This window comes from Telmatospirillum siberiense (assembly GCF_002845745.1).
GTDB lineage: Bacteria > Pseudomonadota > Alphaproteobacteria > Rhodospirillales > Magnetospirillaceae > Telmatospirillum > Telmatospirillum siberiense.
Genome location: NZ_PIUM01000018.1, coordinates 56,373 through 112,392, shown reverse-complemented (window position 1 = coordinate 112,392; position 56,020 = coordinate 56,373). Strand labels below are relative to the sequence as shown.

Genomic DNA, 56,020 nt, shown 5'->3' with positions numbered 1-56,020 from the left:
CGATCTCGTCGATGGAACAAGACAGTTCCTCGGCCGCGGAAGCGACGGAATTGACATTGCCGGAAGCCTGCTCGGCGGCCGAGGCGACCGACACGGCCAATTGCTCGCCCTGTCCGGCCGATCCGTTCAACGAGTTCGCCGTATCCTGCAAGCCCATCGCCGAATCGGCCACGGCCCGCACGGTTCCGGCCAGTGATCGCTGAAACTCCTGGATGGCCTGTTCCAGGGCCGACGCCCGCTTTTCCTTCGCAGCGGCTTCCGCCGCCTGCGCCTCGACCAGCCGTTGCCGTTCGGCCAATCCCTCGCGAAAAGTTTCCAGCCCGCGCGCGACATCGCCCATCTCGTCACGGCGCTCAAGCCCGACGACCCGCACGGCGACATCGCCTTTCTCCAGGGCGGCGATGACATCGACGGTTCGCCGCAGGGGCCGGATAATGGAATATTGCGCGATGAGTTGAGCCAGGGTCATGCCGATCGCCACGAAAATCACCGCGGTAATACCGATGGCCCATTTTCCCGAGGACGCGCTGGCGTGACCGCCGGTCACCGCGCCTTCCGACGCGGTCTCGGCCAGCTTGAACATCGTCCGGGCCGTTTCACGTAGGCTGCCGGCCAGTTTATCCGCCTGCCCGGTGGCTGCCAGCATGGCCTTGCGATCATCGCCTTTGACGGAAGCAACCACGGCGTCGAGGGTCTGCCGATAGCCATCGAACTGCCGCGCCAGCGGATCCAGGTTCGCCGCCAGATCCCCGCTGGCAGTCGTGCGTACGGCCGCCAACCGCTCCTGGAACAATTTGGTTTCGGCCTGAATCTTGCCGAGGGAGTCGGCGACGACCTCGGCCGAGGGATCGGCCGCCATGCGGAACTGCGCGGCGCTCATCGCCTGGACATTGGTGTTCATCCGGGCCACCAGCACCGCTTGCCGTCCCGTCGCCGCGATTTCGTCGAGCGCCCGCCCGTTCTCTTGCAAGACATTGAAGGTAACGGCCAAAAGAATGACCAGACCAAAGGCGAAAACGGCAACAAAAGCGTAAAGTTTGGAAGCAATCGACATCTTTTCGAGCATGTTCTTCCCCCCGCACATCCCGAAAAACACAGTCAGCTTACGCTAAAAGCATTACTGGATAAAGGAACAACGTTGTTTCACTAAAAGTTTATAGATCGATAGATATATGACTATTCAAACATTTGATTGGGCTGGAATAAATGGCTTCTCCATAATACGGAATATGGCCGCCACGGACAGTTTAGAGGCGGAAATAGCCATGTCCGGCACCCGGCCGGCGGTTCGCGCCTTCAGTTTGAATCCTGTCCCAGCGACTATTTCGCCCTGCTGGGCCTTAGGCTCTGGGCCGAAACAATCGCTCCAGAGCCTAAGGGTTTATATGATGCCTGCGCCTCCGGCTTCGGCCGGCTCATGCGCCGCTCGGGCTTCAGGGCTTGGAGCGATAATTTCGCCCCAAGCCCTTACGTCGCCAAATTTTCTTTATCGTCTCAGGCAAGGTTAGCTGGGGGGCGCCCTTCACAAACCGTGCTTCGGTTCCTATCTTGGGAACATCGTTTAGGACCTTTTCAATTGAAACAGAGGTTACCATGGCTCTCGAACTTCCGGCTCTTCCCTATGATCCCAAGGCCCTCGAGCCGTTCATTTCCGCCAACACATTGTCCTTCCACCACGGCAAGCACCACGCCACCTACGTCAACAATTACAACAACCTGACCAAGGACACCCCCAACGCCGACAAGCCGTTGGAGTTGGTGATCAAGGAAGTGGCCGGCGACGCATCCAAGGCGGGCCTGTTCAACAACGCCGCCCAAGTGTGGAACCACACCTTTTTCTGGAACAGCCTGAAGCATGGCGGCGGCGGCAAGCCCACCGGCGAGCTGCTGTCGAAAATCGAAGCCGATCTCGGTTCCTTCGATAAATTCCTGGAGGATTTCAAGGCGGCGGCCACCACGCAGTTCGGCAGCGGCTGGGCTTGGCTGGTGCTCGACGGCGGCAAGCTCAAGGTGACCAAGACGGCCAACGCCGACACCCCCCTGGCCCACGGCCAGACGGCGCTGTTCACCGTCGACGTGTGGGAACACGCCTATTATCTCGACTACCAGAACCGCCGCCCGGACTTCGTCTCCGCCGTTCTGGAAAACCTCGCCAACTGGGACTTCGTGGCGCAGAACCTCGCCAAGGCGAAGTAAAAGCGTCTCCTTCGCGAGCCGGAAGGCGAAGCGAACTTGTGCTGAAAGTGGGGCGGACGTCTTCGTCCGCCTCCGCCGGCAGGTGGAAAGACCGGCATCCGCCTTTTGGTGGAACGCCGGAACCAGGGCATGTGGACATTCGGCAATTGGCCGGATGTACTTCGTCCTCTTGATCGTTCCGGTGCGTTCCGGCTTTTGATGAACCACCAAGACACCAAGGTGGCGGAGTGTGCCACTGGCATTTTCCCGTCCCGTCATCGGCTGGCGGACGAATGCCTGCGGCGCGGATTGGCCGCCACCGGATGATCCGAAAGACGCCTTGGTGTCTTGGTGCCTTGGTGGTTCCAAATATCCGGGGTTGCCTTTCATGCCATCGGGGAACCGGAGGCAACGGGAAAAGCCTTAAGGCGCCCCCCCCAAGGGGGCATGGCCTTCTGAACGGGGTCCTTTAAGGGCCCGTCGCCAGCAGGGCCGCCGCCACGGGCCTCAACTCCGCCACCAGCACGTTGTAGGTCCGACAGGCCGCACCGCTATCCATCACCTCGACGGTGACGCCATAGAGGTCGCGCAGGGCGCGGCGTAACGATGGAGCGATCGTCCGCATCCGGGCACCCGTGCCCAGCAGCAGCACCTCGATCGGCGGACGCTCATCGGCCAGGGCGGAGAAACTTTCCGCCGTCGCCGCCGCGAGATCGAAGACGGGCCAGGCGAGCGTGCGCGAGGGAAGAACCAGGACCGGCCCCTCGTGGCGTTGACCGCTGATGCGGAAACCGCCGTCGCCGTAGCCTTGAATGACTTGAAAGTCGCGTGGATTGACCGTGTTGATTTCCATGAGGCGTTATATGGCGACGGCCTGACGCCGCCGCCAGCCTTTGGACTCGGTTACGACTTCACGTTGGCCGACTGGGCGGCGGCGTCGGCCCTGATGAAGTGCGCCCGCGTCGCCCCCATCCACATAACCAGCGGCGAGGACACCAGCACCGACGAATAGATGCCGAAGACAATGCCGATGGTCAGCGCCAGGGCGAAATAATGCAGAGTCTCACCACCGAACAACAGCATGGACAGCACCACCATTTCCGTACATCCATGGGTGATAATGGTCCGCGACATGGTCGCGGTGATGGCGTTGTTGATGATCTCCGCGACGCTCTGCTTCTTGTATTTGCGGAAATTCTCACGAATACGGTCGAAGACGACGACCGACTCGTTGACCGAGTAACCCAGCACCGAAAGGACGGCGGCCAGGACGGTCAGCGAGAACTCCCACTGGAAGAACGAGAAGAATCCCAGAATGATCACCACGTCATGCATATTGGCGATGATGGCGGCGACGGCAAAACGCCATTCGAACCGGAAGGCCAGATAAATCATGATGCCGGCGCAAACCAGCGCGAGGGCGATCGAACCGTCGGAGACCAGTTCCTTGCCGACCTGCGGGCCGATGAATTCGACCCGCCGCAATTCGACATCGGGCTGAGCGGCGCGCAGCGCACCCAACACCGTTTCCGACAGTTGCGCCGAGGACACCCCCTCCTTCAGCGGCAGGCGGATGATCAGATCGGACGAGGTCCCGAAGTTCTGCACGGCACTGTCGAGGATGCCGGCCTTCTCCAGGGCGCCCTGCACCTGCGCCGGCTCCTCGGCCTGCTGGTAATGCACTTCGATGACCGTGCCGCCGGTGAACTCCACACCAAAGTTCAGACCCTTGGTGGCCAGAAAAAACACCGCCAGGATGAAAGTGATCAAGGACACCACGGTCGTCGACCGCGCATAGGTCATAAACGGGATGTCGCGCTTGAAACGGAAGAATTCCATGATTGCTGCTCCGCCCCGCTCAGATGGACAAATGATCGATTTTGCGCTTCCGGCCGTAGCTCAGGTTGACCAGGGCACGGGAAACCAGGATGGCGCTGAACATCGAGGTGATGATGCCCAGGCACAGAACCACCGCGAAGCCGCGTACGGGTCCGGTGCCATAGGCGAACAAGGCGACGCCGGCGATGAAGTTGGTGACGTTGGTGTCGAGAATCGTCCCCAAGGCATGTTCGTAACCGGCATGGATGGCGGCGTGTGGGGATTGTCCGGCACGGATTTCCTCACGGATGCGTTCGTTGATCAGAACGTTCGCGTCGATGGCCATGCCGACGGTGAGCGCGATGGCGGCGATGCCCGGCAAGGTGAGCGTTGCCTGCATCAAGGACAGCAGAGCCACCAAAAGCAAGACGTTCGCGGCCAGGGCAAGGGTCGAGAACAGCCCCATGATCCTGTAGTAGATCGACATGAAGATGGCGATGGCGACGAAGCCCCACAGAACAGAATGCACGCCCTTGGCGATGTTTTCGGCGCCCAGGCTGGGGCCGATGGTGCGTTCCTCGATGATCTCCATGGGAGCCGCCAGGGCGCCGGCGCGGAGCAACAGCGCCACGTCGTTGGCGTCCTTGACCGACATGCGGCCGGTGATCTGCACCTGACCACCGTCGATCTGCTGGCGGATCACCGGCGCGGTGACGACCTCGCCCTTGCCCTTTTCGATCAGCAGGATGGCCATGCGCTTGCCGACGCTGTCTCTGGTCACCTGCGCGAAGATGCGGGCTCCACGGGTGTCGAGATTGATATGAACGGCGGGCTCATTGGTCCGGCCATCGAACCCGGCCGAAGCGTTGGAGATGTTCTCGCCGGTCAGGATGATCGCCTTCTTGATCAGCAACGGCTGACCGTCCCGGCCGCTCGGATAGAACTCGTCTCCCGGCGGCACCAAGCCCCTCGCCGCGTTCTGCAGGCTTTGCAGATCGGCATGCTCCTCATCGACCATCCGGATCTCGAGGCTGGCCGTGCGGCCCAGGATGTCCTTGGCCTTGGCGGTATCCTGCACGCCGGGCAACTGGACGACCACGCGGTCGAGCCCCTGCTGCTGAATGATCGGTTCCGCCACGCCCAGTTCGTTGACGCGATTCCTGAGCGTCAGCACGTTCTGCTGGATGGCCGAATCCTGGAATTTCTTCAAGGCTTCCGGCGTCAGGGTCAAGGCGATGCGGGTCTCGTCCAATTGCACCCCGGTCATGTCGCGCAGGCTCTTGCGCAACTCCTCTCCGCCCTGGGTGCGGGTTTCGGCGTCCTTGAACTTCACCACCAGATTCTGCCCCTCGCGGCTGACGCCGCCCAGGGGAATCTTCGCATCGCGCAACGCGTTACGCACGTCGTTGGTCTGACGGTCCAACTGCTTGTTGAGCGCCGCCCGCATGTCGACCTGCATGAGGAAGTGCACGCCGCCCCTCAGGTCAAGACCGAGATACATGGGCAGGGCGCCGATGCCGGAAAGCCAGTCCGGCGAGGCCGACAGCAGGTTGAGGGCCACCGTATAGTTGTCGCCCAACGCACGCTGCAGTTCGTCCTTGGTTTTGAGCTGGGTGTCGGTATCGGTCAGCTTGACCTTGATTCCCGAGGCATCCGAGATGATTCCCAGATAGGGAATATGTTGCTGCTTCAGATCATCCTCGACCTGGCGCAGCAACGCCTGATCGATCTGCACAACCGAATTGGCCGGTGAAATCTGCACGGCCGGAACTTCGCCGAAGAAATTGGGCAAGGAATAGAGCAACCCCAGCACCAAGGCGATGACGATGACGAAGTATTTCCAGCGAGGATAGCGGTTCATGCGCAGCGCACTCTCTTAATTGCCGTCGAGACGCGGTCACGGCAAATCCCGCCGGGGCCGTCCAGGGGGAACACCCCGGGAGGCCCTTCGGCGGGACACCCAAACGACACCAGCGGTCTGTCAGTTCTTACCAAGCAATTTGCCCAGCAGATTGGTCTTCTTCGCGGCCGGCGGCGCGGCCTCGACACCTTCGGCGGCAGCCTCGCCCTCTTCCTTGGCCTCGTCCTTCGAAGCGGCGTCCTTGGAAGCGCCGGAAACCGGCTCGGTCTTGGCCAGAACCTCGGAAATCGCGCTCCGGATCACCCGCACGCGCACGCCATCGGCGATCTCGACGGACACTTCGGTTTCGCTGATCACCTTGTTGATCTGACCAATGATGCCGCCCTGGGTCAGCACCCGGTCACCGCGGCGAAGCTGCGAGACCATTTCGCGATGCGCCTTCATCTTCTTCTGCTGCGGGCGCAGCAGCAGGAAATAGAAGACGACGAAGATGAGGACGAGCGGCAGGAACTGCTGCAGAGATTCGAGCCCGCCGGCGGAACCGCCGGCCGCCTGCGCGTAGGCCTCTGAAATGAACATGATGGTCTCCTGGACTTTGATCGGCTTTCGAGCAGCGGGAATATAACGGGCCTGTGGTGAGTTGCAATCTCTAACCGACAACCGCCCCTTATCCAGGCTCAGAAACCGCCATGCGGCGCCGCAACCGGTGAGCCACGGCCTCGGCATCCGCACCCGGAATGTCCTCGGCGATCACCGCGGCCAGCAGATCTGCCTGCGCGGCCACGGACGGCAAGGCCTCACGGGGAATCAGAAGGAGCTCCGCACTCCCCCAGACACGCCGCGCGTGGGAAATCGTCGCTGGCCCGTCAAGCCACTCAGCCCACCCGAACGAGGCCCCCTCCCCGAGAAGGCGGCTGGGCGTAGCCGGCGCGAAGGCCAGAAAATGCCTCCGGTGCTCGGGCGATTCGATGCTGGCAGCCACAGCGTGATAGATCAGATAGGGGTCGTCGGTCAAACTGGCGAACCGTTGCACGAGACCGCCGGCCACCGGCCCGACAAATCCGATGGCTGTCGCTGTGATTGCCGCCATTTCCTCGGATGACACGTCCGTCTTCGCATTGGACGCATCATCTTGTGCCAATAAAGCCGCCACCTCTTTCGCGAGATCTTGCGGATCAAGCGTCCGTTCTTCGCGCAGCACCCCACGCAAAACAAAGCCGACGCAATCGGCAGGAATGACTTCGTCGGCGCCGAACAGTTGGCGACGGCCGGCTTTGGCCAAAACGGGCCAGAGACTGACGCATTCCGGCAGGACATCGGGGAACGGGCGGGATCCCGTCGGCGCATCGTCGGGAGCAAGCGTCAAACGATCGGCCTTCATGTCGATGCCTTGCCGCGCAAGCGCATACCACAGCCGGGCCAGAAGCCTCGAATTGGTAGCGCTGCGGTCAAGGAAATTCAGCGTGTAGTAGCGGGCACCGTACCACAAATTGGGACTGCCGGCCTCGGTGCCGATCAGAACCACGCTGGGAGCGGGATCGGCGCAAATGTTGGGAAATCCGCTGTTCAATATATCCCGCGCGATAGTCAGGATCCGTCCGGGCTCGACTCTGGGGTCGATCTGAAACAGGGCGGTATGCCGGGTCGGACGGTCATAAGGAAAAATCTCAATCGGCTGCGACGTCAACGCCGAATTGGGCAGAACGATCCGGCTGTCGTTGGGCGTGCGGATAAAAACCGAGCGCCATTTCAATGCTTCTACCCGTCCCTCGACGTCTCCTTTGCGGACATAGTCGCCCACCCGCACCGGGCGTTCGATTTCCAGCGACAGGCCGGAGAACAGATTGCCCAGAGTCGCTTGCAGCGCGAAACCGATAATCACGCTGAAGATCGCCGACGTCGCCAGCAGCTTGCTGACATCGAACCCCAGACCCAACGCCAGCCAGACGACGACGGCGGTGCCGTACAGCAGAATCGAAATCGTGGCCTGCAAAAGGTCGCTCGTCATCGATTCCGGCCCCTGGCGCCGGAACAGCAGGGGGAAAATCAAGGTATCCAGGACGCGGGCCCCGCTGAGGGCCGTTAAAAAATAGCAAAGCTGCTCCAGGCTGCCGGCCATCGGAAAAGATTCGGGAATCACCGTGACACGCAGCAGCCACGCCAACGACGTCAGGGCGACAAAAAGCGCCGTTATGGTGAAACTCATGGCAGATTCCGATCCGCGCCATTCGACCGCTCAAACAGACGGAGCGCTTCGTTGAGACTGATTTTCAGGCGATGAACGGCTTGGCCCAAATCCCGGAACTGCCCGTCCAAAGGGGTTTCCGGAGAAATAACACCGTCTCCGCCCACGCTGCTCGAATACGTCGAACGCGTGATTGCCGACAGTGGACGCGTCACATAGTGGCGCAACAGCAGAAGGAAAATGGTTAGGCTCAGCACGAAAACGCAGGTCATGGAACCGACGGTCACCAGCACCGAGTTGGTCGCTTTGGCGCGTGTCGGCAACACCGGAACTTCGACGATCTGCACACCGATGACGTCGTTCATCTCCCAACCGAAGCCGTTCCCGGCCCCGTACTGCTCCACCATGGCCTTGGGAGCGGCGGCCGGCGTGCTATGACACTGCAGACATGCGATCGAGGTCATGCGTAGAGGGCGCGCCAGAAAGTACCGTAGGCCCTCATGGCTGCCGGTTTCGCCCGACAACTCCTTCATCGCCGGATCTTTCTTGAAGGCGCGAATCAAACCGACTTCCCAATCGGCGGCACGGTCGGCGACGTTGGTCGGGTTCAGAGAAGTTTCGCGATAAACGTAGTCCGGAAAGGCACCACTAAACCGCTTGAGCGTGCTTTGCGCGCCGTAGGAAGGCACCATTTGCGGATGAAACGCGCCGTCGGACGGCAGGGCGCCGACGATCGGGGCGATTTCCTCGACGGTGTACCCGCGCAAAGACATCCCCATTTCCAGCAGCACGCGGGACTTCTCGTTCACCTCGGCGCGCGCCTCGCGAAAGGCCAAGGTATAGGAAATATAACCGGCAACCAGCAGGCCGAAGCCAAAACAAATCGCAAGAATAAGGCCAAATCGGGCTTCGATGCGCATATTGGATTCCAATAAATTTTATCTTTTATAATTTAAAAAAGACCCTTAGAAAATGCTTTTTGCGGCACCGCAGCAAACTTGCGCCCTTGCCTTTTGCCCGCATTGCTCGACGCACAAGCGCTCCGATGGCGATCCCGTGGACTCATGCGAACAGCGCACTCCACGATCAACGAGGAAATGCGCAAACCACTGAACTCGGTTGCGCCTCAACTGCCGTTCAGCGCAACCAGATGGCGCATTCCGTCGATGAGGTCCTGAACATTGTACTGATGGTGCGTAAGATAGGAGGCGAAATCAGCCCTTTGCGTCAGGCGCAGGCTGGTGCCTTCCGCCAGGAGATCGACGATTCTCGGGCTGCCGGTAGCGATACTGATGACCCATTCCACCTGTATAACCGGGTTTTCCGGACGCACCACTTTGGTGATGACGATTTCGGTATCCCCGCTCGCCCGCGCCTGTCCCATTATCACCCGCACGCCCTGATAGTCGCCCAGATGACTGGCGATTTTCGTCACCAGAAGGTCATGGAACAGCGCCAAATAGTCCGCTTGTTGGTCCGGCGTGGCGATACGCCAGAAACGACCAAGACAGAAGTGCGCGATATCATCCACGTCGACCGATGCATCGATCACCTCCCGCAGCCGGTGGCGCTTTTGCTGTTGCGAGCCCTCGTCATTGGCGATTGCGACCAATTGATCGCTTGTCCCCTTGATAAAAGCAACCGCACGTTCATCCGCCTGAGCCCAGGCACATCGAATCAGTCCGGGCGACGTCATCAGACAGGAGGCGAATGCGATCGTTGTCATCACTGTTCGGCGTGTAAGCATGGCGCACCATCGCTTTCAGGCAGCCGGATTTAAACATCACATGAGAGGCAGGACACGCGGGTAAGCCTAAATTCCGCCCACAGGCACGGGCAAGGTACCGAAACGCCCTCCCGCCTTGGTTACAAAGGCGCGATTTGATCAATTGCGCCATACGCGGCGCCCATAATCGTGATCACCGTGATCACCACGGTCACCATGGTCACCATGGTCGCCACGGTCACCTCTGTCGTAATCGCCTCCATAATTGCCGCCGCGACCGCCATCGCCATAGGGTTCGAACACGCAGGCGGACATTGCCAGCACGGTAAAGGCGAGAAGGATAAGCATTCTGGTTTTCATGCTCGGCTCCACGGATGAAAGGATGCCGCGCCAACGACGTTCGCACGGCGGACATCCACCTTTTTTTTAATAAAGAAGAGGGCGATTCGGACTTTGGATCGAAGCGCTACCGCTTTGATCCAAAGTCATCGCGCTCTAATGAACGGCGATATCGACAACTCGATTAGCCGCTCTCGCCACGTCATTCGCCGTTGGCACATCTTGTCGGGTCTCACCGGTCCAGCGCGTCTCGACCCGGGCAGCCGAAACCTGGCCGCCATAGACCAGTGCGTCACGCACGGCATCGGCCCGCTGATGCGACAAATGCATGTTGTAATCCTTGCCGCCCACCGTGTCGGTCCGGCCGATGATCGTCGTCACCATCGACGGATTACGCCGCAGGACCGCGATCACATCGTTGACGACCTTTTGTCCGTCGGCGTCAAGGGCGCTGCTGTCGCTTTCGAAACCAACCGAGAACCAGACGGTATTCGGCCCGGGAGCCACCGGCGGCGGATTCGAGGCGACCGCATGGGAGGTGGTCGGGGCGGCCGCGTGGGGCTGATCGAGGGCACAGGCTCCCAGCAGGGAGATGACGCCCACCGCGGCAAGCCGGGACCACGAAATTGTGCATCGTGACATCTATAGTCTCCATTTTAATTGGCGATACCGTGCCCCGACGGCCCCGTTGCGCGCTTGATCGGCACAACGGTGGCGGCGCTTATTCCAACGACCTTAAACCACCACCAAATGGGTGAATATCCTCGGAAACTACTCAATCAAGTGCGGCTACAGTCCAAGCCTCGGCTTGACCATGCCCGGACACATGCTTACCTTCGCCCGCATGACCCAGGAAACAGACTTATCCGCGCTGCTCGGGCGCATCGCCGATGCCCTCGACCGCCTCGCCCCGCCGCCGCCCCGCGCCACCCAGCTCGACGCCGCCGACGCCTTCATCTGGCATGCCCAGCCGGAAGGACTGGAGCCCGTCCTCAAGGTGAACCGTATCGACGTCGCATTGCTTCAAGGCATTACGGCGCAGCGCGATACACTGCTCGACAATACCCGGCGTTTCGCCAAGGGCCTGCCGGCCAACAACGCGCTCCTATGGGGTGCCCGGGGCACCGGAAAGTCGTCCCTGGTCAAGGCGGTGCACGCCACGATCAACGAGGAAATGCCGCATGTCCTGGCCCTGGTGGAGATCCACCGCGAGGACATTCCGTCCCTTCCCCGCCTGCTCACCCTTCTGCGCGACAGCTCCCGCCGGGTCCTGCTGTTTTGCGACGATCTGTCCTTCGACGCGGCCGACGAAAGCTACAAATCGCTGAAAGCCGTCTTGGAGGGGGGCGTCGAAGGACGGCCGACCAACGTGGTGTTCTACGCCACCTCGAACCGTCGCCATCTGATGTCGCGCGACATGATCGAGAACGAACGCGCGACCGCCATTCACCCCGGCGAAACCACCGAGGAAAAGGTCTCCTTGTCCGACCGCTTCGGCCTGTGGCTGGGATTCCACAATCTGGACCAGGAGACCTTCTTCGCCATCATCGAAGGTTACGCCAAGGCTTTCGAGTTGCCGATCGCGCTCGATGATCTGCATGCCCAGGCGATCGAATGGTCGATGGGCAGAGGGGCGCGATCGGGCCGCGTCGCCTGGCAATTCATCCAGGATGTGGCCGGCCGGTTGGGCAAGACTTTAGGATAAATGACGGGAACGCCGGCGGGTAGGCCGCCGCCGGATTTGAAACGTTCCGCTACCCTTCCAGATCATGCAGATGAGACCGAAAGAAATCCGCCATTCCGGGCGTCGCCGCGAGAATCGGATTTCCCCGGCGCAGCCCGTCGCCATCCAGAAAACCGCTGACGAAGCCGCCGGCCTCCTTCACCAGACAGATACCGGCGGCCACGTCCCAGGCATTGACGAAGGGCGCCCAATAGCCGTCCAACCGGCCGCAGGCCACATAAGCCAGGCTGAGCGCCGCGCTGCCCAGGCGGGTCCAGTCGCATTTATTGGCGACCATCCGGTCGATGGCGGTCAGAAAAAACTCGGGCTTGCGCCGGAACGTGAAACCCAGGTTGATTCGCGCCCGTTCCGGTGAAATGACGTCCGACACCCTTGCCGGCTGACCGTCGCAGCGGCAGCCGGCGCCACGCCGCGCGGAAAAAAGCTCGCCGGTCACCGGATCCAGAATCCAGCCGAGTTCGATTTCGCCTCCCACCATCAGGGCGACGGAGACCGCCCAGAAGGGAAGTCCACGGGCGAAGTTGGACGTACCGTCGATGGGATCGATGATCCAGACGGCCCGGCCATCCGACGCTTCACCGCGAACCCCGCCCTCCTCGCCGATGACGGCATCGTCCGGAAAAGCCTCGCCGATGCGGCCGACCAGCATGTTTTCGACGGCGCGATCGGCGGCGGTGACGAAATCCTGCGTCCCCTTGCTTTCGATCTGCAGGCGCGTCTGATCCCGAAAATATTGAAGCGCGAGGGCCCCCGCCTCTTTCACCAGCCCATGCATGAGGTCCTGCCGGTCGGTGATGTCCCGAGGCGGCAGCGAAGAGAGTTCATACCCTGACATGGTCGACCTTTCCGATTATCCGGGATCCGACGAATCGCTGGCGGCGGCGGGAACCGTCTTGCCACCGAGGAAAGTCATGGGATCCACCGCCCGCGTTCCCTGGCGCACCTCGAAATGCACCTGAGGCTGCGCGACACCGCCGGAATCGCCCGCCTTGGCGATCTGCTGGCCACGCCGCACCGTATCGCCGCGCTTGACCAGCAGCGTATCGTTGTGGGCATAGGCCGTCATCCAGCCGTCGGCATGCTTGACCAGCAGCAGATTTCCGAACCCCCGCAATTCATTGCCGGCATAGGCGACGACGCCGTCCTGAGCGGCCACCACGGGCGTCCCGCGCGGAACCGCGATATTGATGCCGTCGTTGTGCTGTCCCTTGCCGGTCGTGCCGAATTCGGCCAGCAACGTGCCATGGACGGGCCAGACGAAACCGCGCCCGGAACTGGGCGGCGGTGGCGGCAGCGGCGCCGGAGTTGCGGCGGCGACCTGGGTAGTAGCCGCCGCATGCTGTTCGGCTGGCGCGGCAGCGCCGGCTGCCGAAGCCGGGGGTGCCGATGGCGATGACGCCTGGGAGGAAGCCTGGGCGACCTGCGTGGCCTGAGTGGCCTGAGCAGCAGCCTGAGGTGGCGGTGGCGGCGGTGGCGGCGGCGGAATGGCCGCCGAAGCAGCCTTGCTTTCGCGCTCGGACAAGGAATTATAGGATCCCTTGTCGGCCGGCGGAGGAGCCGGCGGCGGCACGGGCGCGGGCAAGGCCGCGACGACCGGACGGGCCGTTTCCGAGGCCGGCGCGGGAGACGGGACCGCGGCGACCGCAGTTTCTCCCGCTCCTCCGCCCGGCAGCTTCAATTTCTGCCCGACCCGCAAAACATAAGGCGCCGACAGGTTGTTGATCCGCGCCAAGGTCGAGAAGGACACCCCCGTCTTGCGGGCGACGCCCAGCAAGGTGTCATCCTTCACCACGACATAGTTTCCGCCGCCCGGCAGCATCAGGACCTGGCCGACGCTGACCTGGAAAGGCGGCTGGAGATTATTGGCATCGATCAGAGCCCGCACCGACACATTGAGCTGCCGGGCGATCCCATAGATGTTGTCGCCGCGCTGGACGGTATAGGTGCCCGTGGCCGGCGCCTGTTGCGAACGATCCCGGGAGGCATCGCGATAGTCGACCGCCGATCCCATCGGAACGGTCGTCGAACATCCGGCCACCACCATCAGGGCGGCAATCAGCGGAAAACCGAGGGCGGTGCGAAAACCGGCGGCTGTGCGGGGCGGAACGAACCTCATGACCGCACACTATATGAGGCGCAAGCCCCCTTCAATGATCTAGCCGGCATTTCTCATACCCGCGTCGGCGGCTGGGAGGGAAATCAGAGCTCCTCAAGTCCACCCGCGACCAGGGGCACGAAACGGACGGGAAACAGTCGCTCGACCGAGGGTTGACCGTTCTTTTTGCGGATTCTCAGAACTTCCTGGTCGCCGCCCGGCGTACCGACCGGGAGCACCATGGCGCCGTCGTCCGAAAGCTGATCAAGCAGGGCCTTCGGGATTTCACCGGCGGCGGCCGTCACCAGGATGCGGTCGAACGGTGCCTGTTCCGGCCAACCGCGCGTGCCGTCGCCCGCGATCGCGGTGATATTGTGCACCGGCAACGCGCGAAACCGCCGTTCCGCCTCGGTCAGCAGGGATTTGTGACGCTCGATGGTGTAGACCCGGCGGCACAGCTTGGCCAAAACGGCCGCCTGATAGCCGGAACCGGTGCCGATCTCCAACACTTTCATGCGCTCGCCGACCTCAAGGGCCTGGGTCATCTGCGCGACCACCAGGGGTTGGCTGATGGTCTGCCCCTTGCCGATAGGCAGGGCGGTATTCTCGTATGCCTGGTCGAGGAAGGGAGAGGAAACGAAGGCTTCGCGCGGCACCCGCTCGATCGCAGACAATACCCGGGTATCGGTGATTCCGGAACGGCGCAAATCCATGATGAGGCGGATCTTGCGGGCCTCTCCGCTCATTGGAAAACCGTCGCCAATCGGTCCATGGCCTCGAACGAGGTGAAGTCGACGCAAAGCGGCGTCACGGCCACCTTGCCCCGCTGAACGGCTTCGAGGTCCGTGCCGGGAACGCCCAGTTCCTCGGTCCTCTGCCCCCCCACCCAGTAATAGGGCTTGCCCCGGGGATCGATGCGTTCGGTCAATTCGTCGCCGATCTTGCGTTTCCCCTGCCGGACGATTTCAACCCCGGTGACCAGATGGGCGGGAAGATCGGGAAAGTTCACATTGATCAAGACGTTGCGCGGCCATCCGACGGAACTCACCTGGCGAATGATCTCGGCCGCCCAGTCCTCGGCGGTCGACCATTTGACCGGATCGTCGCCGGTCAGTTGCTGCGACAGAGCGATCGAGGGGATACCCAGCAACGTGCCTTCCATCGCCGCCGCGACGGTTCCCGAATAGGTGACGTCATCACCCATGTTGCAGCCGCGATTGATGCCCGAGAGCACCAGATCGGGGCGCTTGTCCTTCAATATCTGCCGCACGCCGAGCAGCACGCTGTCGGTCGGCGTGCCGTCCACGGCGAAACGCCGCCGGCCATGGGATTGAATGCGCAAAGGCCGGCGGACCGTCAGGGAATGGGCGACGGCGCTCTGCTCGGACGAGGGCGCGACCACCCAGACATCCTTGGACAGGCTGCGCGCGATCCGTTCGAGCACCTTGATGCCGGGAGCGTCGATGCCGTCATCGTTGGCGATCAGAATCCGCGCCTTGCCGAGATCGGCGATCGGTTCAAACATCGGGAGTGACGACATCGAGACCGCCCATGTAAGGCTTCAGGGCGTCGGGAACCAGGACGCTGCCGTCGGCTTGCTGATAATTTTCCAGGACCGCCACCAAGGTGCGGCCGACCGCGAGGCCGGAACCGTTCAGGGTATGAACGAAACGGGTCGTCTTCTCGCCGTTTCGGCGGAATCTGGTGTTCATGCGCCGCGCCTGGAAGTCGCCGCAGTTGGAGCAGCTCGAAATTTCGCGATAGGTGTTCTGACCGGGCAGCCAGACCTCGATGTCGTAGGTCTTGCGCGACGAGAATCCCATGTCGCCGGTACAGAGCACGATGACACGGTAGGGAAGGCCGAGGCGCTTCAGAACCTCCTCGGCGCAGGCGGTCATGCGTTCGTGTTCCTCGGCCGAGCGGTCGGGATCGGCGATGCTGACCAGTTCCACCTTGGTGAACTGGTGCTGACGGATCATGCCGCGCGTGTCCTTGCCCGCCGCCCCGGCCTCGGAGCGGAAACAAGGGGTCAGCGCCGTGACGCGGATCGGCAGGCGGGTTTCCTCGATGATCTCGCCGCTCACCAGATTGGTCAGCGGAACCTCGGCCGTCGGGATCAGCCAATGGCCGGTGTTGGCGCGGAACAGATCCTCGCCGAACTTCGGAAGCTGGCCTGTTCCATACAGGGCTTCGTCGCGGACCAGCAGGGGCGGATTGACCTCGGTGTATCCATGCGCCCCCGTCTGCAGATCCAGCATGAAGGCGCCCAGCGCACGTTCGAGGCGCGCCAGCTTGCCCTTCAGCACGACAAAGCGCGCGCCGGACAATTTGGAGGCCGACTGGAAATCCATCAAACCCAGCTTCTCGCCGATGGCATCGTGTTCGAGCGGTGCGAAATCGAACTGCCGGGGCGTGCCCACCCGGCGCAATTCGACGTTGGCGCTCTCGTCCGGACCGTTGGGGACGTCGTCGGCGGGCAGATTGGGCACGGCCATCAAAAGCCTGTCGATTTCCTCGCCCAAGGCCTTTTCCTCGGCCTCGCTGGCGGCCAGCCGATCCTTCAGACCCGCCACCTCCTCCATCAGCGCCTGGGCATCGCCGCCCTGGCGCTTGACCAGGCCGATTTGCTTCGAAGCCTCGTTACGCCGGGCCTGCGTCTCCTGAAAGCTGGTCTGAGCCGCCCGGCGACGCTGATCGAGATCAAGGACGCGCGACGACAAAGGAGCCAGACCGCGGCGGGCGAGGCCAGAATCGAATGCTTGCGGATTGTCGCGGATCAACTTGATATCGTGCATGATTTTCCTGTGGCGAGAGTCCGGCAGCGACAAAGACGCGGCTGTCGACGCCGCTGGTTATAAAACGGCGGAGGCATTCCCACAAGGGCAGGCGCAGCACGACCGCGCGATGAAAGCCGAGAACGCCAAATTACGATTTTACACAGGTGGCATGCCTGTTAAAATGAAACGATGTTCTACTCATTAGAACATCATAGATACCATCTCGACGGCACCTCTTTCGTTCCATTTTCCACGGGGAAAGCCCGAATGAACACACAAGACGACATCGACATCATCGTCAGCGAGGTCGGCCCTCGCGACGGCCTGCAAAGCATTCAAAGAAGCATGCCCACCCCGATGAAGCATCGGTGGATCGCGGCACTCGCCCATTCCGGTCTTCGCGAGATCGAGGTCGGCTCTTTCGTATCGCCCAAACGGCTGCCGCAAATGGCCGATGCCGCGGAAGTCGTCGGCGAGGCCGTTAAATTGTCCGGCGTGACCATCCTGGCGCTGGTCCCCAATCTGAAAGGCGCCGAGCGCGCTTTCGCCGCCGGCGCCCGCAAGGTGACCGTTCCCGTGTCGGCGTCGCGCGCCCACAGCATCAAAAATATCGGAAAAACGCCGGAAGAGGCCGTCGCCGAAGTGAAGGCGATCTGCGCGATGCGCGATGCGGACCCACGGCAGGTCCGGCCGGGGGTGGAGGTCGGCATTTCCACCGCATTCGGCTGCACCATGGAGGGACCGATTTCAGAGGATTGGGTCATCGCCCTGGCGGAACGCCTGGCCGAGGCGGGGGCTGACAGCATCGGACTTTCCGATACCACGGGATATGCCAATCCCGCTCAAGTGAAGAGACTGTTTCGCCGCCTGCGCCGAACGATCGGAGAAAAGGCCGGCGGCGGGCACTTTCACAACACCCGCGGCCAGGGCTTGGCCAATGTGGTGGCCGCCCTTGAAGCCGATGTCACCACCTTCGATTCATCGCAAGGGGGGTTGGGGGGATGCCCCTATGCACCGGGCGCCTCCGGCAACATCGTCACCGAGGACCTGGTTTTCCTGCTGGAGTCCATGGGATTGCGCACAGGCGTCGATATCGAACGATTGATCGCCGCACGCGGCGAGATCGCCGCGGGACTGCCGGGGGAAACCCTCTACGGACATCTGCCCGATGCTGGTCTGCCCAAGGGATTTCTGCCCGCCGCGTCCAGGAAGCGATCTCTCGCATGAACCGAAACGTTCCATCAAGTGGAACGACATTATTTTTTTATCCGCTTTTCCCGAATTCACGTTGACATCGCCGCCTATCCGCAAAATTATAGAACCATGTTCCACTCAATGGAACATCGGTAAAACATAAAGATAATAAGTTCGGGGATCGAAACGATGTCGCTGCCGCTCAACGGGATCAAAGTGCTCGACGTTTCGAACGTCCTGGCCGGCCCCTTTTGTGGTTACCAGCTGGCCGTGCTGGGAGCCGAGGTCATCAAGATCGAACAGCCGGGCGAAGGCGACCTGGCCCGCCATCTGGGAGCGGACCCGAAGGCCGCCGCCGCCCGCATGGGCGCGTCATTCGTGGCGGTCAATGCCGGAAAGCAATCGGTAACCGTCAATCTGAAGGATGAGCGCGGCAAGGATGTCTTTCGCCGTCTCGTCGCCGAAACCGACGTCGTGCTGGAAAACTTCCGCCCCGGCGTGATGACGCGCCTGGGCGTGGATTACGAGGAGCTTTCTCAAATCAATCCCGCGCTGGTCTATTGCGCCATTTCAGGCTTCGGCGCCGATAGCCCGCTGGCGCAACGGCCGGCCTACGACCAGATCATTCAAGGTCTTTCCGGGGTCATGGCGGTAACCGGCGACAGTCAGACCGCGCCCCTCCGCGTCGGTTTTCCCGTTTGCGACACCATCGGCGGGCTGACGGCAGCCTTCGCCATCTGCGCCGCCCTTCTTGAAGCGAGGACGACCGGAAAGGGTCGCTATATCGACGTCTCCATGCTGGATTCCACCTTGGCAACCATGGGCTGGGTCGTTTCCAATTATCTGAACGCCGGCGTCGCCCCGACACCGATGGGCAACCAGAATTTCACCGCCGCGCCCTCAGGTACCTTCCGCACCAGGGACGGTCTTCTCAACATCGCGGCCAACGAGACCAAGCAGTATCGCGCCTTGTGCGACCTGATCGGCCGGCCGGATCTCCTGACCGATCCCCGTTTCGCCGAACGCCAGCAGCGAAAACAAAATCGGGAACAGCTCAACATCCAGCTCGAACGCGCGCTTGCCGGAAAGTCGGCCGTCGAATGGGAGGCCCTGATGACGGAAAAGGGCATCCCGGCCGGCCGCGTCCTCAAAGTTCCCGACGTCCTGACCCAGCCCCACATCGCTCAACGGCGCTTCCTGGTGGAGTTCGAAAAGGATGGACGATCCCAGCGCGTCACCAGGCCGGGGTTCCGCCTGTCCACGGACGAAGCCGGCCCGCGGGGCCCCGCCCCCGCCTTGTCCGAGCATACGGACATCTGGCTGAAAAAACTGGGATATGACGACGAGCAGGTCAGCCGGTTGCATCAAGACGGCGTGGTGTGAGCCCTGGCCATTCGGGCCATGCCGACCGCCGACAAGAGCAATGAAAAGCAATAACAAAACCGAGAAAAGTATGAAATCCACATAAAAATATAGGGTGGAATCATGTCCGCAATGGCAGAAACGATCAGTGTGTGGAACATAGACGTCCTGCGCCAAAAAATCGGCGTCCCACTGGCAGGCCTGGTATCCCTGGCAATATTTTTTGCCGGTGTTCCCCAAGGACTTTCACCCGAAGGACATCGGGCAATCGTTCTGTTTGCCGGAATTTTCGTCCTTTACATAACGGAAGCCATCCCCCTCGCCGCCAGCAGCCTGCTCATCGTTCCCATCGGCGCCCTGATGGGCATCGGCACGGTCAAAACCATGCTGGAGGGTTTCGCCTCTCCATCCACCTATCTCATCGTCGGCGCGTTCGTTCTTGCCGTCGCCATGGTCAAAACCCGTCTGGCGGAGCGCATCACCTACCTCATTCTGTCCAAGGTCGGCTGTTCGCCGATGCGCATCACCCTTGGCGTGACGCTGTCGAATATCGTCCTGGCGTTTCTCGTCCCGTCCTCGACGGCGCGCACCGCCATCCTCCTGCCTGTCTGCCTTTCCATCATCAGCCTGCTGGGAAACGAGGGACGATCGAAATTCGCCGTCAATCTGCTGCTTTGCCTGACCTTCACCAACGCCACCATCAGCGCCGGCATCCTCACCGCGACCGTCCCCAATCCGGTCACCGTGGAATTCATCCTGAAGGCCGGGGGACGCGATATCTCCTACACGGACTGGCTTTTCCTGGGCTTTCCGCCGGCTTTGCTGATGACCTTCGTCACCTGGTTCGTTTTGCTGAAGATGTTTCCCGCCGAATCGATCGATGATCGAAAGGGATTATCCCTCATCCAGGACGGACTGGCTTCTCTGGGCAAGATGACCGCCGCCGAATGGCGGACCCTGGTCATCTTTCTCGCCGTGGTTTTTCTATGGGCGACGCAAACCTGGACCAAACTCGACACGACCCTGGTCTGCCTGCTGGGCGCCTGCCTGCTGTTCTTTCCGAGAATCGGCGTCATCGACTGGAAAGACGCCAACAAGGGGGTCTCCTGGCAGGTCGTGATGATTTGCGGCGGCGGTGTTTCCCTGGGTGAAATGCTGATGAAAACCGGGGCCGCCAAATGGATGGCCAACGGCATCTTCACCTCTCTGGGACTGACCGGCATCTCGGTGCTCGGTCTTCTGCTGGTGGTTATGCTGGTCCTTCTCTATCTACACTTCATCTTCGTCGGCACCACGGCGATGGCCACGGCGCTTCTGCCCATCGTCGCCGGTCTCGCCCAGGCCGCCGGGCTGCCCCCCGAAATCCTCGTCCTGCCGGCCGGCATGATTATCGGCGGCTACCCGTTGCTGATGTTCTACAGCACATTGCCCAACATCATCGTCTATGGCAGCGGCAAACTGCGGGTCGGCGACTTCGTCCGTGCCGGCAGCGTCCTCTGCATTCCCGCCTGTGTGATCTACGCCATTTGCGCGGCGACCTATTGGCGGTGGCTCGGACTATTCTAAAGCCGGCAGGACGGCGGCGAGTTCCCCGGCCGTCTTCTTGAGAAGCGCTATCGCGTTCTTCCGGGCGTCGTCATCGAAACGACTGAGCAGGCCGGAGACGGAAAGCGCCCCGCGCAAATGGCCGCCGGCGTCGATCAGCGGAACGGCGGCGGCGGCGACATCCGCATCGCGCTCCCCCAACGAAACGTAATAACCCTGTGCGCGGATGTCCGCCGCCTTTGGATCGTCGGGAGTGCTGAAAGCGGCGAGAACCTGCCCACCGGCACCCCGGTCGAGAGGAAACCGCACGCCTTCGTCAATGTGATGGCGAATGGCGCGCGGAGAATTCTCGCGGTAAAGGCACAGACGGTGATCGCCTTCCAGAATATAAAAGGATGCGGATTCCGACGTGGCCTCGACCAAATGCCGAAGGGCCGGGCGGATATGCCGTCCGAGATCGAATCCACGCCGATAAAGGGAACCCAGCCGCCAGAGTTCCGGGCCGAGGCGGAAGAGCCCGTTGTCGTCGCGCCACAGGAAACCGCAAGTCTCCAGCGAAGCGGCCATTCGCAAAATCATGCTTTTATAAAGACCGGTCTTTTTCGCAAGAGCGGCCAGCGTCATCTCCACGCAATCATCATCGAACGCCTTCAAAATCGACAAGGCGCGGTTGACGGCGTCGACACCTTCCTGGGCAGGGGGCATTTACGAATATTCTCGAATCAGTCGCGTTATCGGAAAATTTTCCGATAAACTATAAGGTCTGTCGCCGAGGAGCGTAACCCGGAAGTTGCGCCCGTCCGCCGCTCATTCCGCGTTGAAGTCGGTTTCCTCGACCGGATCCTCGGGCTTGGCTTCCTCTTCCTCCCGGCGGCCCCGCTCCACCCAACGGCAGGACAGGATGGATACCTCGTAGAGGATCAGCATCGGCACGGCCAGACTAAGCTGACTGGCGATATCGGGGGGCGTCAGAACGGCGGCGACGATGAAGACGCCGACGATCGCGTAGCGCCGCTTGGCCTTCAGATCGGCCGAACTGATGATACCGACCCGGGCCAGCAGCGTCAGCAGGACCGGCAGTTGATAGGCCACGCCAAAGGCGAAAATCAGCTTCATCACCAGCGAAAGATATTCGCCGACCTTGGCCTCCAGCTGGATCGGCAATTCGCCGCCGCCGGTGCCGAAGGATTCGAAGGACAGGAAGAAGCGCAGCGCCATCGGCAGCACCAGGAAATAGACTGTCGCCGCGCCGGCCAGGAACAGGACCGGCGTCGCCACCATGAAAGGCGCGAAGGCGCGCTTCTCCTGACGATAGAGGCCCGGCGCGATGAAGGCCCAGAGCTGGCCCGCCCAGACGGGAAAACAGATGAAGGCCGCCGCGAAGGCGGCAACCTGGAGGAAGGTGAAGAAGGCTTCGGTCGGCGCCGTATAGATCATCCGCCGGTTGGTGCCGTGGGTGGCCAGGATGTCGGCCAGAGGCCGCTCCAGGAAGGCATAGATCTCGTGGGCATAGAAATAGCACAGGATGAAAGCCGCGATGAAGGCCACCGCCGAAATCATCAACCGTTTCCGAAGCTCGATCAGATGTTCGAGCAACGGCATCTTATTGCTGTCGGGATCTTCGCTCACGGTTGTCGTTCACCGTGTTGGGCCGGAGCCGCGGCAGGCACATCGGGCGCCGGAGCCGGGACGGCAGGCGCCCCCGCGGGGACGGGGGCCAAAACCGGAGATGCCGCCACGGCATCGGCCGGAACGGGGGCCTCCGCCGGCGGCGTCGGGGTCGGGGTCGGGACGGCCGGACTGGCCACCGCGGGATCGATCTGCAAAGCGGACTCGATCGACTTCGCGTCGATCATCGATTCCACCTTTTCCTTCAGGGCCGTGGGATTGACCGACTGCACCTGACGGCGCACCTCGTCAAGCTCGGCCTGCCGGAGCAATTCATCGAAATTGTTCTGAAACTCGCCGGCCAAAAGACGCGCCTTGCGCATCCATTGGCCCATGACGCGCATGACCTTGGGCAAATCTTTCGGTCCGATGACGATCAGCGCCACCGCGCCGATGAGAGCCAACTCAGACCAGGCGATATCGAACATAAACCCGTTCTCCGAAAGCGATCAGCGTTTCAGTGCTTGACCGCCTCGTCCTTTTCCACGGTTGCCGCCGGCTTGGCGGAATCGGCGGTCAGAACCTTGGGCTGGCCCGCCTCGTCCTTCTGTTCGCCCTCGTCTTCCTGAAGGCCCTTCTTGAAGGCCTTCACGCCCTTGGCCAAGTCGCCCATGAGATTGGATACGCGACCGGTACCGAACAACAGCAGAACGATGGCAAGGACGATGATCCAATGCCAAATGCTGAAAGAACCCATATTCCTAACGCCTCCTGATTGACCACCGGCACGGGCGGTGCCGGATCATCGCAAAAGAAATCGGCCGGGGCAATGCCTGCGGCCGAATCGATGTCGATTTTGGTGGAAAGTCCGGGATCGGCAAGGCCGCGCATTTGGCCGAAAACCCTCCTCCACCCTCATTTGAACTGAATTTCGCACCTCGTCATTCCCCGTCGACATGCTCCATATCGAGTTCCCCCAACTTGGCGGTCAGGGCCTCGACCAGGAGGCCCACCTGCCGGACATCCTTGTCACGCTTGGAGACTAAATCGATGGCGTCATTCCCCCCGTCGCCGTCCGGCTGCAACACCCGGCCGTCCGAAGGTGCCCGGACGGCCGGTTTTTACTTGCCGGCCCTCACGGTCAATAGTGATAACGGCATTGAGCGATCTCAAGGGCCTGGCCCTCGCCGGCGCCCGATACCCGGTACACGAGGCGATGCTCACCGGTGATGCGCCGCGACCACCACCCCTGAAGAGCGCCCTTCAGGGGCTCGGGTTTGCCCAGCCCCCGAAAGGGATCTCGTCGCGTATCCTTGATCAGATCGTTGATTTTACGGACCGTCTCAGGACTTTCCGCCTGCCAATACAGGTAGTCTTCCCAGGCAAATTCAGCCCAGACAAGCTTCATTCAACGATATCGCGCTCGATGCCGTCACCAGAGGCCAGTTGCGCGATCGCCGTCGTCAGGCGCCGCGCGTTCTCCGGGCTCTTCAGCAAATGGATGGTCTCCATCATGCTGTCATATTCGCCCTCGTCCAGGACGACGACGGAGCGCCCTTTCTGCCGTGTGATCGTCAATGGAGCGCGTGAATCGCAGACGCGATCCATGAAGCTCGCAAGCGACTGACGGAATTCGGTGTAGGTGACGTGTGGCATCCCGCTCCCCCTTGCTATATGTACATATATCTGTACATGTCTGAAAATGCAAGCAGGGCCTCGGCCTGATCGTCCGTCCTGGGCCGTCCCGCCTGATAGGCCAGATCGCTCTGCTTCACGGCTGTGATGCCGCTTCCACATCGGGTTAGGCCCATTTTCAAAAAAATGGGCCTAAAAATTCCCAAATGAGAGGACCGGCTGGGTCAGGGGCGGCGGCTCGCCTACCCGATGGGATGTTCGGCGGCGGTCTCGGCGATCATGGTGTCCGGATAGAAACAGATCCCCTGCGCCGGTTTGGCGCGATACATCGCCTCGTCGGCTTTATCGAGCAGCGCCGCCACATCCGGGCCATCCTTGGGATAGACCGCGATCCCCAGGCTGGCCCTCACGGCCACGTCGATCCCATCGAGGCTGACCGGCCGGGACACCGCACCGGCGACCTTGGCCGCCAGCCGGTGGATCTCGCGCTCGTCGGCAATCTGCTCGAGAACCACGATGAACTCGTCGCCCCCCATCCGCGCGACGGTATCGCTGAGCCGCACGCAGTCCCGCAGGTGATTGGCAACGTTCTTCAGGATCCTGTCGCCCACCGCATGGCCATAGCTGTCGTTGATCTGTTTGAAACCGTTGAGGTCGATGAAAATCACCGCCAACAGCGTCTGGTTGCGCGCCGCCCGCCCGATCGCCACTTCAAGGCGGTCGTCCAGCAACAACCGGTTCGGCAAGCCGGTCAGCGGATCATGATGGGCCAGCCGGCGCAGTTCGGCCAGGGTCAGGTGGGAAGAGATCAGGCGCCCCTGCGCCCATGTCGCGGCGGCGACCAGGAACGGCAGCAGCACCATCGAGACCAGCGTCGGCCAATCGCTCCGCAGCCACTCGGATTCCATCTCGTCGGGGGTCATGCCGGTGATCAGGGAGATCGGGTAACTCGGCGACGACTTGAACACCGAGAAGCCGGCGCAATGGGAGAACGGGCAACTGCCGCCCACCCGACCATGATCCGCCTGCGCCAGGCGGCCGAGGACCTGCGGGGAGATGGCGAACCCGGCGCCGCCGTCCCGCGCCGGGCTCACCGCCAGCGGGGCGCCATCGAAGCGCACCATCGCGATGCGGACGGACTCCCCGGCGCGGACGGTATCGAGCACCGAGACGAAGAACATCGGGTTGAGCGCCGCCACGACATTCAGCAAGGCGCCGTTCCGCCGTCGGGCCGCGAGCACCACCGGAACCGCCCATTGCCCCGACGGAACGGCTTCACGGACGGAAAGATAGCGCATCTGCAAGGCTTGTCCGATGGCCAGGTGATTTTCCAGTCCCCCCGCCTGGACGCCCAATCCAAGCGAAGCGAGATCGATATGGCCGGACACGCCCCCGGGGGTACGCGCCGTATCGAGCATCACCCGTCCATCGGCGTCGGTGACGAGGATTTGGCGGATATAGGGCGAAATTCCCAAAATTTCCGCCGCCAGAGCCCCGGCCGCGGCCGGATCGTCACCCCGCGCCAAGTCGAAGGCGGCCGCGATGGAGCCCAGCGCGAAAGAAACGGAATCGAAGGTTCGGCTGATGCTGTTCTCGCCGACGGCGAGACCGGAGGCCAGACGTGCCGCGGCAAAATCGCCGGCCCGCTGATAGCTTTGATAGATTGCCGCAAGCGACAACCCCAGCACCGCCCCGATCATCAGAAAGCCAGGGAACGTTATCAGTCTGTGCGATTGACCTTTCGTCACCCTGGACATGCCTGACATTTCGTCCACTTAAGCGTTCATGTTACTTTCGAAATCGACCGCTCGATTGTATAGACTAATAATAGCTTTACAGCCATCCGCCACATGGCGAGGGGGAACGCCTATGACGCGCCATGGGAGCATGCCCGCGATGATCGCGGGGCTCTGCCTGTTGGCCGGAACCGCTTTCGCCGACGGCCCGCATCTGGACCGGATCCATGCGACGGGAGAGGTCCGGGTGTGCATTTGGCCCGAATATTACGCCATCACCTTTCGCGACCCGCGCACCGGAACATTGAGCGGCATCGATATCGATCTGGCGCATGCATTGGCGTCCGAGCTGAACGCGCGCGTCAGATTTGTCGACAGCTCCTTCGCCAGGCTGGTCGAAAACCTGACCAACGACCGCTGCGACATCGCGATGCATGCGGTCGGTGTAAGGCCGGACCGGGCGGCGTCGATGGATTTCTCCGACCCTTATCTGGTCAGCGGCATCTACGCGGTCAGCAGTAAAAGCAACGCCAGCATCACCACCTGGTCCGACATCGACCAGCCGGGGCATGTCGTCGTCGTGCAAAAGGGCACCTACATGGAACCGGTCATGCGCGGAAGCCTGAGCATGGCGACGCTGACTGTGGTCGACAGCTTCCTCGAACGCCAGCGCGAGGTCGAGAGCGGACGCGCCGACGTCTTCATGACCGACTATCCCTACGGCCAGCGGATGCTGGCGATGACGGCGTGGGCGCGCCTGATCGAACCACCCGAACCGTTCTCCCCGACACCCTATGCCTATGCTGTTCCCAAGGGGGATCCGGACTGGCTGGCGCGCGTCAACCTCTTCGTTCGCGCCGTCAAAGCCGACGGACGACTGCGCCTTTTCGCGGAAAGATACGGCCTCGACCGCATTTTGGCGCCCTGATCCGGAACGTCACTCCGGCCCGTTTTCCACGGCCTCTCCGCTCTGGAGGGACTCCATCGCGCGACGCTCCAGCTCGTCCTCGTCCAGTTCCTCGCCGACATCGAACAGTTCGCCGTCCTCGGCCGCCCGGTTGGCGTAGCTCGACAGGCCGGGGCGCGAATCGAGCAGGCCGGCGGCCTTCAATTCCTCGATGCCGGGCAGATCGTCCAACGCCACCAGCCCGAAATGATCGAGAAAGGCCGGCGTCGTCGCCCACAGCATCGGGCGGCCGGGCGTTTGGCGCCGGCCGCGCGGGCGGATCCAGCCCGCCTCGAACAGCACGTCGAGCGTGCCCTTGCTGAGCGCGACGCCGCGAATTTCCTCGATTTCGGCGCGGGTCACCGGCTGGTGATAGGCGATGATGGCCAAGGTCTCGAGCGCCGCCCGCGACAGTTTGCGCTCGACATGGGATTCGACGATCAGGGCCGCCGCCAGATCGGGCGCGGTGCGGAAGGCCCAGCGATTGTCGCGCCGCACCAACTGGATGCCCCGCTCACGATAGGTCTCCTGCAACACGTCAAGCACTTCGCCGAGATCGGCGCCCTCGGGCAGGCGTTCGGCCAGGCCGCGCTCGTCGACCGGTTCGGCCGAGGCGAACAGCAGCGCCTCGATCAACCGGACATGCTGGAAATCAACCATGAGCCCCCTCCTCGCCATCGTCCCTGGGCGTGCGGCGCGTCCGCACCCAGATCGGCCCGAACACTCCTTCGTCCTGGCGCACCTCCACCTTGCCTTGACGGCACAGCTCCAAGGTCGCCACGAAATGGGCCGAAAGCGCCGAACGCCCCAGCAATCCCCGCAATCCCGGCGGCAGGAAGCTCATCAGGGTCGCCCAGCGCGGCATGCGGCCCAACATGGTCTGCAACCGCTGAATGGCGTCGTCGACGGAGTAAAGATCCGGGGCCTCGATCTGCAATCGGGTGACCACGCCGCGCTTCTTGATATCGGCATAGGCCTTCAAAAGATCGTAGATTCCGACGTCCCAAACGGGACGCGCCACGCGGGCGATCCCCTCCGGAGCGCCCCGGCCGAACAGGTCGCGGCCCAGGTGCGGCCGGTCGGTGAGCGCCTTGCCGGCCTTGCGCATGGCTTCCAGCCGCAGCAACTGGAAGGCCAGGGCGGCAGCCAGTTCCTCGCCGGACGGCTCGTCGGGCGCCGGCGGCACCGGCAGCAGCAGCCGCGATTTCAGATAGGCGAGCCAGGCCGCCATCACCAGATAATCGGCGGCAAGCTCCAGGTGATCGCGCAAATGCGCCGCCACGAATTCCAGATACTGATCGGCCAGTTGCAGAATGGAAATGCGGGCCAGATCGACCTTCTGGTCGCGGGCCAGGCCCAAAAGAACGTCGAGGGGCCCCTCGTAACCGTCGAGATCGACCACCAGCGCCTCGCCGGGGGGCATGCGCGCGGCCTCGTCGAATACGTCGAAGACCTCTTCATCGGCCATGGCGGACGAACCTCACCCCAAAACGCGGTAGAGGATCTGCAGCATGAATTCGACGGGAATTTCCACCAGCCAGAAGAAGACATTGATGCCGATCATCGGCAGCAGAAACAGTCCGACCAGCAGCAGGATGAAGGTATAGCGCTCCACCCCGGCCAGCCGGATCGCCAGGGGACGCGGCAGGATGCCGACCAGGACCCGTCCCCCATCGAGCGGCGGCAGCGGAAGCATGTTGAAGACGGCGAGCACCAGATTGATCATCACCGAATTGGTGAGATTGGCCTCGGCCCAGACCTCGAACATCGAGGGCAGATAAGGGGTGGCGTACAGAAGCAGCATCGACAGCACCGCGAGGACCAGATTGGTCCCCGGACCGGCCAGGGCGACCAGGATCATGCCGAGCCGCAACGGTTTCAGCCGTCCGAAGTTCACCGGAACCGGCTTGGCCCAGCCGAACAGCATGCCGCCCCCGGTCAGCAGCAGGATGCCGGGCAATACCAGCGTTCCGAAAATATCGATATGCCGGATGGGATTGGCCGAAACCCGCCCCATGCGCCAGGCGGTATCGTCGCCCAGCCGCCAGGCCGCCAAGCCGTGCGCCGCCTCATGCAGGGTGATCGACAGGACCAGCGGAATGACCCAGACGGAGAAACGTTGAACCGCTTCGGCCAGTTCCGGCGGCACCATCATCCGAGCCCCTCGGACAGCCAGGTCTCCAGCATGGTCTCGGCCGCCGGCGGCAATGGGCGGTTGCGCAACATCGAGTCGGCGCGGGCCAGACGGATCTGCGCCTCGTCGGACAGCGGTCGCAGGGCCAAGGCCACCGCCTGCATTTCGGCCATCTCGCCGTTGCAATGCAGAACGATGTCGCAACCGGCGTCCAGGCTGTCCTGGGCCCGTTCGGCGAAGCTTCCCTTCAGCGCCTTCATCGAAAGATCGTCGGACAGGAGAACCCCCTCGCAGCCGATGGCGCCGCGAATCGCCTGTTCGATGACGCGTTTCGAGATGGTCGCCGGACGGTGCGGGTCGATCGCCTCGTAGACCACATGGGCGGTCATCGCCCAAGGCGCGTCGCGCAGGCTGCGGAAAGGGGCGAAATCCCACCGTTCAAGGGTCTTCAGGTCGGTATCCACCACCGGCAGGTCCTGGTGACTGTCGACCGTGGCGCGGCCGTGCCCGGGCAGATGCTTGACCACCGGCATCACCGTTCCGTCGAGGAGCCCCTCCATCACCGCGCGGCCAAGATCGGCGACCAGGGCCGGATCGCCACCGAAGGAGCGGTCACCGATAATGTCGTTGGCGCCATCCATCTTGAGATCCAGCAGGGGAGCGCAATCGACATCGATGCCCAGTTCGAACAGCTCGTCGGCCATGATGCGGGCATCCAGCCAGGCGGCACGACGCGCCAGCGGCAGGTCCCGTTCGGCCATCCGCCCGAACACCTCCATCGGCGGCCGGGGCTTCCAGTGCGGCGCCTTCAGACGCTGCACCCGCCCCCCTTCCTGATCGATCAGGACGGGGGCACGGCGGCCGACGCAATTGCGCAGCTCATCGACCAGCGCCGCGACCTGCAGGGGGGTATCGACATTACGGCCGAACAGAATGAAACCGAAGGGATCGACATCGGCGAAGAAGTGCTTTTCCTCGTCGGTCAAGGTCAGACCGGAACATCCATAGATGACGGCTGAAGGCGTATTATTTTCTGGCAATGATGCACCCTTGGGAACGCTTGGCGAGACTGGCGCAAATGCTGCGGGCTTGACCTTCGTCCATCGGCCCGGCACGCAACCGCCAGAAGATGCCCTTCTCGCCCAGATCGACGCGGACGATATCGCTGCCGTAATCACCCAGGACGTCTTTGTTGGCACCCTTCACGCGCGACCATTCATTTCTGGCCTCGGCTTCGGTTTTCAAGGCCCCCAATTGGACCAGCCAGCCGCCGCCGGTGGCGGTCTTGGCCGGGGCGGCGGGAGCCGGAGCGGCCGCGGATGCGGGCGTGGCGGAGGAATTCTTGGCCGGCGCCGGAGCCTTGGCGGCCGTCTTTCCGGCAGCCGCCTTGGCGGGCGGCGTGGTCGGCTTGGCCGGCGACAGGGCCGGCGGCTGGACGAGCGGCAACGCCACCTGCGGCAACTGCGCGGTTTCCTCGCCGGCGGCGGGATTGGCCGGGGCGGCATCCTTGCCGGCCCCATCCTTCACCGGCGGCGCCGGGAAAGCCGGCTTGATCGACGGCTTGCGGGGCTGCGCCGGGGGTTCCTGCGGCTGTTCGGGCGGCGGGAGCAGGCGTTCGGTCTGCGGCACGGCGTCGCTCTGCTGGCCCATGCGCTCGTAGACCAGCTTATCCTGATTGGGGACGTCCATGCCCCCACGGTCCTCGGGCTTGGTCTTGATCGGGTGATCGTCGGCCTTGATGACCGGCACTCCCGCGCTTTGCGCCTTCGGCGCCTCGCCGAAGAAGATATGGCGGGCCGCCACGCCGAGCGCGGCGAAAGCCAGCAATCCCAGGGCGACCGTCAGGATCAGCCGCGTATGCGCCCCTTTGCGGGCGTAATGGCTGTCCGGATCGGAATCATAGCGTTCCGGAATGATGTCGAGAATCTCCCGATCGAAGGAGTCCCGTTCGTCACGCAACGGCATCTACCTCATCTCCTCAACCGGTTCCACGCCGAACACCGCCAAACCAGACGCGATCAGCAGTGCGACGGCGCGAACCAAAGCCAAACGGGCGATGGACAATTCCCGGTCCTCTGCCAGCAGGAAACGCAGGGTAGCGTCATCCTTTCCCTTGTTCCACAGTCCATGGAAGGCCGCCGCCACCTCATAGAGATAAAAGGCGATCCGATGCGGCTCATGCGCCTCGGCGGCATTTTCGATCAACCGGGGCCAGCCGCCCATCAGACGGATCAGGGCCAGTTCCGCCGGATCGGACAGCCGGCCGAACGGCGCATCGGCCAGGGCAGCGGGCGAAAGATCGGCGTCCGGGAACATCTCGATGCCATGACGCAACACCGAATGGGCCCGGGCATGGGCGTATTGCACATAGAAAACCGGATTGTCGCGCGACTGTTCCAGAACCTTGACCAGATCGAAATCGAGCTGGGCGTCGTTCTTGCGGGTCAGCATGATGAAACGCACCACGCCCTTGCCCACCTCGTCGACGACATCGCGCAAGGTCACGAAGGTCCCGGCCCGCTTGCTCATCTTGTAGGGCTCGCCGTCCTTCAACAGATTGACCATCTGGCAAAGCTTGACGTCGAGCGTGCCGCCCCCCTCGGTCACCGCCTTGACGGCGGCCTGCATGCGCTTGACATAGCCGCCGTGATCGGCGCCCCAGACGTCGATCATCTGGGGGAATCCGCGACGGTATTTATCCAGGTGATAGGCGATGTCGGAGGCGAAATAGGTCCCGCTCCCGTCCGATTTCTTCAAGGGACGATCGACATCGTCGCCGAACCGCGTGGCGCGGAACAGGGTCTGCGGCCGGGGTTCCCAGTCGTCGGGCGTCTTGCCCTTCGGCGGCTCCAGCACTCCTTGATAGATCAGGTCGCGGTCGGACAGGAACTGGAGGGCGGCCTCGACCTTGCCCCCCTCGACCAGGCCGCGTTCGGAGGTGAACACCGCATGCCGGACGCCCAGGGCTGCCAGATCGCCCCGGATCAGATCCATCATGGCCTCGATCGCCAGCCGGCGGAACTCGGGCAGCCATTCGGTTTCGGCCAGATCGCGCCATTTGGCGCCGTCGCGCTCGGCGATGGCCTGGCCGACGGGAACCAGATAGTCGCCCGGATAGAGGCCCTCGGGAATGGCGCCGATGGTCTCGCCCAGGGCTTCGCGGTACCGCAGATGGGTCGAGCGGGCCAGCACGTCGACCTGCGAACCGGCATCGTTGACGTAATACTCCCGCGTCACGTCGAAGCCGGCCTTTTCGAGAAGGCCGGCCAAGGCATCGCCGAACACGGCGCCGCGGGCATGGCCGATATGCATGGGACCCGTCGGATTGGCCGAAACATATTCGACGTTGATCTTCACCCCGCGCCCGAGGTCGGAATCACCGTAGGCCGTGCCCGAACGCAAAAGATCGGACAATTGGGCATACCAGAAATCATCGGCCAGACGAAGGTTGAGGAAACCGGGGCCGGCAACCTCCGTCCCGACCACCGACGGCAGGCTCCTCAGCTCGACGGCCAGCATTTCGGCGATATCGCGCGGTTTCATCCCGGCAGGCTTGGCCAGCACCATGCCGGCATTGGTCGAAACATCGCCGTGCGCCGCCTCGCGGGGCGGCTCGGCGGTCACCTTGGAATAATCGAGCCCGGCGGGCAGCTTGCCCTGGTCGGCCAGCCAAACCAGCGCGGCGACGATATCATCACGAAAGGTCTTGAACAGATTCATGGCTTCTCTTGCAAATCGAACAGACTACGGTGTTCATCAAGGGCGTTGCGGTCGGTCATGCCGGCGATATAGTCGGCCACCGCCCGAGCCGTCGCCTGTCCCCCCTTGCCGTCGCAACAATTCTGCCACTCGGGCGGCAGGCATTCGGGCTCCTCGACGAGCAGCCCATAAAGATCCTTCACCACACGACGCGCCTTGCTGGCCATCCGGTTGACCTTGTAATGGCGGTACATGTGCTGGAACAGGAAAGCTTTCAGCGCCGCGTCATTCTGCCGCATGACCGGCGAAAAAGCGACGAGCGGCTGGCCCAGATGGCGAACGGCGTCGCAATCGGCCGGCGCGAACCGGGCGATCCGTCGCCTGGTCTCCTCGATCAGGTCGGAGACCATCAGGCCGATCAACCGGCGAATCGCCTCATGAATATGCAGCGAAGGATCGATGTCGGGGAACTCGGTCTTGACCGCGGCGAAGACCGGACCGACCAGCGGCACCTCGGCCATATCGGAGATCTTGAACAAACCGGCCCGCAGCCCGTCGTCGATGTCATGATTATTGTAGGCGATGTCATCGGCCAGGGAGGCGACCTGCGCCTCGGCGCTGGCGAAGCTGTCGAGCTCCAGATCCTCCTTGGTGGCATAGCTGGCGATGGCCAGCGGCAGCGGCCTCGCCCCCGGAAAACCGGTCAGCGGACCATTGTGCTTGACCAGCCCCTCCAGGGTCTCCCAGGACAGATTGAGGCCTTCGAATTTGTAATAGCGCCGTTCCAGCTTGGTGACGATCCGCAAGGATTGCGCGTTGTGGTCGAACCCGCCCACCGCCGCCGTCATCTCCTGAAGCGCGTCCTCGCCGGCGTGACCGAAGGGCGTATGACCGAGATCATGGGCCAGCGCCAAAGCCTCGGCCAGATCCTCGTCCAGGCCGAGAACGCGCGAGATCGAGCGGGCGATCTGCGCGACTTCGAGGCTGTGGGTCAGACGCGTCCGGAAATTATCCCCCTCGTGATAAACGAAGACCTGCGTCTTGTATTTCATCTTGCGGAAAGCTTCGGAATGGATGATCCGATCGCGGTCGCGCTGAAAAGGCGAACGGGTTTCGCTCGAGGCTTCGGCATAGCGCCGCCCCCGACTTTGATCCGGGCGGCAGGCGAAGGGCGCAAGGGTGCGGCTGGTCGACATGGCACCGGACACTAACCGCTGCCGCCCTGCGGTTCAACCGATAAGCCGTTTCAGGCGGGTTCCCGAAGCATAAGGATCGTCAGGTTTTTTAAAACCGCGTCGTGTCGCGGGGGTTTGACAATCGCCTCGCTTTCTACCAGATATGGTCACGGATCCCAATTTCACCGGCCGGGATCATTTGCCGGGAGTTCACCATGGAAGCCACAGTTCTCGAACGCCAAGTCCTGTTGACCGAAAACGCGGCGCGCCGCGTCAAGAAACTTCGCGAACTGGAAGGCAATCCGGAACTGATGCTGCGCCTTTCCGTCTCGGGCGGCGGCTGTTCGGGCTTTTCCTACGGTTTCTCCCTCGATGACAAGACCACGGAAGACGACCAGAAATTCGACTATCACGGCGTCACCCTGGTCATCGACACGGTCTCCCTCGACCTGCTCGCCGGCTCCACCATCGACTTCGTCGAGGATCTTGTCGGCAGCGCCTTCACGGTCAAGAACCCCAACGCCACCTCCACTTGCGGCTGCGGTTCGTCTTTCTCCGTCTAAGACTCCCGGACAAATAGGCGTCGCTCGCGGGCCTCGGGTAGTTAGAGTCATCAGTGTTGAGTTTCCGCATCCGCGGAAACTCTGGCTCAGACGCCGCTCGGGCTTGGGGCCCGCGACCACCAGGTCGGTGCGGCTATCGTGTAACGGGCCCTTACCGATCAGGCAACCGCGTACCGTCGGGAAACCAGTTCTTGCAGCGCGCCGCGGTGCGCCGGTAGTTCTCCGGCGTGTCCAATGCCCCGTTTTTCTGGCGCATTTCGGCCCGCATTCCGTCGAGCAGCGGCCGCAGACGGTCCATCAGCATTCTCGGAAGCTGCCTGACATCGGCCGAACCGGCGACGCTCACCGGAAAGGATTGAGCGACGACATGACGCAATTCGGCGCCGATGCGCGGCGCCCAGGCGTGAACCACACCCCGGTTGATCTCGACATGCTGGTTCTCGTGTTCACGGACCACGTCATATTCGCAAGTGCCCTCCGGGTAATTGGCGGCGACATAAACGTCGAGCTCGGGATCGCCGATACGGGCCGCGACCTCCGTCACCCAGACGCAAGCGCTCCCGCCCGCCTGGCGCAATACCACCGGCCGCACCTCCATCGACAATTGGTCGCTGGTGATGGTCACCCCCAGCATGATCCAACCCGCCGGCGCTTTTTCAAAGGTATTGCGGATCCGCCCCAGACCGTAGAGATCGACGTCATGGCGATAGACCAGTTTCGGTTCGATCACATCGAGACGGACGGTTGGATTGCGCGCCACGGCCGGCGGCTCCGGACATTGGCCCCAGGCCGGAAACGACACCACGAACAGAACCAGGCAAACCACGGCATCTTTGATGCGATGCTGCGGAAAGGGGGAACGGATGGGCCTCTCAGTCACGTGATTGAAGACCGGCGCAAGAGGGTCCCGAGCGTTGGGGTGAATCGCTTATTGAATTGTCTTGTCGCTCCAGCGGAAGGTGACGAGACTATCCGCTGGAACCGCAACATTATCGCCTCACCGGAATCACAACCTCGTTCGTCCTGAGGAACGGCAATGTCCAGGGCGGGTTGTAGTAATAGGCGGTGGCCGGCCCCGTCATGATCCACTGGGTATCACGCAGCGCAATCCTAAGCTGTGACTCCTCAGGCTGATTTATCTTATCAGATAATCCCGAAAACGTAATGACAGCGACGGTCGTTGCAGGGATCACCATCAATTTGACCCGGGGATCGTCGGGTTCGGGAAGGTCTCCCAGAGCATGATGCGACGGCATGAAAAAGCGCATGGTCATCACTCCGCTGGAGACAGTCATCTCCACGGGTGCCGTCATCGCGATTTTCTCTCCCGGCCTGTCGATCTCAACGGGAGCCGTCATCGCGATTTTCCGCCGCACTTTGTTTCCGCCGAAAATATAGCCTGCGAGGATTCGGAACGCCTCGCCCGACGGATTATCGGACTTGCTCGCATCGACGGTCGTTTCGGCGGCGTTTCTCGGTGGATAGCAGCGGATCTCGATGCCGTCGCCGATACGCTCGACAACCTCATAGGCCGGCTCGTCGGTTCCCACGTTGATACCGAAGATCGCGATGACCGCGAAGCCCAGCGCCGAGAAAAAATCGAAAACAGAGTCGAGCATTCTGCCCCCTCCCCTCCGCGCGCGGATGCCCGATAGCGGGTTCAGGCATTCAACGACCAGATGGTCCAGGTCAACACAGCCGCCACACCAACCCACAACAGATAGGGCACCATCAATAGCCCGGCCCACAGGTCCTGTTTCAGAAAACGGCGGGTCGTGATCAGGATCGCCAACCAAAGAAAAAGGACTTCCACCGAGGCGGCCGCCAGCCAGTGGAACGTGAAAAAGAGAAAGCTCCAGAGAAAATTCAACCCCAACTGAAGAAGAAAGAGCCGGAGAGATCGGCTTGACCAGGAGAAGAAATCACGCCGCCATGCCAACCAGGCGGCCAGAGCCATCATCGGATAGAGCGTACTCCATACCGGGCCGAAGACGCTGTCGGGTGGGGTGAAGTCCGGTTTGGCGATCGTGTGATACCACCCCCGGACCTCGGGCACGGTGACGGCGCCGGCGATGGCCCCCACCATCAGGCAGAGAGCAAACAGGCCCAGCAGACGCGCTGCGGACTTCGTGGTGAATATGGGAGATGCGATCATTTTTTCTCCGGTCATGCGGCGGGTCGTCCGGCTTGCACCGTATCATCAAGACCAACATCAACCGCCACTGGGCAAAACGCCCTCAATCCAGCGACAACTCGAAGCGGCAACAGGCATCGCCGCAAGCCTCGCAGGCCGTCTCCTCGACCCGGGTGGAGCTTGAAACCAGAACGGAAAACAAACGCTGGAAAACAGCCGCATGCCATGTGCAAACGGGCGTCGGCGATCTGTCGCGGGAACAGAGGGGATTGCCGATGATCTCGAAAACCATCGGGGTCCCGGCCCGTCCGTCAAAATGTCCCGATCCGGCAAATGTCCAGGCATGCCGACGGATGGCGCCCATCATGGCGCGCGAGGCCAATGCCGAGGGAAGTATTTTGAAGAGAGTCTGCACCGGCCGGGGAATTCGCTTGGCCAGCAGGTAATTTGCCGTCCGCCGGCCGGCGTCGGCCATCACCGCGATCGCCTGGCCGGGCGGCAGGACGGTCCGCACGGCATGGTGAAGTCCGGCCACGCCACGTTCGTCGACCATATCGACGGGACGCCGGACCAGCCAATCACCAACGCCGGCATCCGTGAAAATCAGCGACGTGCACTCCTGCAGGCCGGCTTCCTGCAAAGCCGCGATGACTTGCGTAACGGCATTGGGGCCGACCGATGCCGGCGCAACCGGGGTGACACGGGCGACGGACCGATCAACGAACCGCATCGACACCGTCGTCCACCATCTGCTCGGTACCGCCACCACAGGCTTTGATCGCCATCGCCTGCGAGGCTGTCGAACTCTTTCTGGAACGATCGGCGTTGGCCTCCCAATCCGTCATATTGACGGCATCCATGGTTCGCCCCCCGTCGAAATGGAAATCGACGCTTTTCTTGGTCTGCGGTCCCCAATAGCCCACCTTGCCGAGATTATAGAATTTTCGCTCGAATCCGGCTTTGAGGAACGCCCAAAGACATCCCAGAAGATAACGCCGCCGCTGACCAGTCCCCGACCAGGGATAGGAAAACAGCGCCTTTTTAATATAGAAACGACGATAATTACTCATCACGCGATCGAGAAGTTCTCCTCGATCCATGGCCTCCGGTCGGATGATCGGCGTGACAAAATTATATTTCTCAAAGTCGAAAATCTCGACTTTCTTACGGATTTCCTGAAACAGGTTACTAAATGGCCAGGGAGTATACATCGACCAGTTGGCAAGATCCGGTTTCCAGTCAACCGCCATCTGGTAGGTCTCTTCCAGAGTCTCAGCGGTCTCATTCTCAAGACCGACAATGAATTGCGCCTCGACGACGATGCCGGCCTCGCGCAGCAACTGAATTGCCCTCTTGTTGTCGGCGACCTTTGTTTCCTTGTTGAAGCGGTCGAGTTGCAACTGCGCCGCCGCTTCCGTTCCCAGCGACACATGGATCAAGCCGGCTTTACGATAAAAAAGCAGCAACTCCTCGTCGCGCAGGATATCGGTGACCCGTGTGTTAATGCCCCACTGCACCTTGTCAGGCAATCCGCGGTCGATCAACTCCTGGCAAAACTGGATGAATTTCTTGCGATTGATCGTCGGCTCCTCATCGGCCAAAATGAAAAACCTGACGTCGTAGCGTTCAAACAAAGTCTGGATTTCGTCGACCACTTTTTTGGGATCGCGGATCCGATAGTCACGCCAGAACTTCCACTGCGAGCAGAACGAGCAGGTGAACGGGCATCCCCGCGCCATGTTGGGAATGGCCACACGGCGATTGAGCGGGATGTAATTGTATTTCTCCCACTCCAGAATCCCCCAATCGGGGGTGATCGAGTCGACATCCTTGATGGTCGGAGCCGCCTCGGTCGCGACGATCCTGGCGCTTCCCGTATCAATATAGGCGATTCCCTTGATGTCTCGCCGGTCCTTCGGCCAACGCCCCTCATCGATCGCCCGGATCACATCAATGAGGATATCTTCGCCCTCGCCACGCACGATGGCATCGATCCAGGGTGCCTCGGTCAACACCTGCTGATACATGAAAGTGGCGTGAACGCCCCCCAGCAGGGTGACCGCTTGCGGATGCTGGCGCTTGGCCAGTTGGAGCAGCCGCTCAGCCTTGTAGATCGACGGAGTGATGGCCGTCACGCCGACCACATCCGGCGATTCACGGGCCAGGATTTCTGCAATCGCCTCGTCCGAAAGATCGTTGGTCATCGCGTCGATAAATAGGACGTCGGAAAAACCAGCCGCTTTCAACGACCCCGCCAAATAGGCGGCCCAAGCCGGCGGCCAGTTGCCCGCGATCTCGGCACCACCGGAATGGTAGTTTGGATGAATGAGAAGGATACGCAATGGACCATCTCCTGCCACACCAATGGACCTGTTCACTACGCTAGTGTCCAATTATTAGGATGTCTAATAAAATTGCACATCGGCGTGAAGCTCCCTCTCCCCACCTTGGCTGAACAAACCTTGAGGAGAGTGTTGATCACACGTCAAAGTTCGTTACGGGCTTGCGCAATTCTCCTCTTTGGAGGCAATATGCCAAGCATGAAGATACCTTTTCCATTTGCCGCCATCGTCGGCCAAGATGATATGAAACTGGCGATTTTGCTCGTTTCAATCGATCGCAATATCGGTGGCGTGATGGTTTTCGGCGACCGTGGGACCGGTAAGTCCACCGCGGTACGCTCGCTGGCCGCGCTGTTGCCTCCGATGCAGATCGTCGCGGGGTGCCGATTCAATTACCCCCCGTCAAACGTCTCGGATCCATGCAGTCAAGTGTGTAACGTTGATGACAGAATAAACTGTCATGAAATAGATACAGTTCCTGTTCCCGTCGTCGACCTTCCGCTCGGAGCGACCGAAGACCGCGTAGTCGGGGCACTGGATCTCGAACGTGCGCTGACCCGCGGCGAAAAAAGCTTCGAACCCGGCCTCCTGGCCCGCGCGCACAGAGGCTTTCTCTACATCGACGAGGTCAATCTGCTGGAAGACCACCTGGTCGATCTGCTGCTTGATGTCGCGGCGTCGGGCGAAAACATCGTCGAACGCGAAGGCTTGAGCGTGAAGCATCCGGCAGGGTTCGTGCTCGTGGGCAGCGGAAATCCGGAAGAGGGCGAACTGCGACCGCAACTGCTCGATCGGTTTGGCCTGTCGGTCGAGGTCAAGACACCGACCAATCTCGCCGACCGCGTCGAAATTCTCCGCCGCTGCGATGCCTTCGCGCGCGATCCGGAAGCCTTCACGGTCCATTGGTCCGAAAAGAATGCCGAGATCCGCGACTTGATTGTCGCCTCGCGCGGGCGCCTCGATTCCATCGAGGTGGGCGATGCCTCCCTGGAGACGATGTCGCGCTTATGCATGGCCACCGACGCCGACGGATTGCGCGGGGAACTCACCTTGATGCGGGCCGCCCGCGCCGCCGCGGCCCTGGCCGAAGATCCCCGCGTTGGCCCCGACCATATCCGACGAGTCGCACCGATGGCCCTGCGGCACCGCTTGCGGCGCGATCCACTCGACGAATCGGGATCGAGCGCGCGCATCGAACGAGCAATCGCCGAGGTTTTGAGCCCATGACACCGGAGGCGCAAGCCCGGTGGAACGATGCGCTGGCGGCAGCGTCGCTTTTTGCCGTAGATCCCGCCGGACTACAGGGGCTGGCGGTGATGGCCGGAGCGGGACCGGTTCGCGATTTATGGTTTGCCCATCTTTGCGGCGCCCTGCCGCCGGACGCCGCGGTCAGACGTTTGCCGGCGGGGATCGAAGATGACCGGTTGATCGGCGCCGTCGATCTGCCGGCCACTTTGGCCAGTGGCCGGCCGGTCCTGCAAAAAGGCATTCTCGCGGAGGCGGACGGAGGGATCGTGGTGATCCCCATGGCCGAACGGCTGCCCTCCGGCGTGGCCGCACGGGTGGCGATGGTTCTCGACCAGCGGGAACTGGTGATCGAACGGGAAGGGATCGCCCGTCGGGTGCCGAGCAGCATCGGCGTGGTCGCCTTCGACGAAAGCGTTTCGCCGGACGAGCGACTGCCGCCGGCATTGGGTGAACGCTTGGCTTTCCTCGTCGATCTTCGCGGCCTGGGCCTGCGGGACCTCGCCTGCCCCCCCGTCGACCCCATCAGAACAACCATCGCCCGGAAGCGATTGGCGGCAACGGCACCGGATAGGGTCATCGACGGCCTGGTCGCAACGGCGGATGCGCTGGGACTGGGATCGGTCGTCCTGCCCTTGCTGGCGCTGCGGGCTGCGCGGGCGGCGGCGGCTCTGGCCGGCCGTGACACGATCGACCGCGAGGATGCCGCACTGGCGGTACGCCTGGTCCTCGGCCCCCGTGCGCAAACGGTGCCGATGGAAAATGAAGAAAATGACGGGACGCGGGAGCCGCAACAGGACGACAACGGGCAGCGGCGGGATCCCCCGCCCCCCTCCACGGATGACGATTGCCCCGCCCCCGACACGCCACAGCCGGAAATGCCCGATCTCGAGGATATCCTGCTGGCCGCGGCGAAAGCCGCGCTGCCCGAAGATCTCCTGGACAAAATGCGGTCCGGAGCCGCCGAACGTCAGCCGGCCAGCCGCAGCTTTGGGGCCGGATCCCCCCAGCTATCGATGTGCCGGGGCCGGCCGGCCGGCGTGCGCCATGGCGCCCCGCGATCCGGATCCCGTCTGGCGTTGGTGGAAACCCTCCGTGCCGCGGCCCCCTGGCAGCCGATGCGCCGCGCGGAAGCCCGGGCGGCAGGTCTTGTCCCCAGCCACCTCGCAATCCGCAGCGAAGATTTCCGCATCAAAAAATTTGCGCATCGGCGGCAATCGACAATCGTCTTCTGCGTCGATGCGTCCGGCTCGACCGCCTTCCACCGCTTGGCGGAAACCAAGGGCGCCGTCGAGCTTCTTCTCGCCGAAGCCTATATCACCCGCACCTCCGTCGCCCTGGTGGCGTTTCGCGGCAAGAGAGCCGACCTCCTCCTGCCGCCGACACGCTCGCTGTCCAGAGCCAAATCGCTCCTGGCGAAACTGCCGGGCGGTGGCGGAACGCCGCTCGCCGCCGGTATCGAGACGGCCGTTTTGACGGCCATGGCGGAACGTGCGAAGGGACATGCCCCTCTGATCGTTCTGCTGACTGACGGGCATGCCAACATCGGCCGAGACGGACAAGCCCGGCGGCCACACGCCATGGACGATGCCCTGGCGGCCGCACGACGCCTGAAGGAGGCCCGACTCGCCGCGGTATTCGTCGACACGGCGCCTCGGCCACGCGAAGAAGCTCGGCGACTGGCCGGCGCGATGCAGGCGCGTTATATCGGCCTGCCTTATGTCGAGGCCTCGATGGTCCGTGATGTGGCGATCGCCGCCACGGCGGCCACCCGGGATTCCGGCCCCATCCGCATCCGATGAGGTCCAAACCCGTTTGGGACATCGAAGGGCGCGATTGGCCCAACCGAACAGCCAGCACCTTTGTCAAGGCCGACGGCCTCACATGGCACGTCCAGATCCTGGGGCAAGGTCCCTGCCTTCTGCTGCTCCATGGCACCGGCGCGGCAACCCATTCCTGGCGTGACCTGGCCCCGCTGCTGAGCCGGCATTTCACCGTCATCGCGCCGGATCTGCCGGGACATGGCTTCACCGATCTTTATGCGCACCGGCCACTGTCAATGCCACGGATGGCGGCAGCCGTCACGGCATTGCTGACGCGGCTCGGCACCAAGCCGGACGCCGTGGTCGGCCATTCTGCCGGTGCGGCCATAGCCATCCGGATGGCTATTGACGAAACGATCAACCCGCACGCGTTAGTGAGCCTGAACGGGGCGCTGATGCCGTTTTCCGGCTTGGGAGGCGTCTTGTTTCCAGCCCTGGCCCGCCTTCTGTTCGTCAATCCGCTTGCCGCCACCCTCATGGCCTGGCGAGCCTCCAATCCGGACACCGTGGCACATATTATCGACCAGACGGGATCGACACTCGATGCGCGGGGACTGGATTTCTATGCCCGACTGTGGCGCACCACCCGCCATGTCGAGGCCGCGCTCAGTCAGATGGCCAACTGGGATCTCCGCCCCCTGCTGTTCGATTTGCCACGGTTGCGCGTTCCGCTGACTCTGGTTGCCTCCGAAAATGATCACGCCGTCCCGGCAAGGGTCGCCAGGGAGATAAAGTCGCTCAAGACCTCGTCGACGGTGATTGTCGTGCCGAAACTCGGCCATCTGGCCCATGAGGAAGCCCCGCCCTCCCTGGCTGAGATCATCATAAAAGCTTGCATATAACATTCTGACACTTTTAAATGTCCAATTATGTTTACACACGCAAACCTCGGCATGTGATGAAAAACGTCACGCGGCATGCTGTCGTGATCGGCAGCGGATTCGGCGGACTTGCGGCGGCCATTCGCCTTGGTGCGCGAGGGTACCGCACCACGGTCCTGGAGCGGCTCGATCAACCCGGTGGTCGCGCCGGCGTTTTCCGGCAGGACGGTTTTGTCTTCGACGCCGGACCGACCATCGTCACCGCCCCATTCCTGTTTGAGGAACTTTGGCAACTGTGCGGACGCCGATTATCCGACGATGTGGAATTGTGTCCGCTCGACATGTTCTACCGGATCTTGTTCGACGATGGCGGGCATCTCGACTGTTTGGCCGATGCCGATGCCATGACGCGGGAGATCGCGCGGATCTCGCCGGATGACGTGGACGGCTACGAACGGTTCATGCATCACAGCCGCGACGTCTTTCGGATCGGTTTCGAAGAGCTTTCCGGCGTGCCCTTCGGCTCGCTTGCCGACATGGCACGCGTCGTTCCAAGTCTCGTCAAGCTGGGAGGGCTTCGCAGCGTCCATTCCACCGTGGCAAAATATGTCCGCCATCCGCATCTGCGCTTCGCGCTCAGCTTCCATCCGCTTTTCGTCGGCGGAGATCCGTTTTCCACGCCATCGATCTATTGCCTGATTTCTTATCTGGAACGGCATATGGGGGTCCATTTCGCCGTCGGCGGCACCGGCAAGCTTGTGCAAGGAATGGTCAAACTGATCGAAGGACAGGGCGGTGCCTTGCGTTGTGGCAGCGACGTCAAAGAGATTCTGGTGACCGATGGCAAGGCGACCGGTGTCCGCCTCACCTCGGGCGAGGTGCTCACCTCCGACATCGTCGTCTCCGATGCGGATGCCGCCTGGACCTATCAGACGCTTCTGGCCGGCACCAAAAGACGGCGATGGACCGACCGAAAACTGGCCCGGTCGCACTACTCCATGAGCCTGTTCGTCTGGTATTTCGGTACCAAGCGAAAATACCGGGATGTCGCGCACCATACGATCATGCTCGGCCCCCGCTATCGGGAACTGACCCGCGATATCTTCAAGCGAAAGATCCTGGCGCCGGATTTCAGCCTTTATCTTCACCATCCGACCGCCTCCGACCCGACGCTGGCCCCTCCCGGATGCGACACCTTCTATGTGCTTTCGCCGGTGCCCCATTTGGACGGCAATACCGATTGGACAACCGGTGCCGAGCCTTATCGGCGGGCCATCGAGACGCGGCTTTCCGAAACACTGCTGCCCGGCCTTGAAGACGAGATCATCACCTCCCGGATGTTTACCCCGCTGGACTTCCAAAATCGTCTGCTGTCCGCCAAGGGCGCGGCGTTCGGATTGGAGCCCCGGCTCACTCAAAGCGCTTGGTTCCGTCCGCACAACAGGAGCGAAGATGTCCAAGGACTCTATCTGGTCGGTGCGGGAACCCATCCCGGCGCCGGCGTCCCCGGTGTCCTGTCGTCCGCGCGCGTCCTTGACACCCTCATCCCCCCCGCCCACGCGTTGCGCTGACGGTCGCTTCGCCAACCGAAGCGACCGGGCCTTCTGCCGACGTCTTATCCGGACGGGTTCGCGATCCTTTTTCACCGCCTCGCTGCTGTTGCCGCTCCCCGTGCGCGAGGCGGCCTACGCGCTTTATGCATTTTGCCGGCTTTCGGACGACATGGTGGATGTCGACGGCGGTTCGCAGGCCTCGATCCGCCAGTTAAGGGAGCGTCTCGACCACGCTTACGCCGGCCGCCCCGCCAGCGGCGCCGTCGATCGCGCCTTTGCCGACGTCATCGCCCGCTATGGCCTGCCACGCGCGCTACCGGAAGCCTTGATCGATGGTTTGGCCTGGGATGTCGCGGGCGTCAGATGCGAGACACTGGCCGACCTGTACAGCTATTCCGCGCGGGTGGCAGGCTCGGTCGGCGCGATGATGAGCGTCCTGATGGGGGTTGATGACGCCAGAGCGGTCAGCCGGGCCTGCGATCTCGGCATCGCGATGCAATTGACCAACGTCGCCCGCGACGTTGGCGAAGACGCCCGCGCCGGCCGCCTCTATCTACCCCGTTCCTGGCTCAAGGCCGACGGCCTCGACCCCGAGGACTGGCTGGCCCACCCGGTCCCGGCGCCGGCGATAAGGGATGCGGTCGTACGCCTGCTGCAGACCGCCGAAGCCCTTTACGAGGATGCCAACAAGGGCATCACCCATCTTCCGGCGGCCTGTCGCCCGGCCATTTTCGCCGCCAGCCACATCTACCGCGAAATCGGCATGAAGATCCTGCGCCGGGGAGGCGATTCGGTTTCCGGCCGGGCGCGCGTTTCGGGCGCGGAAAAACTGCGGCTCATGGGACGCGCGATGATGGATGCGGCGGCGACGCGGCGAAAGGACATCGTCATGCCCTGCCTTGCCGAAGCCGCCTATCTGGTCGAGGCGATTGCGAGGCGACCGCCCGCGCCTGCGGAACCACCGCTTGGCCATGTGTCACGTCGCATCATCTGGGTCGCCGAATTGTTCGCCTCCCTGGAGGCGCGCGCGCGCTGACACAGGGATCAATCGGCGGCGACGATCAGCGAAACAACCGGCCGGCGCGCGGCATCCGGAACGGCAGCATGGCACGGACCATGTTCGAGCGAAAGCGGTCCAGGGACAGGCATTCGTGGAAAGCCAGGGCCGATTCGCCGTAGAGCGAGGCCTCCAGAAGACTGCGGGCGTAAAAAGGGGTGTCTTCAAGCGTCGATCGCAGAAGAACCTCGCTTCCACTGTCGGCCCGCATGGTCCGGCCGAGACGCCAAGCGGTATCGGACAAGGTCGCCATCGGCAGTGGCGGCAGACCTTCGATGGCGCCGCTGGACGCGAAGCGAAGCGCCAGGCTGGCCCCGCCTCCATCACGACGTCGGGCGTCGTAGAGAATGACGCTGTCTCCGCCACGATGCGCGCGCGCCCAGGACCAATGGCGAAACCCGTCCTCCAGGGGTTCCTGTCCGCAATTCGCATCGAAATAGGCGTCTCCACTCCAACGCAATTTCGGATAAAGCAGATCAACCTCGATACGGGCTCTGGGCGCGATGGGTTGCCAGACATGCCCGCCCCCTCCGTCAAAGCGAAAACAGGTCGCGGGCAAAGCCTTCGGAGACATTCTAATCGTGCCGCGAATCCGTCTGGGCACCGGAAAGGCCAGTTCGTCAACGCCGATGGCCAGGGCGCCGTCGCGCCAAACGAGAACGCTGGGCCCGATCCGCAGACTGGCCGGCGTTCGCTCCACCGCGTCGCGAGCGCGTTCCGTCATCGCCCATCGGCCGGCGGATTGCCCGTAAAGGGCGACATTGATGCAACAATGGTTCAAGGGATCGCGGCGCCCGGCCCACGCATAATAGGGCGAAAAACTGCTGCCGACGAAGGCGATCAGCGTGATCGCGAAGCGGTGGTCGTCGCTCAGGCCATCGAGATACCACCAAAGATAGCCGCCGGATGGTACCTCCGTATCGAAAGCCGGTCCGAAATCAGCCGCCACGCCGCCAACCGCCCCGACAAGGCCGCCATCGGAAGTCCGGCGCCAGGATGCGTGCTGCCCCCGGCCAGATAGAGGCCTGGAATGGCCGTCTGCGACGTCGGTCTCTGAAACGATGCCTTCCACCCGTGGGAGGCACGCCCGTAGAGAGCCCCCCCGGTCCCCGGAAACAGGCGATGAAAGTCCCGTGGCGTGGTGATCACGGCCGCTTTCGGGCCGTCGCTCAGGGACAGGCCGCAACGTTCCAGCAGACGGGAAACGCGTCTCTCGCATCGGTCGATCTCCACAGCGTCAAAAGACTCTCCATCGCCTGTCGGCGGGGCATTCACCAAAAGCAACAGGCGGTCCTCGTCCGGCTGTCTCGGATCATCTCCATCGGTGCGGTCCTGCGCACAGATATAGACCGTCGGATCCGCAGGCAATCGCCGCCGGTCGAACAGGTCGGCAAACTCGCCCGCATAGTCTTTCGAGAAAAAAACATTGTGCCGTAGCAAGGGAAAACCTTCGGCCCTGGCCACCCGCGCCCAGGTGACGGCCGATAGGGACCGGTCCTTGCCGGCGATCGGCGGAACCGCCGTTCGCACGTCATTGCCGAAGCATCCCGCGGCAAGGGCGGCGCTATCGCCGTTGACGACAACGGCATCGGCGTCGATCCTCTCGCCGGATATCAGCGTGACGCCTCTGGCACGCCCGCCTTCCACGACGATGCCCGCCGCCTCCTGGTCAAACCGGAAGACCACGCCCAAAGAGATGGCCAGCCTTTCAAGGGCTTCGGCCAACCGCTGCATCCCTCCGGCCACCTGCCACACGCCTTCCCGCTCGACGTGAGCGATCAGCATCAAGGTTGCCGGCGCGGCAAAAGGCGAGGAACCATTGTAGGTGGCGTAGCGTCCAAACAATTGCCGCAGACGCGGATCACGAAACTGTTTGGAGAGCGCCTGCCACAGGGTCTCGAACGGCCTGATTCCGCAAAGCTGCGACAACCTGTGCAATCCGATCCGACGTGCCAACATCACCGGGCCAGGACGGGACTCCGTGAGAAACGGCCCCTTCAGCGTCCGATAAATTGCCCTGGCCTCGACGCAAAAAGACAAAAAATGGGCGGCATCAACCGATCCGGAAAACCGCCCGATCGCCTCGGCGGCACACCCCAAATCGGCAAACAGATCGAGCCGTTCCTCGGCGCTCCAGGCATGCCGCGCCAAAATCTCCAGCGGCACCAATGTCACATAGTGGTCGAGGTCGGCCTCCACCGACTGGAAGAGATCATCGAACACCCAGCGCATCGTAAAGACGGTGGGACCGGAATCGATCGCCCGACCGGCGATATGGCACTCACGCATTTTGCCACCGACGGCTTTGCCTCTCTCGACGACGCAGACCCCGATCCCCTGATAGGCAAGATCTATGGCACAGGCCAAACCCCCGATGCCGGCGCCGACCACAACAACATTGCCATCCCGCATAGCCCATCCCCATCGAAAGACGATTGACGGAAGCCTCCTCCGTGTTAGCATGTGTCAATTTAATTAGACAGTAATTTATGACATGTTATTTTTACAACTTGACCGGGAGGCGCATCTTGGAAGCAGGCGAGCGTATCGAGAACGCCCTCCAACGGGCTGTGCAACGGACCACCGATGAAACCGCTCCGCCGAAACTTGCGGCGGCCATCCATCATGCGGTGTTTCCTGGCGGCGCCAGGGTAAGACCGCGCCTGACTTTGGCCGTGGCCTCCGCCTGTGGCGAAGCCGACGGCGATCTCGTCGATGGTACGGCAACGGCTATCGAGCTCCTGCATTGCGCGTCATTGGTCCATGACGATCTTCCCTGCTTCGACGATGCCTCGATCAGGCGTGGCCAAGCATCGGTTCATGCGGCTTTCGGCACTCCCATAGCGTTGCTTGCCGGGGACGCGCTGATCGTTCTGGCATTTGACACTTTGGCCCGATCATCCGGCCGCTCGCCACATCTCCTGGCACCGTTGATCACCGCCATCGCCCAAGGTGCGGGCGCCCCGACCGGCATCGCCGCCGGCCAAGCCTGGGAAAGCGAACCCAACCCGCCGTCGGTACGCTATCGCCTCGCCAAGACCGGCGCCCTGTTCGTCGCCGCCACCATGTCGGGAGCACTGGCAAGTGGCGCCGATCCTACGGCCTGGCGGTCTTTGGGACTTCGCCTCGGGGAGGCCTATCAGGTCGCCGATGATCTTCTCGATGCGGTTTCAGCGGCCGCCGATTGTGACAAGCCGGTCGGTCGCGATGCGATCCTCGGCCGCCCCAATACGGTCGCGGAACTGGGCGTCAGCGGCGCGATGGCACATCTGGAAAAGCTGATAGATGCGGCGATGGACGCCATCCCCCCCTGCCAAGGGGAAAAGGAGCTGCGCGATCTCGTCCGCCTTCAGGCTCTTCGCCTGGCACCCAAGCACCCGGCACATCAAGCCGCCTGATGACGGACCCGCCCCGAAGTCAACCATGCGCTGGACAAGGGCTGGAGACCAAGGCACGAGAAACAAGGAGGCGGGAAAGATACGGAGAACCCCGAAAAACCCAACTGTAATTTTAAGTTGACATAAAATTATGTCATTTTATTCTGACAAAAGATGCGGTTTTTCGGAGATTTTCAAGGAACAAACAGGCTCCGAGGAGACTCCAAATTTAGGGGGCGCGATCAAACGATTGGCGTTTCAGGCCCAGAGCCCTCTGTGGAGAGCGAGATGACGGGAATCATGTCAGACAAGCACACCGTTGCAGTCGTGATGGACAACCCCGAGTGTTTATCGCTCCGCCGGCTGTCGCTGCACCCTCTTCAAGCCGCCGATGTCGTGGTCGAGGTGGAGTGGAGCGGCATCAGCAGTGGTACCGAACGCCTGCTTTGGTCCGGACGCATGCCGCAATTTCCCGGCATGGGCTACCCCTTGGTTCCCGGTTACGAATCCGTCGGCCGAATCGTCGAGGCCGGGGCGGCGGCCCGATCACGGATCGGCGACTATGTGTTCGTCCCCGGAGCCACCTGTTTCAAGGAGGCGCGCGGGTTGTTCGGCGGCGCGGCGCGACACTTGATCGTCCCCGGCGCCCGGGCGATTTCCATCGGTGACGGCATTCGGGAACAAGGGATCCTGATCGCACTCGCGGCAACCGCCCGCCATTGCATCAATGCTGAAAACGGCCCCGAACTGATCGTTGGACATGGGGTGCTGGGCCGCCTTCTCGCCAGGTCGACAACGGCGGCAGGGTTCCCGCCGCCGACGGTTTGGGAAACCAACCCTTGCCGCCGCAGCGGCGCCACCGGCTATCGCGTCCTGTCGCCTGACACGGATGTACGGACCGACTACCGGGTCATTGTCGATGTCAGCGGCGACGTCACCATCCTCGATTCCTTGATCGCCCGTCTTGGGCGGGGCGGCGAGATCGTTCTCGGCGGATTTTATGAAAAACCGCTGTCATTTTCCTACCCCCCCTCCTTCCTCAAGGAGGCTCGTCTCCGTGTGGCTGCCGAGTGGACGCCCGCCGATCTTGATCAAACGCTGGCGGCCATTAAGGACGGACGGCTTAGCCTCGACGGCCTGATCACGCATCGCATGGACGTTTCCCAAGCGGATCAAGCCTATCGCACCGCCTTCGCCGACCCGACCTGCCTGAAGATGATCCTTGATTGGAGAAAATGCGCATGACGATCGCGGTTCCCAGCCAGAGCCAAGCGCATGCGGACACTGCGCCCCATACGGCTGGCGTGGCGCAGCCCCCCCAGATCATCGCCATCTATGGCAAGGGTGGCAGCGGCAAAAGCTTCGCGCTGTCTAATCTCTCCTACATGCTGGCCCAACAAGGCAAACGCGTCCTGCTGATCGGCTGCGACCCCAAAAGCGATACCACAGCCCTCCTCTTCGGCGGCCGCTCCTGCCCAACGATCATCGAGACGTCGCACCGGAAAAAACAAGCCGGCGAAGAAATCCGCATCGAAGATGTGTGTTTCAAACGCGATGGCGTCTTCGCCATGGAATTGGGCGGTCCCGACGTCGGGCGCGGCTGCGGCGGCCGCGGAATCATCTACGGATTCGAATTGCTGGAAAAGCTGGGTTTCCACGAATGGGGCTTTGATTACGTCCTGCTGGATTTTTTGGGCGATGTGGTCTGCGGCGGCTTCGGCCTGCCCATCGCGCGCGACTTATGCCAGCAGGTGATCGTCGTCGGGTCGAACGATCTGCAATCAATTTATGTGGCGAACAACGTCTGCTCGGCGGTCGATTATTTTCGTCAGTTGGGTGGCAATGTCGGTGTGGCCGGCATGATCGTCAACAAGGACGACGGCACGGGCGAGGCGCAGGCCTTTGCCGCGGCAGTCGGGATTCCCGTGTTGGCGACCATCCCCGCCAACGAGGATATCCGCCGAAAATCGGCGAAATACCAGATTATCGGCAAGCCTGGCGGCCCATGGGCATTCCTGTTCGAGACATTGGCCGCGAACATTGCCACGGCGCGGCCAGCCAGACCGAAACCAATGACTCAGGAGGCCTTGCTGTCCCTGTTCTCGGACGACCGGGCCGATGGTCCCCACCGCCTCGAACCAGCCAGCCAGTCGGATATGCGGGGCAGCGCCACCGTGGTCAAACGCTCACTCGAAGTGGTCTATGATGAGGACTGATGCCGCCTATCCCAAATGTGCGCATGACCAGCCGCAAAGCATGTGCCCGGCCTTCGGAGCGCTCAGGGTCGGTCTGCGGATGCGCCGGACCGCAACCATCCTCACGGGCTCGGCTTGTTGCGTCTACGGCCTCACCTTCATTTCGCATTTCTATGGTGCGCGACGCTCGGTCGGATATGTGCCCTTCAATTCGGAATCCCTGGTGAAAGGCAGGTTGTTCGAAGACATTCGCGACGCGGTCCTGCGGCTCGCCGACCCGACCCGCCATGACGCGATCGTGGTGATCAATCTCTGCATCCCCACCGCCTCGGGCGTACCATTGCAACGATTGCCGCAAGAGGTGGCCGGGGTTCGAATCATCGGCATTGACGTGCCCGGTTTTGGTGTTCCGACCCATGCCGAGGCTAAGGACGTGCTGGCCGGAGCAATGTTGAAATATGCCCGCGCGGAAGCCGAACAAGGCGCCGTGGCGCCGCCTCGCGCGCGCAGCGGCAAGCCGACGGTAGCTTTGCTGGGGGAGATGTTTCCGGCGGATCCGGTTTCCATCGACGCCCTGTTGGACCCATTGGGGCTGGCGGCCGGCCCCATGGTCCCCACCCGTGACTGGCGAGAGTTGTATGGTGCGCTCGACTGCGCGATCGCGGCGGCGATCCATCCGTTCTACAGCAATTGCGTTCGTGAATTCGAAGAAGCCGGACGGCCGGTCATTCCGTCCGCCCCCGTTGGCCAAGCCGCCACGGCGGCCTGGCTCGACGCCATTGGCGCGGCCTGCGGCATTGCCCGGTCAAAGATCGATCGGGCCAAAAATGCCGCGCTGAGCAGTATTCGGGCGGCTCTGGCGGACAGCCCGATCAAGGGCAGGATCACCGTGTCCGGTTATGAGGGATCCGAACTCCTGGTTGCCCGGTTGCTGGTCGAAAGCGGAGCCGACGTTCCCTATGTCGGAACCGCCTGCCCGGAAACCCCCTGGTCGGCGCCTGACCGCGACTGGCTGGAAGCCCAAGGAGTACAGGTCTGCTACCGGGCATCGTTGGATCGCGACATCGCGGCGGTTGATACCTTCTCCCCCGATCTCGCCATCGGCACGCCCCCCCTCGTGCAACATGCCAAAAGCCGCTCGGTGCCCGCCCTTTATTTCACCAATCTGATTTCGGCGCGGCCGCTGATGGGACCTGCGGGAGCCGTCTCGCTGGCGCAGATCGTCCACGGCGCGATGACGAACAAGGCCAGATTCACACGCATGTCGGAATTTTTCACTGGGATCGGCACCGGACCTACGGCGGGAATCTGGCAGCAGGCCACACAGAGGCAACCGCCCCTCGGGGAGAGAAAGACATGCTGATTCTCGACCAAGATCGCGCCGGTGGCTATTGGGGGGCCGTCTACACCTTTACGGCGCTCAAAGGTCTGCAGGTGATCATCGACGGACCGGTCGGCTGTGAGGCATTGCCGGTCACCTCGGTGTTGCACTACACCGACACATTGCCGCCACGGGAACTTCCCATCGTCGTCACCGGTCTGGGGGAGAACGAGCTGGGGAAAACAGGCACCGAACGCGCGATGAAGCGCGCCCGGGAGGCCCTGGACCCAACCTTGCCGGCGGTGGTGGTTACCGGCTCGATCGCCGAAATGATCGGCGGAGGCTTAACGGAGGCGGGCCCGAAAATCCAACGATTCCTGCCTCGCACCATCGACGAGGACCAGTGGCAATGCACCGACCGCGCCCTGCTTTGGCTATGGTGCCATTTCGGACCTGACACAAATTGCAAACCAAGACAGCGCGAGGAAGGCGAGCGCCCACGGGTCAATATCATCGGTCCGACCTATGGCGTCTTCAACATGCCCTCCGATCTCGCCGAGATCATCCGTCTGGTCGAGGGCATCGGCTGCCAGATCAATATGGTCTTCCCGCTGGGCAGCCAGTTGGCGGACATCCATAAGCTGGCCGATGCCGAGGTCAATGTCTGCCTGTACCGTGAATTCGGCCACCAGCTTTGCGAAATGCTGGGCCGGCCCTATTTGCAGGCCCCCATCGGCCTTTATTCGACGACCGCCTTCCTGCACCGGTTGGCGGCGCTGACCGGTCTCGATCCCGAACCATTCATCGAACGTGAAAAACAAACGACCATCAAGCCTCTGTGGGATTTGTGGCGATCTGTCACCCAAGACTTTTTCGCCACCGCCAGTTTCGCCGTCGTCGCGACCGAAACCTACGCGAAGGGTATCCGTAAATTCCTCGAAGACGACATGGGCTTGCCCTGTACCTTCGCCTTTGGCCGCGCCGCCGGCGTGAAATCCGACAACGAGGCGATCCGCCAAGCCATCCAGGACAGGCCTCCGCTGGTTCTGTTCGGCAGCGTTAACGAGCGAATCTATCTCGCTGAATGCGGTGCGCGGACGATCTTTGTGCCGGCCTCGTTCCCCGGCACGATCATTCGCCGCCATACGGGTACGCCGGTCATGGGCTATTCGGGTGCGACCTACCTGATCCAGGAGGTCTGCAACGCCTTGTTCGATGCATTGTTCAACATCCTTCCGCTGGCCGGACAGCTCGACAAGATCGAAGCGACGCCAGCCCGTTTTCACGCGGCCCTTCCTTGGGACGCGGACGCGAAGACCGCCCTCGACGCCTTGATCGACGCGCAACCCGCCCTGGTGCGGATCTCGGCGGCGAAGCGCCTGCGCGATGCCACCGAACGCGCAGCATTGCAGGCGGGAGACAGGTTGGTGACCCGTGAGCATATCGACCAGGCAAAGGAGATTTTACGGGAGAACGTGGCATGAGCGCGTTCCCGCACGGGTCACGGAAGGCTTGGCCGGCATTGACGGCCGCACTGTCGGCAGACCGGAACGCGGTATGTCGGAAATGGCCGAGGCATATTGCCACGGCGAAGGTAAGCCCCTTCTTGGAGGTGACTAATGGTTAGCAGAGATGAGCGTAGCGGGACCCTCTCAGGTCTCACAGAAACCGAAGCCAAGGAATTCCACAGTATATTCGTTTTCAGCTTTGTGGTTTTCACTTTGGTTGCCGCCGTCGCACATTTACTGGTGTGGTTGTGGCGCCCATGGATTCCTGGCCCCAACGGTTATTCGGCAATCGAGTCTGGCGTCAACACCGCCCAACTCTTGATTTCCAGCTACTTCTCTTAGGAGACCAGTGACATGTGGAGACTCTGGACATTGTTCGACCCGCGCCGCGTCTTGGTGGCGTTGGCCGTATTCCTGTTCACCCTGGCATTACTGATTCACTTCATCTTGTTGAGCACGACCCGCTTCAACTGGATCGAAGGGGGAAAGGCCGTCAAGACCGGCGCCCTTACCACTATCAGCGACGTCATCTCGTCATAAGCCGGAAACCCGAAAGGGTTCCCAGCAACCCAGGGTAGGCGAGCCCTTCATCCGCGGACTCGTCTACCCACCCTACCAAGGGAAGGGCACATGGCTACATCGCCAGCTGGCCGAGGGGTAAAAAAATGGCACTGCTGAGTTTTGAAAAAAAATATCGAGTCCGCGGGGGGACGCTCCTCGGGGGCGATCTTTTCGATTACTGGATGGGACCGTTCTACGTCGGTTTCTTCGGCGTCACGACGGCGATGTTTTCCTCGCTCGGCATCGCGTTGATCTTTTACGGCGCGGCGCTGCAGGGCGTGTGGAACCCATTCCTGATCACCATCAATCCGCCTGGCGTCGAATATGGGCTCAGCCTGGCACCGCTCAAAGCCGGCGGGCTTTGGCAGGTCATCACGGTCTGCTCCCTGGGGGCCTTCATTTCATGGGCGCTCCGCGAGGTGGAAATATGCCGAAAACTCGGCATGGGCTATCATGTCCCTGTCGCTTTCGGCGTTGCGATCTTCGCCTATTTCGCGCTGGTCGTGATCCGTCCGGTCCTATTGGGGGCCTGGGCACATGCTTTTCCATACGGAATTTTCAGCCACTTGGACTGGGTTTCGACGACCGGCTATGAGTTCGGGAACTTCCATTACAATCCCGCGCACATGATCGCGATCACCTTCTTTTTCACCACCACCCTGGCCCTGGCGCTGCACGGATCGGTGATTTTGTCCGCATCCAATCCGGGCCATGGTGAGGAAATGAAGACCTCGTCGCACGAAGACACCTTCTTTCGCGATCTGATCGGATATTCCATCGGTCCACTCGGCATTCATCGGCTGGGTTTGTTCCTGGCCCTTTCCGCCGCATTTTTCAGCGTCGTTTGCATCGTCATCGCAGGCCCCTACTGGTCGCAAGGCTGGGATCAATGGTGGTTGCCCCTGTGGCAACTGGTCGATCCGGGCGGGGCCATACCGGCGCCCTACGCTGGCCCCGGAATGTGAGGAGTATGCACCATGGCCGGATATCAGAATATCTTCACGCAGATCCAGGTCATAGCCGACCCGGAGGATGGCGTTCCCCTTCGCTCGAGCTCTTACGGACGGTCCGGACAGCCCTTTCTATCTTACTGGCTGGGAAAGATCGGCAGCGCTCAAGTCGGCCCCGTCTATCTGGGCGGATTGGGTTTGACCTCCCTTTTCTTTGGTTTTATCGCCATCGAAATCATCGGTCTCAATATGTGGGCGTCTGTCGGTTGGGACCCGATCAAATTCATCGTTCATCTACCGTGGTTGTCCCTAAATCCGCCTTTGCCGAAATACGGATTGCAGATCATGCCTCCGCTTCAAGAGGGGGGCTGGTGGCTGATAACCGGCTTTTTCCTGACGGCGTCCTTACTGTTGTGGTGGCTTCGCACCTATCGGCGCGCCCGGCAGCTTGGCCTGGGCACCCATGTCGCCTGGGCGTTCGCATCGGCGATCTGGCTTTACCTGGTCCTGGGCTTCATCCGGCCCATCATGATCGGCAGTTGGAGCGAGGCGGTTCCCTTCGGCATCTTCCCACATCTCGACTGGACCAATAATTTTTCGCTCATGCACGGCAATCTTTTTTACAATCCGTTCCACTGCCTCTCGATTGCCTTCCTGTATGGCTCCGCCCTGTTGTTTGCCATGCATGGCGCGACGATCCTGGCGGTCACCCGCTACGGCGGCGACCGGGAACTTGACCAGATCTCCGATCGCGGTACCGCATCGGAACGCGCCGCCTTGTTCTGGCGCTGGACGATGGGCTTCAACGCCACCATG

General features: G+C 62.1%; 58 protein-coding genes (2 of these 58 only partly in view). 21 read left to right on the top strand and 37 right to left on the bottom strand.

The genetic code is table 11. The features are described from left to right. Window positions 1-1,066: the 5' portion of a methyl-accepting chemotaxis protein gene (locus CWS72_RS15675; protein ID WP_158240679.1), read on the bottom strand. Its footprint begins 611 nt before the window's first position; only the first 1,066 of its 1,677 coding nucleotides appear in the window; it begins with the start codon at window positions 1,064-1,066; its stop codon lies beyond the left edge, outside the window. 527 nt (window positions 1,067-1,593) lie between these two features. On the opposite strand from CWS72_RS15675, the gene CWS72_RS15670 reads away from it, so the two are divergent. Further along, window positions 1,594-2,196, top strand: coding sequence for a superoxide dismutase (locus CWS72_RS15670; protein WP_101251556.1), 603 nt, complete (start codon window positions 1,594-1,596; stop codon window positions 2,194-2,196). A gap of 448 nt (window positions 2,197-2,644) precedes the next feature. Here the strand turns inward: CWS72_RS15670 and CWS72_RS15665 are convergent, their stop codons facing one another. The 9 genes from CWS72_RS15665 to CWS72_RS15625 all read right to left on the bottom strand — a co-directional run bounded on the left by CWS72_RS15665 (window position 2,645) and on the right by CWS72_RS15625 (window position 10,746). Then, window positions 2,645-3,028 (bottom strand): Mth938-like domain-containing protein, encoded by a 384-nt coding sequence (locus CWS72_RS15665; RefSeq protein ID WP_101251555.1) that lies wholly within the window; start codon window positions 3,026-3,028, stop codon window positions 2,645-2,647. 50 nt (window positions 3,029-3,078) lie between these two features. Next, window positions 3,079-4,014, bottom strand: a complete 936-nt coding sequence (secF, locus tag CWS72_RS15660; protein ID WP_101251554.1) for a protein translocase subunit SecF — start codon at window positions 4,012-4,014, stop codon at window positions 3,079-3,081. Between the two features lie 19 nt (window positions 4,015-4,033). After that, window positions 4,034-5,854, bottom strand: coding sequence for a protein translocase subunit SecD (gene secD, locus CWS72_RS15655; protein WP_101251553.1), 1,821 nt, complete (start codon window positions 5,852-5,854; stop codon window positions 4,034-4,036). Window positions 5,855-5,974: 120 nt separating this feature from the next. After that, the gene (gene yajC, locus CWS72_RS15650; RefSeq protein ID WP_101251552.1) at window positions 5,975-6,433 is read right to left on the bottom strand and encodes a preprotein translocase subunit YajC; all 459 of its coding nucleotides are present in this window, start codon (window positions 6,431-6,433) and stop codon (window positions 5,975-5,977) included. Between the two features lie 88 nt (window positions 6,434-6,521). Next, entirely contained in the window at window positions 6,522-8,060 is a 1,539-nt protein-coding gene (locus CWS72_RS15645; protein ID WP_101251551.1) for a mechanosensitive ion channel family protein, read from the bottom strand. Beyond that, window positions 8,057-8,959, bottom strand: a complete 903-nt coding sequence (locus tag CWS72_RS15640) for a Tll0287-like domain-containing protein (protein ID WP_101251550.1) — start codon at window positions 8,957-8,959, stop codon at window positions 8,057-8,059. Before CWS72_RS15640 ends, CWS72_RS15645 begins: the two co-directional genes overlap by 4 nt. A gap of 206 nt (window positions 8,960-9,165) precedes the next feature. After that, window positions 9,166-9,765, bottom strand: a complete 600-nt coding sequence (locus CWS72_RS15635) for an MlaC/ttg2D family ABC transporter substrate-binding protein (RefSeq protein ID WP_158240678.1) — start codon at window positions 9,763-9,765, stop codon at window positions 9,166-9,168. 140 nt (window positions 9,766-9,905) lie between these two features. After that, window positions 9,906-10,055, bottom strand: coding sequence for a hypothetical protein (locus tag CWS72_RS15630; protein ID WP_206747703.1), 150 nt, complete (start codon window positions 10,053-10,055; stop codon window positions 9,906-9,908). 205 nt (window positions 10,056-10,260) lie between these two features. Then, window positions 10,261-10,746: an OmpA family protein gene (locus tag CWS72_RS15625; RefSeq protein ID WP_101251547.1), complete on the bottom strand. Its 486-nt coding sequence runs from the start codon at window positions 10,744-10,746 to the stop codon at window positions 10,261-10,263. Window positions 10,747-10,918: 172 nt separating this feature from the next. Here CWS72_RS15625 and CWS72_RS15620 point away from each other — a divergent pair, with 172 nt between their 5' ends. After that, window positions 10,919-11,809 carry an ATP-binding protein gene (locus CWS72_RS15620; protein ID WP_241911748.1) on the top strand — a complete coding sequence of 297 codons (891 nt, stop codon included), beginning with the start codon at window positions 10,919-10,921 and terminating at the stop codon, window positions 11,807-11,809. A gap of 49 nt (window positions 11,810-11,858) precedes the next feature. Here the strand turns inward: CWS72_RS15620 and CWS72_RS15615 are convergent, their stop codons facing one another. The 5 genes from CWS72_RS15615 to serS all read right to left on the bottom strand — a co-directional run bounded on the left by CWS72_RS15615 (window position 11,859) and on the right by serS (window position 16,738). Then, window positions 11,859-12,683, bottom strand: coding sequence for an inositol monophosphatase family protein (locus tag CWS72_RS15615; RefSeq protein WP_101251546.1), 825 nt, complete (start codon window positions 12,681-12,683; stop codon window positions 11,859-11,861). 15 nt (window positions 12,684-12,698) lie between these two features. Further along, window positions 12,699-13,964, bottom strand: coding sequence for a LysM peptidoglycan-binding domain-containing M23 family metallopeptidase (locus CWS72_RS15610; protein WP_101251545.1), 1,266 nt, complete (start codon window positions 13,962-13,964; stop codon window positions 12,699-12,701). Window positions 13,965-14,047: 83 nt separating this feature from the next. Further along, window positions 14,048-14,689 carry a protein-L-isoaspartate(D-aspartate) O-methyltransferase gene (locus CWS72_RS15605; protein WP_101251544.1) on the bottom strand — a complete coding sequence of 214 codons (642 nt, stop codon included), beginning with the start codon at window positions 14,687-14,689 and terminating at the stop codon, window positions 14,048-14,050. After that, complete coding sequence (gene surE / locus CWS72_RS15600; RefSeq protein ID WP_101251543.1) at window positions 14,686-15,468, bottom strand: 5'/3'-nucleotidase SurE; 783 nt, start codon at window positions 15,466-15,468, stop codon at window positions 14,686-14,688. Before surE ends, CWS72_RS15605 begins: the two co-directional genes overlap by 4 nt. Then, window positions 15,461-16,738, bottom strand: a complete 1,278-nt coding sequence (serS, locus tag CWS72_RS15595) for a serine--tRNA ligase (RefSeq protein ID WP_101251542.1) — start codon at window positions 16,736-16,738, stop codon at window positions 15,461-15,463. Before serS ends, surE begins: the two co-directional genes overlap by 8 nt. A 249-nt stretch (window positions 16,739-16,987) precedes the next feature. On the opposite strand from serS, the gene CWS72_RS15585 reads away from it, so the two are divergent. The 3 genes from CWS72_RS15585 to CWS72_RS15575 all read left to right on the top strand — a co-directional run bounded on the left by CWS72_RS15585 (window position 16,988) and on the right by CWS72_RS15575 (window position 20,842). After that, window positions 16,988-17,947 carry a hydroxymethylglutaryl-CoA lyase gene (locus CWS72_RS15585; protein ID WP_101251540.1) on the top strand — a complete coding sequence of 320 codons (960 nt, stop codon included), beginning with the start codon at window positions 16,988-16,990 and terminating at the stop codon, window positions 17,945-17,947. A 156-nt stretch (window positions 17,948-18,103) separates the two neighbouring features. Further along, on the top strand, window positions 18,104-19,297 hold the full coding sequence (locus tag CWS72_RS15580) for a CaiB/BaiF CoA transferase family protein (RefSeq protein WP_101251539.1): 1,194 nt from the start codon (window positions 18,104-18,106) through the stop codon (window positions 19,295-19,297). A gap of 102 nt (window positions 19,298-19,399) precedes the next feature. Further along, a complete protein-coding gene (locus tag CWS72_RS15575) occupies window positions 19,400-20,842 on the top strand; it encodes an SLC13 family permease (protein ID WP_199175711.1) in 1,443 nt (480 codons plus the stop codon). Here the strand turns inward: CWS72_RS15575 and CWS72_RS15570 are convergent. The 8 genes from CWS72_RS15570 to CWS72_RS15540 form a co-directional block, all read right to left on the bottom strand. Next, on the bottom strand, window positions 20,834-21,526 hold the full coding sequence (locus tag CWS72_RS15570) for an IclR family transcriptional regulator (RefSeq protein ID WP_101251537.1): 693 nt from the start codon (window positions 21,524-21,526) through the stop codon (window positions 20,834-20,836). The genes CWS72_RS15575 and CWS72_RS15570 overlap by 9 nt on opposite strands. Before the next feature lie 102 nt (window positions 21,527-21,628). Beyond that, window positions 21,629-22,450, bottom strand: coding sequence for a twin-arginine translocase subunit TatC (gene tatC / locus CWS72_RS15565; protein ID WP_338056194.1), 822 nt, complete (start codon window positions 22,448-22,450; stop codon window positions 21,629-21,631). Continuing rightward, window positions 22,447-22,917, bottom strand: a complete 471-nt coding sequence (gene tatB / locus CWS72_RS28095; protein ID WP_199175709.1) for a Sec-independent protein translocase protein TatB — start codon at window positions 22,915-22,917, stop codon at window positions 22,447-22,449. The genes tatC and tatB overlap by 4 nt, the downstream gene beginning before the upstream one ends. A 29-nt stretch (window positions 22,918-22,946) precedes the next feature. Further along, window positions 22,947-23,186, bottom strand: coding sequence for a twin-arginine translocase TatA/TatE family subunit (locus tag CWS72_RS15555; protein WP_101251536.1), 240 nt, complete (start codon window positions 23,184-23,186; stop codon window positions 22,947-22,949). 184 nt (window positions 23,187-23,370) lie between these two features. After that, the gene (locus CWS72_RS27845; RefSeq protein ID WP_158240677.1) at window positions 23,371-23,517 is read right to left on the bottom strand and encodes a hypothetical protein; all 147 of its coding nucleotides are present in this window, start codon (window positions 23,515-23,517) and stop codon (window positions 23,371-23,373) included. A 53-nt stretch (window positions 23,518-23,570) separates the two neighbouring features. Next, window positions 23,571-23,837, bottom strand: a complete 267-nt coding sequence (locus tag CWS72_RS15550; protein ID WP_101251535.1) for a Txe/YoeB family addiction module toxin — start codon at window positions 23,835-23,837, stop codon at window positions 23,571-23,573. Then, window positions 23,834-24,085, bottom strand: a complete 252-nt coding sequence (locus CWS72_RS15545; protein WP_101251534.1) for a type II toxin-antitoxin system Phd/YefM family antitoxin — start codon at window positions 24,083-24,085, stop codon at window positions 23,834-23,836. The genes CWS72_RS15550 and CWS72_RS15545 overlap by 4 nt, the downstream gene beginning before the upstream one ends. Window positions 24,086-24,306: 221 nt before the next feature. Further along, on the bottom strand, window positions 24,307-25,764 hold the full coding sequence (locus CWS72_RS15540) for a diguanylate cyclase domain-containing protein (protein WP_158240676.1): 1,458 nt from the start codon (window positions 25,762-25,764) through the stop codon (window positions 24,307-24,309). 169 nt (window positions 25,765-25,933) lie between these two features. On the opposite strand from CWS72_RS15540, the gene CWS72_RS15535 reads away from it, so the two are divergent. Then, window positions 25,934-26,728: a substrate-binding periplasmic protein gene (locus tag CWS72_RS15535; protein ID WP_101251532.1), complete on the top strand. Its 795-nt coding sequence runs from the start codon at window positions 25,934-25,936 to the stop codon at window positions 26,726-26,728. Window positions 26,729-26,737: 9 nt separating this feature from the next. On the opposite strand, the gene scpB is transcribed toward CWS72_RS15535, so the two are convergent. The 7 genes from scpB to CWS72_RS15500 are packed head-to-tail and all read right to left on the bottom strand — an operon-like array spanning window position 26,738 to window position 33,775. Continuing rightward, window positions 26,738-27,406, bottom strand: coding sequence for an SMC-Scp complex subunit ScpB (scpB, locus tag CWS72_RS15530; RefSeq protein WP_241911747.1), 669 nt, complete (start codon window positions 27,404-27,406; stop codon window positions 26,738-26,740). Further along, a complete protein-coding gene (locus CWS72_RS15525; protein WP_101251530.1) occupies window positions 27,399-28,214 on the bottom strand; it encodes a segregation and condensation protein A in 816 nt (271 codons plus the stop codon). The genes scpB and CWS72_RS15525 overlap by 8 nt, the downstream gene beginning before the upstream one ends. Before the next feature lie 12 nt (window positions 28,215-28,226). Further along, a complete protein-coding gene (locus CWS72_RS15520; protein ID WP_241911746.1) occupies window positions 28,227-28,901 on the bottom strand; it encodes a site-2 protease family protein in 675 nt (224 codons plus the stop codon). Next, a complete protein-coding gene (nagZ, locus tag CWS72_RS15515; protein WP_101251529.1) occupies window positions 28,898-29,920 on the bottom strand; it encodes a beta-N-acetylhexosaminidase in 1,023 nt (340 codons plus the stop codon). Before nagZ ends, CWS72_RS15520 begins: the two co-directional genes overlap by 4 nt. Next, on the bottom strand, window positions 29,907-30,845 hold the full coding sequence (locus CWS72_RS15510; RefSeq protein WP_101251528.1) for an SPOR domain-containing protein: 939 nt from the start codon (window positions 30,843-30,845) through the stop codon (window positions 29,907-29,909). Before CWS72_RS15510 ends, nagZ begins: the two co-directional genes overlap by 14 nt. After that, window positions 30,846-32,600, bottom strand: coding sequence for an arginine--tRNA ligase (argS, locus tag CWS72_RS15505; protein WP_101251527.1), 1,755 nt, complete (start codon window positions 32,598-32,600; stop codon window positions 30,846-30,848). It abuts the gene before it with no gap. Continuing rightward, a complete protein-coding gene (locus CWS72_RS15500; RefSeq protein WP_101251526.1) occupies window positions 32,597-33,775 on the bottom strand; it encodes a deoxyguanosinetriphosphate triphosphohydrolase in 1,179 nt (392 codons plus the stop codon). The genes argS and CWS72_RS15500 overlap by 4 nt, the downstream gene beginning before the upstream one ends. A 194-nt stretch (window positions 33,776-33,969) precedes the next feature. Here CWS72_RS15500 and erpA point away from each other — a divergent pair, with 194 nt between their 5' ends. Further along, complete coding sequence (erpA, locus tag CWS72_RS15495; RefSeq protein ID WP_101251525.1) at window positions 33,970-34,317, top strand: iron-sulfur cluster insertion protein ErpA; 348 nt, start codon at window positions 33,970-33,972, stop codon at window positions 34,315-34,317. Between the two features lie 151 nt (window positions 34,318-34,468). On the opposite strand, the gene CWS72_RS15490 is transcribed toward erpA, so the two are convergent. The 5 genes from CWS72_RS15490 to bchE all read right to left on the bottom strand — a co-directional run bounded on the left by CWS72_RS15490 (window position 34,469) and on the right by bchE (window position 38,793). Continuing rightward, window positions 34,469-35,197 (bottom strand): hypothetical protein, encoded by a 729-nt coding sequence (locus CWS72_RS15490; RefSeq protein ID WP_146002770.1) that lies wholly within the window; start codon window positions 35,195-35,197, stop codon window positions 34,469-34,471. Between the two features lie 109 nt (window positions 35,198-35,306). Further along, window positions 35,307-35,936 (bottom strand): SOUL family heme-binding protein, encoded by a 630-nt coding sequence (locus CWS72_RS15485; RefSeq protein WP_101251523.1) that lies wholly within the window; start codon window positions 35,934-35,936, stop codon window positions 35,307-35,309. 41 nt (window positions 35,937-35,977) lie between these two features. Next, a complete protein-coding gene (locus CWS72_RS15480) occupies window positions 35,978-36,472 on the bottom strand; it encodes a TspO/MBR family protein (RefSeq protein ID WP_101251571.1) in 495 nt (164 codons plus the stop codon). Between the two features lie 82 nt (window positions 36,473-36,554). After that, a complete protein-coding gene (gene bchJ / locus CWS72_RS15475; RefSeq protein WP_101251522.1) occupies window positions 36,555-37,181 on the bottom strand; it encodes a bacteriochlorophyll 4-vinyl reductase in 627 nt (208 codons plus the stop codon). Further along, the gene (bchE, locus tag CWS72_RS15470; RefSeq protein ID WP_101251521.1) at window positions 37,168-38,793 is read right to left on the bottom strand and encodes a magnesium-protoporphyrin IX monomethyl ester anaerobic oxidative cyclase; all 1,626 of its coding nucleotides are present in this window, start codon (window positions 38,791-38,793) and stop codon (window positions 37,168-37,170) included. The genes bchJ and bchE overlap by 14 nt, the downstream gene beginning before the upstream one ends. 198 nt (window positions 38,794-38,991) lie before the next feature. Between bchE and bchI the strand changes: the two genes are divergently transcribed. From bchI to CWS72_RS15445, 5 genes are read left to right on the top strand one after another with little or no spacing between them, the layout of a single operon-like run. Then, window positions 38,992-40,020 (top strand): magnesium chelatase ATPase subunit I, encoded by a 1,029-nt coding sequence (gene bchI, locus CWS72_RS15465; RefSeq protein ID WP_101251520.1) that lies wholly within the window; start codon window positions 38,992-38,994, stop codon window positions 40,018-40,020. Next, a complete protein-coding gene (locus CWS72_RS15460) occupies window positions 40,017-41,840 on the top strand; it encodes a magnesium chelatase subunit D (protein ID WP_101251519.1) in 1,824 nt (607 codons plus the stop codon). Before bchI ends, CWS72_RS15460 begins: the two co-directional genes overlap by 4 nt. Then, window positions 41,837-42,703, top strand: a complete 867-nt coding sequence (bchO, locus tag CWS72_RS15455) for an alpha/beta fold hydrolase BchO (RefSeq protein ID WP_101251518.1) — start codon at window positions 41,837-41,839, stop codon at window positions 42,701-42,703. The genes CWS72_RS15460 and bchO overlap by 4 nt, the downstream gene beginning before the upstream one ends. Before the next feature lie 56 nt (window positions 42,704-42,759). Further along, window positions 42,760-44,253: a phytoene desaturase gene (locus CWS72_RS15450; protein ID WP_199175707.1), complete on the top strand. Its 1,494-nt coding sequence runs from the start codon at window positions 42,760-42,762 to the stop codon at window positions 44,251-44,253. Next, the gene (locus CWS72_RS15445; protein ID WP_101251516.1) at window positions 44,135-45,271 is read left to right on the top strand and encodes a phytoene/squalene synthase family protein; all 1,137 of its coding nucleotides are present in this window, start codon (window positions 44,135-44,137) and stop codon (window positions 45,269-45,271) included. Before CWS72_RS15450 ends, CWS72_RS15445 begins: the two co-directional genes overlap by 119 nt. Before the next feature lie 25 nt (window positions 45,272-45,296). On the opposite strand, the gene CWS72_RS15440 is transcribed toward CWS72_RS15445, so the two are convergent. Beyond that, window positions 45,297-46,241: a hypothetical protein gene (locus CWS72_RS15440; RefSeq protein ID WP_101251570.1), complete on the bottom strand. Its 945-nt coding sequence runs from the start codon at window positions 46,239-46,241 to the stop codon at window positions 45,297-45,299. After that, window positions 46,163-47,704: a 1-hydroxycarotenoid 3,4-desaturase CrtD gene (crtD, locus tag CWS72_RS15435; RefSeq protein ID WP_101251515.1), complete on the bottom strand. Its 1,542-nt coding sequence runs from the start codon at window positions 47,702-47,704 to the stop codon at window positions 46,163-46,165. Before crtD ends, CWS72_RS15440 begins: the two co-directional genes overlap by 79 nt. Before the next feature lie 116 nt (window positions 47,705-47,820). Here crtD and CWS72_RS15430 point away from each other — a divergent pair, with 116 nt between their 5' ends. The 9 genes from CWS72_RS15430 to pufM form a co-directional block, all read left to right on the top strand. Then, window positions 47,821-48,690: a polyprenyl synthetase family protein gene (locus tag CWS72_RS15430; RefSeq protein ID WP_101251569.1), complete on the top strand. Its 870-nt coding sequence runs from the start codon at window positions 47,821-47,823 to the stop codon at window positions 48,688-48,690. Window positions 48,691-48,957: 267 nt separating this feature from the next. Then, on the top strand, window positions 48,958-49,914 hold the full coding sequence (gene bchC, locus CWS72_RS15425; RefSeq protein ID WP_241911745.1) for a chlorophyll synthesis pathway protein BchC: 957 nt from the start codon (window positions 48,958-48,960) through the stop codon (window positions 49,912-49,914). Then, window positions 49,911-50,885 (top strand): chlorophyllide a reductase iron protein subunit X, encoded by a 975-nt coding sequence (locus tag CWS72_RS15420; RefSeq protein WP_101251567.1) that lies wholly within the window; start codon window positions 49,911-49,913, stop codon window positions 50,883-50,885. The genes bchC and CWS72_RS15420 overlap by 4 nt, the downstream gene beginning before the upstream one ends. Continuing rightward, window positions 50,872-52,227 carry a chlorophyllide a reductase subunit Y gene (gene bchY / locus CWS72_RS15415; RefSeq protein WP_241911744.1) on the top strand — a complete coding sequence of 452 codons (1,356 nt, stop codon included), beginning with the start codon at window positions 50,872-50,874 and terminating at the stop codon, window positions 52,225-52,227. Before CWS72_RS15420 ends, bchY begins: the two co-directional genes overlap by 14 nt. Beyond that, window positions 52,221-53,669, top strand: coding sequence for a chlorophyllide a reductase subunit Z (gene bchZ, locus CWS72_RS15410; RefSeq protein ID WP_101251513.1), 1,449 nt, complete (start codon window positions 52,221-52,223; stop codon window positions 53,667-53,669). The genes bchY and bchZ overlap by 7 nt, the downstream gene beginning before the upstream one ends. Before the next feature lie 135 nt (window positions 53,670-53,804). Further along, window positions 53,805-54,035 carry a light-harvesting antenna LH1, beta subunit gene (gene pufB, locus CWS72_RS15405; RefSeq protein WP_101251512.1) on the top strand — a complete coding sequence of 77 codons (231 nt, stop codon included), beginning with the start codon at window positions 53,805-53,807 and terminating at the stop codon, window positions 54,033-54,035. A 12-nt stretch (window positions 54,036-54,047) separates the two neighbouring features. Then, window positions 54,048-54,233, top strand: coding sequence for a light-harvesting antenna LH1, alpha subunit (pufA, locus tag CWS72_RS15400; RefSeq protein WP_101251511.1), 186 nt, complete (start codon window positions 54,048-54,050; stop codon window positions 54,231-54,233). Between the two features lie 125 nt (window positions 54,234-54,358). After that, the gene (gene pufL, locus CWS72_RS15395) at window positions 54,359-55,219 is read left to right on the top strand and encodes a photosynthetic reaction center subunit L (RefSeq protein WP_101251510.1); all 861 of its coding nucleotides are present in this window, start codon (window positions 54,359-54,361) and stop codon (window positions 55,217-55,219) included. 12 nt (window positions 55,220-55,231) lie between these two features. Beyond that, on the top strand, window positions 55,232-56,020 hold the 5' portion of the coding sequence (pufM, locus tag CWS72_RS15390) for a photosynthetic reaction center subunit M (RefSeq protein ID WP_101251509.1). The gene runs 165 nt beyond the window's last position; only the first 789 of its 954 coding nucleotides appear in the window; it begins with the start codon at window positions 55,232-55,234; its stop codon lies off the right edge, out of view.

Bases quoted from the DNA above. Each gene is read 5' to 3' on its own strand.
- CWS72_RS15670 (WP_101251556.1), top strand. From the start codon at position 1,594: ATGGCTCTCGAACTTCCGGCTCTTCCCTATGATCCCAAGGCCCTCGAG.
- CWS72_RS15665 (WP_101251555.1), bottom strand. From the start codon at position 3,028: ATGGAAATCAACACGGTCAATCCACGCGACTTTCAAGTCATTCAAGGC.
- secF (WP_101251554.1), bottom strand. From the start codon at position 4,014: ATGGAATTCTTCCGTTTCAAGCGCGACATCCCGTTTATGACCTATGCG.
- secD (WP_101251553.1), bottom strand. From the start codon at position 5,854: ATGAACCGCTATCCTCGCTGGAAATACTTCGTCATCGTCATCGCCTTG.
- yajC (WP_101251552.1), bottom strand. From the start codon at position 6,433: ATGTTCATTTCAGAGGCCTACGCGCAGGCGGCCGGCGGTTCCGCCGGC.
- CWS72_RS15645 (WP_101251551.1), bottom strand. From the start codon at position 8,060: ATGAGTTTCACCATAACGGCGCTTTTTGTCGCCCTGACGTCGTTGGCG.
- CWS72_RS15640 (WP_101251550.1), bottom strand. From the start codon at position 8,959: ATGCGCATCGAAGCCCGATTTGGCCTTATTCTTGCGATTTGTTTTGGC.
- CWS72_RS15635 (WP_158240678.1), bottom strand. From the start codon at position 9,765: ATGACAACGATCGCATTCGCCTCCTGTCTGATGACGTCGCCCGGACTG.
- CWS72_RS15630 (WP_206747703.1), bottom strand. From the start codon at position 10,055: ATGGCGATGGCGGTCGCGGCGGCAATTATGGAGGCGATTACGACAGAG.
- CWS72_RS15625 (WP_101251547.1), bottom strand. From the start codon at position 10,746: ATGTCACGATGCACAATTTCGTGGTCCCGGCTTGCCGCGGTGGGCGTC.
- CWS72_RS15620 (WP_241911748.1), top strand. From the start codon at position 10,919: ATGCCCGGACACATGCTTACCTTCGCCCGCATGACCCAGGAAACAGAC.
- CWS72_RS15615 (WP_101251546.1), bottom strand. From the start codon at position 12,683: ATGTCAGGGTATGAACTCTCTTCGCTGCCGCCTCGGGACATCACCGAC.
- CWS72_RS15610 (WP_101251545.1), bottom strand. From the start codon at position 13,964: ATGAGGTTCGTTCCGCCCCGCACAGCCGCCGGTTTTCGCACCGCCCTC.
- CWS72_RS15605 (WP_101251544.1), bottom strand. From the start codon at position 14,689: ATGAGCGGAGAGGCCCGCAAGATCCGCCTCATCATGGATTTGCGCCGT.
- surE (WP_101251543.1), bottom strand. From the start codon at position 15,468: ATGTTTGAACCGATCGCCGATCTCGGCAAGGCGCGGATTCTGATCGCC.
- serS (WP_101251542.1), bottom strand. From the start codon at position 16,738: ATGCACGATATCAAGTTGATCCGCGACAATCCGCAAGCATTCGATTCT.
- CWS72_RS15585 (WP_101251540.1), top strand. From the start codon at position 16,988: ATGAACACACAAGACGACATCGACATCATCGTCAGCGAGGTCGGCCCT.
- CWS72_RS15580 (WP_101251539.1), top strand. From the start codon at position 18,104: ATGTCGCTGCCGCTCAACGGGATCAAAGTGCTCGACGTTTCGAACGTC.
- CWS72_RS15575 (WP_199175711.1), top strand. From the start codon at position 19,400: ATGTCCGCAATGGCAGAAACGATCAGTGTGTGGAACATAGACGTCCTG.
- CWS72_RS15570 (WP_101251537.1), bottom strand. From the start codon at position 21,526: ATGCCCCCTGCCCAGGAAGGTGTCGACGCCGTCAACCGCGCCTTGTCG.
- tatB (WP_199175709.1), bottom strand. From the start codon at position 22,917: ATGTTCGATATCGCCTGGTCTGAGTTGGCTCTCATCGGCGCGGTGGCG.
- CWS72_RS15555 (WP_101251536.1), bottom strand. From the start codon at position 23,186: ATGGGTTCTTTCAGCATTTGGCATTGGATCATCGTCCTTGCCATCGTT.
- CWS72_RS15550 (WP_101251535.1), bottom strand. From the start codon at position 23,837: ATGAAGCTTGTCTGGGCTGAATTTGCCTGGGAAGACTACCTGTATTGG.
- CWS72_RS15545 (WP_101251534.1), bottom strand. From the start codon at position 24,085: ATGCCACACGTCACCTACACCGAATTCCGTCAGTCGCTTGCGAGCTTC.
- CWS72_RS15540 (WP_158240676.1), bottom strand. From the start codon at position 25,764: ATGATCGGGGCGGTGCTGGGGTTGTCGCTTGCGGCAATCTATCAAAGC.
- CWS72_RS15535 (WP_101251532.1), top strand. From the start codon at position 25,934: ATGACGCGCCATGGGAGCATGCCCGCGATGATCGCGGGGCTCTGCCTG.
- scpB (WP_241911747.1), bottom strand. From the start codon at position 27,406: ATGGTTGATTTCCAGCATGTCCGGTTGATCGAGGCGCTGCTGTTCGCC.
- CWS72_RS15525 (WP_101251530.1), bottom strand. From the start codon at position 28,214: ATGGCCGATGAAGAGGTCTTCGACGTATTCGACGAGGCCGCGCGCATG.
- CWS72_RS15520 (WP_241911746.1), bottom strand. From the start codon at position 28,901: ATGATGGTGCCGCCGGAACTGGCCGAAGCGGTTCAACGTTTCTCCGTC.
- CWS72_RS15510 (WP_101251528.1), bottom strand. From the start codon at position 30,845: ATGCCGTTGCGTGACGAACGGGACTCCTTCGATCGGGAGATTCTCGAC.
- argS (WP_101251527.1), bottom strand. From the start codon at position 32,600: ATGAATCTGTTCAAGACCTTTCGTGATGATATCGTCGCCGCGCTGGTT.
- CWS72_RS15500 (WP_101251526.1), bottom strand. From the start codon at position 33,775: ATGTCGACCAGCCGCACCCTTGCGCCCTTCGCCTGCCGCCCGGATCAA.
- erpA (WP_101251525.1), top strand. From the start codon at position 33,970: ATGGAAGCCACAGTTCTCGAACGCCAAGTCCTGTTGACCGAAAACGCG.
- CWS72_RS15485 (WP_101251523.1), bottom strand. From the start codon at position 35,936: ATGCTCGACTCTGTTTTCGATTTTTTCTCGGCGCTGGGCTTCGCGGTC.
- CWS72_RS15480 (WP_101251571.1), bottom strand. From the start codon at position 36,472: ATGATCGCATCTCCCATATTCACCACGAAGTCCGCAGCGCGTCTGCTG.
- bchJ (WP_101251522.1), bottom strand. From the start codon at position 37,181: ATGCGGTTCGTTGATCGGTCCGTCGCCCGTGTCACCCCGGTTGCGCCG.
- bchI (WP_101251520.1), top strand. From the start codon at position 38,992: ATGAAGATACCTTTTCCATTTGCCGCCATCGTCGGCCAAGATGATATG.
- CWS72_RS15460 (WP_101251519.1), top strand. From the start codon at position 40,017: ATGACACCGGAGGCGCAAGCCCGGTGGAACGATGCGCTGGCGGCAGCG.
- bchO (WP_101251518.1), top strand. From the start codon at position 41,837: ATGAGGTCCAAACCCGTTTGGGACATCGAAGGGCGCGATTGGCCCAAC.
- CWS72_RS15450 (WP_199175707.1), top strand. From the start codon at position 42,760: ATGAAAAACGTCACGCGGCATGCTGTCGTGATCGGCAGCGGATTCGGC.
- CWS72_RS15445 (WP_101251516.1), top strand. From the start codon at position 44,135: ATGTCCAAGGACTCTATCTGGTCGGTGCGGGAACCCATCCCGGCGCCG.
- crtD (WP_101251515.1), bottom strand. From the start codon at position 47,704: ATGCGGGATGGCAATGTTGTTGTGGTCGGCGCCGGCATCGGGGGTTTG.
- bchC (WP_241911745.1), top strand. From the start codon at position 48,958: ATGACGGGAATCATGTCAGACAAGCACACCGTTGCAGTCGTGATGGAC.
- CWS72_RS15420 (WP_101251567.1), top strand. From the start codon at position 49,911: ATGACGATCGCGGTTCCCAGCCAGAGCCAAGCGCATGCGGACACTGCG.
- bchY (WP_241911744.1), top strand. From the start codon at position 50,872: ATGATGAGGACTGATGCCGCCTATCCCAAATGTGCGCATGACCAGCCG.
- bchZ (WP_101251513.1), top strand. From the start codon at position 52,221: ATGCTGATTCTCGACCAAGATCGCGCCGGTGGCTATTGGGGGGCCGTC.
- pufB (WP_101251512.1), top strand. From the start codon at position 53,805: ATGGTTAGCAGAGATGAGCGTAGCGGGACCCTCTCAGGTCTCACAGAA.
- pufA (WP_101251511.1), top strand. From the start codon at position 54,048: ATGTGGAGACTCTGGACATTGTTCGACCCGCGCCGCGTCTTGGTGGCG.
- pufL (WP_101251510.1), top strand. From the start codon at position 54,359: ATGGCACTGCTGAGTTTTGAAAAAAAATATCGAGTCCGCGGGGGGACG.